The 57,671-nt window shown below is 73.1% G+C and carries 39 protein-coding genes and 3 pseudogenes (1 of these 42 running past the window's edge); 25 read left to right on the plus strand and 17 right to left on the minus strand.

Features of this window, described 5'->3' with window-relative positions; genetic code table 11:
- Nucleotides 1-255 precede the first annotated feature (255 nt).
- From AB0D49_RS39195 to AB0D49_RS39215, 5 genes are all read left to right on the plus strand, one after another.
- Nucleotides 256-528 carry a hypothetical protein gene (locus tag AB0D49_RS39195; protein ID WP_362768140.1) on the plus strand — a complete coding sequence of 91 codons (273 nt, stop codon included), beginning with the start codon at nt 256-258 and terminating at the stop codon, nt 526-528.
- Nucleotides 525-1,670: a zinc-binding dehydrogenase gene (locus tag AB0D49_RS39200; RefSeq protein WP_362768143.1), complete on the plus strand. Its 1,146-nt coding sequence runs from the start codon at nt 525-527 to the stop codon at nt 1,668-1,670. Before AB0D49_RS39195 ends, AB0D49_RS39200 begins: the two co-directional genes overlap by 4 nt.
- A 645-nt stretch (nt 1,671-2,315) precedes the next feature.
- On the plus strand, nt 2,316-3,983 hold the full coding sequence (locus AB0D49_RS39205) for a ricin-type beta-trefoil lectin domain protein (RefSeq protein ID WP_362768146.1): 1,668 nt from the start codon (nt 2,316-2,318) through the stop codon (nt 3,981-3,983).
- 114 nt (nt 3,984-4,097) lie between these two features.
- A complete protein-coding gene (locus tag AB0D49_RS39210) occupies nt 4,098-5,291 on the plus strand; it encodes a hypothetical protein (RefSeq protein WP_362768149.1) in 1,194 nt (397 codons plus the stop codon).
- A 248-nt stretch (nt 5,292-5,539) separates the two neighbouring features.
- Nucleotides 5,540-7,069 (plus strand): alpha/beta hydrolase, encoded by a 1,530-nt coding sequence (locus tag AB0D49_RS39215; protein WP_362768151.1) that lies wholly within the window; start codon nt 5,540-5,542, stop codon nt 7,067-7,069.
- Nucleotides 7,070-7,193: 124 nt separating this feature from the next.
- Here AB0D49_RS39215 and AB0D49_RS39220 read toward each other — a convergent pair whose 3' ends face one another.
- Nucleotides 7,194-9,092 (minus strand): glycosyltransferase family 2 protein, encoded by a 1,899-nt coding sequence (locus AB0D49_RS39220; protein WP_362768153.1) that lies wholly within the window; start codon nt 9,090-9,092, stop codon nt 7,194-7,196.
- A gap of 207 nt (nt 9,093-9,299) precedes the next feature.
- On the minus strand, nt 9,300-10,484 hold the full coding sequence (locus AB0D49_RS39225; protein ID WP_362768156.1) for a S1 family peptidase: 1,185 nt from the start codon (nt 10,482-10,484) through the stop codon (nt 9,300-9,302).
- A 475-nt stretch (nt 10,485-10,959) separates the two neighbouring features.
- Here AB0D49_RS39225 and AB0D49_RS39230 point away from each other — a divergent pair, with 475 nt between their 5' ends.
- The gene (locus AB0D49_RS39230) at nt 10,960-11,763 is read left to right on the plus strand and encodes an AraC family transcriptional regulator (protein WP_362768159.1); all 804 of its coding nucleotides are present in this window, start codon (nt 10,960-10,962) and stop codon (nt 11,761-11,763) included.
- Between the two features lie 8 nt (nt 11,764-11,771).
- Here AB0D49_RS39230 and AB0D49_RS39235 read toward each other — a convergent pair whose 3' ends face one another.
- The gene (locus tag AB0D49_RS39235) at nt 11,772-12,695 is read right to left on the minus strand and encodes a LysR family transcriptional regulator (protein ID WP_362768162.1); all 924 of its coding nucleotides are present in this window, start codon (nt 12,693-12,695) and stop codon (nt 11,772-11,774) included.
- A 420-nt stretch (nt 12,696-13,115) separates the two neighbouring features.
- On the opposite strand from AB0D49_RS39235, the gene AB0D49_RS39240 reads away from it, so the two are divergent.
- The 4 genes from AB0D49_RS39240 to AB0D49_RS39255 all read left to right on the plus strand — a co-directional run bounded on the left by AB0D49_RS39240 (nt 13,116) and on the right by AB0D49_RS39255 (nt 18,187).
- Entirely contained in the window at nt 13,116-14,528 is a 1,413-nt protein-coding gene (locus AB0D49_RS39240; protein ID WP_362768165.1) for an alkaline phosphatase family protein, read from the plus strand.
- A 519-nt stretch (nt 14,529-15,047) separates the two neighbouring features.
- Complete coding sequence (locus AB0D49_RS39245; protein ID WP_362768168.1) at nt 15,048-16,382, plus strand: MFS transporter; 1,335 nt, start codon at nt 15,048-15,050, stop codon at nt 16,380-16,382.
- 11 nt (nt 16,383-16,393) lie between these two features.
- Nucleotides 16,394-16,672, plus strand: a complete 279-nt coding sequence (locus AB0D49_RS39250; RefSeq protein WP_362768171.1) for a hypothetical protein — start codon at nt 16,394-16,396, stop codon at nt 16,670-16,672.
- Between the two features lie 66 nt (nt 16,673-16,738).
- Nucleotides 16,739-18,187 (plus strand): aldehyde dehydrogenase family protein, encoded by a 1,449-nt coding sequence (locus tag AB0D49_RS39255; protein WP_362768174.1) that lies wholly within the window; start codon nt 16,739-16,741, stop codon nt 18,185-18,187.
- Nucleotides 18,188-18,257: 70 nt separating this feature from the next.
- On the opposite strand, the gene phnE is transcribed toward AB0D49_RS39255, so the two are convergent.
- From phnE to AB0D49_RS39275, 4 genes are all read right to left on the minus strand, one after another.
- Complete coding sequence (gene phnE, locus AB0D49_RS39260) at nt 18,258-19,079, minus strand: phosphonate ABC transporter, permease protein PhnE (RefSeq protein ID WP_362768177.1); 822 nt, start codon at nt 19,077-19,079, stop codon at nt 18,258-18,260.
- Entirely contained in the window at nt 19,076-19,789 is a 714-nt protein-coding gene (locus AB0D49_RS39265; protein WP_362768180.1) for an ATP-binding cassette domain-containing protein, read from the minus strand. The genes phnE and AB0D49_RS39265 overlap by 4 nt, the downstream gene beginning before the upstream one ends.
- Entirely contained in the window at nt 19,789-20,691 is a 903-nt protein-coding gene (locus AB0D49_RS39270) for a phosphate/phosphite/phosphonate ABC transporter substrate-binding protein (RefSeq protein WP_362768183.1), read from the minus strand. Before AB0D49_RS39270 ends, AB0D49_RS39265 begins: the two co-directional genes overlap by 1 nt.
- A 385-nt stretch (nt 20,692-21,076) precedes the next feature.
- On the minus strand, nt 21,077-22,453 hold the full coding sequence (locus tag AB0D49_RS39275) for an alkaline phosphatase D family protein (RefSeq protein WP_362768185.1): 1,377 nt from the start codon (nt 22,451-22,453) through the stop codon (nt 21,077-21,079).
- Between the two features lie 183 nt (nt 22,454-22,636).
- On the opposite strand from AB0D49_RS39275, the gene AB0D49_RS39280 reads away from it, so the two are divergent.
- Nucleotides 22,637-23,365, plus strand: coding sequence for a GntR family transcriptional regulator (locus tag AB0D49_RS39280; protein ID WP_362768189.1), 729 nt, complete (start codon nt 22,637-22,639; stop codon nt 23,363-23,365).
- Nucleotides 23,366-23,519: 154 nt separating this feature from the next.
- On the opposite strand, the gene AB0D49_RS39285 is transcribed toward AB0D49_RS39280, so the two are convergent.
- Nucleotides 23,520-24,596: a zinc-binding dehydrogenase gene (locus tag AB0D49_RS39285; RefSeq protein ID WP_362768192.1), complete on the minus strand. Its 1,077-nt coding sequence runs from the start codon at nt 24,594-24,596 to the stop codon at nt 23,520-23,522.
- A gap of 316 nt (nt 24,597-24,912) precedes the next feature.
- Here AB0D49_RS39285 and AB0D49_RS39290 point away from each other — a divergent pair.
- Nucleotides 24,913-25,437: pseudogene (locus AB0D49_RS39290) on the plus strand (S1 family peptidase); the annotation flags it as partial.
- Between the two features lie 574 nt (nt 25,438-26,011).
- Nucleotides 26,012-26,458 carry a cyanase gene (cynS, locus tag AB0D49_RS39295; RefSeq protein ID WP_362768195.1) on the plus strand — a complete coding sequence of 149 codons (447 nt, stop codon included), beginning with the start codon at nt 26,012-26,014 and terminating at the stop codon, nt 26,456-26,458.
- On the opposite strand, the gene AB0D49_RS39300 is transcribed toward cynS, so the two are convergent.
- Nucleotides 26,418-27,476 (minus strand): LacI family DNA-binding transcriptional regulator, encoded by a 1,059-nt coding sequence (locus tag AB0D49_RS39300; RefSeq protein WP_362768198.1) that lies wholly within the window; start codon nt 27,474-27,476, stop codon nt 26,418-26,420. The two genes, cynS and AB0D49_RS39300, sit on opposite strands and share 41 nt — an antisense overlap.
- Before the next feature lie 328 nt (nt 27,477-27,804).
- Between AB0D49_RS39300 and AB0D49_RS39305 the strand changes: the two genes are divergently transcribed.
- On the plus strand, nt 27,805-29,715 hold the full coding sequence (locus AB0D49_RS39305) for an amidohydrolase (protein ID WP_362768201.1): 1,911 nt from the start codon (nt 27,805-27,807) through the stop codon (nt 29,713-29,715).
- A gap of 97 nt (nt 29,716-29,812) precedes the next feature.
- Here the strand turns inward: AB0D49_RS39305 and AB0D49_RS39310 are convergent, their stop codons facing one another.
- Complete coding sequence (locus tag AB0D49_RS39310) at nt 29,813-30,322, minus strand: DinB family protein (protein WP_362768204.1); 510 nt, start codon at nt 30,320-30,322, stop codon at nt 29,813-29,815.
- A gap of 132 nt (nt 30,323-30,454) precedes the next feature.
- Between AB0D49_RS39310 and AB0D49_RS39315 the strand changes: the two are divergent.
- Nucleotides 30,455-30,937: pseudogene (locus AB0D49_RS39315) on the plus strand (potassium channel family protein).
- 35 nt (nt 30,938-30,972) lie between these two features.
- On the opposite strand, the pseudogene AB0D49_RS39320 reads toward AB0D49_RS39315, so the two are convergent.
- A pseudogene (locus AB0D49_RS39320) lies at nt 30,973-31,269 on the minus strand (ABC transporter ATP-binding protein); the annotation flags it as partial.
- On the opposite strand from AB0D49_RS39320, the gene AB0D49_RS39325 reads away from it, so the two are divergent.
- Nucleotides 31,220-31,708: an FCD domain-containing protein gene (locus AB0D49_RS39325; RefSeq protein WP_362768207.1), complete on the plus strand. Its 489-nt coding sequence runs from the start codon at nt 31,220-31,222 to the stop codon at nt 31,706-31,708. The pseudogene AB0D49_RS39320 and the gene AB0D49_RS39325 sit on opposite strands and share 50 nt — an antisense overlap.
- A 330-nt stretch (nt 31,709-32,038) precedes the next feature.
- On the opposite strand, the gene AB0D49_RS39330 is transcribed toward AB0D49_RS39325, so the two are convergent.
- Nucleotides 32,039-32,680, minus strand: coding sequence for a hypothetical protein (locus tag AB0D49_RS39330; protein WP_362768210.1), 642 nt, complete (start codon nt 32,678-32,680; stop codon nt 32,039-32,041).
- Between the two features lie 562 nt (nt 32,681-33,242).
- Here AB0D49_RS39330 and AB0D49_RS39335 point away from each other — a divergent pair.
- From AB0D49_RS39335 to AB0D49_RS39365, 7 genes are all read left to right on the plus strand, one after another.
- On the plus strand, nt 33,243-33,809 hold the full coding sequence (locus tag AB0D49_RS39335; protein ID WP_362768213.1) for a sigma-70 family RNA polymerase sigma factor: 567 nt from the start codon (nt 33,243-33,245) through the stop codon (nt 33,807-33,809).
- Nucleotides 33,810-34,459: 650 nt separating this feature from the next.
- Nucleotides 34,460-34,954 (plus strand): hypothetical protein, encoded by a 495-nt coding sequence (locus AB0D49_RS39340; RefSeq protein WP_362768216.1) that lies wholly within the window; start codon nt 34,460-34,462, stop codon nt 34,952-34,954.
- A 156-nt stretch (nt 34,955-35,110) separates the two neighbouring features.
- Complete coding sequence (locus AB0D49_RS39345) at nt 35,111-35,275, plus strand: hypothetical protein (protein ID WP_362768219.1); 165 nt, start codon at nt 35,111-35,113, stop codon at nt 35,273-35,275.
- 45 nt (nt 35,276-35,320) lie between these two features.
- Nucleotides 35,321-35,512, plus strand: coding sequence for a hypothetical protein (locus AB0D49_RS39350; protein ID WP_362768222.1), 192 nt, complete (start codon nt 35,321-35,323; stop codon nt 35,510-35,512).
- 265 nt (nt 35,513-35,777) lie between these two features.
- Entirely contained in the window at nt 35,778-36,644 is an 867-nt protein-coding gene (locus AB0D49_RS39355) for an HlyD family efflux transporter periplasmic adaptor subunit (RefSeq protein WP_362768225.1), read from the plus strand.
- A gap of 5 nt (nt 36,645-36,649) precedes the next feature.
- Nucleotides 36,650-38,860, plus strand: a complete 2,211-nt coding sequence (locus AB0D49_RS39360) for an NHLP family bacteriocin export ABC transporter peptidase/permease/ATPase subunit (protein ID WP_362768228.1) — start codon at nt 36,650-36,652, stop codon at nt 38,858-38,860.
- A complete protein-coding gene (locus AB0D49_RS39365) occupies nt 38,857-41,883 on the plus strand; it encodes an NHLP bacteriocin export ABC transporter permease/ATPase subunit (protein WP_362768231.1) in 3,027 nt (1,008 codons plus the stop codon). Before AB0D49_RS39360 ends, AB0D49_RS39365 begins: the two co-directional genes overlap by 4 nt.
- 123 nt (nt 41,884-42,006) lie before the next feature.
- Here AB0D49_RS39365 and AB0D49_RS39370 read toward each other — a convergent pair whose 3' ends face one another.
- The 5 genes from AB0D49_RS39370 to eccCa form a co-directional block, all read right to left on the minus strand.
- Complete coding sequence (locus AB0D49_RS39370) at nt 42,007-44,880, minus strand: AfsR/SARP family transcriptional regulator (RefSeq protein ID WP_362768234.1); 2,874 nt, start codon at nt 44,878-44,880, stop codon at nt 42,007-42,009.
- A gap of 144 nt (nt 44,881-45,024) precedes the next feature.
- A complete protein-coding gene (locus tag AB0D49_RS39375; protein ID WP_362768237.1) occupies nt 45,025-46,221 on the minus strand; it encodes a hypothetical protein in 1,197 nt (398 codons plus the stop codon).
- Between the two features lie 244 nt (nt 46,222-46,465).
- Nucleotides 46,466-47,758 carry a hypothetical protein gene (locus tag AB0D49_RS39380; RefSeq protein WP_362768240.1) on the minus strand — a complete coding sequence of 431 codons (1,293 nt, stop codon included), beginning with the start codon at nt 47,756-47,758 and terminating at the stop codon, nt 46,466-46,468.
- A 317-nt stretch (nt 47,759-48,075) separates the two neighbouring features.
- Nucleotides 48,076-51,183 (minus strand): hypothetical protein, encoded by a 3,108-nt coding sequence (locus AB0D49_RS39385; RefSeq protein WP_362768243.1) that lies wholly within the window; start codon nt 51,181-51,183, stop codon nt 48,076-48,078.
- On the minus strand, nt 51,180-55,256 hold the full coding sequence (gene eccCa / locus AB0D49_RS39390) for a type VII secretion protein EccCa (protein ID WP_362768269.1): 4,077 nt from the start codon (nt 55,254-55,256) through the stop codon (nt 51,180-51,182). Before eccCa ends, AB0D49_RS39385 begins: the two co-directional genes overlap by 4 nt.
- 323 nt (nt 55,257-55,579) lie before the next feature.
- Between eccCa and eccD the strand changes: the two genes are divergently transcribed.
- Both eccD and eccB read left to right on the plus strand, forming a co-directional pair.
- Complete coding sequence (gene eccD, locus AB0D49_RS39395) at nt 55,580-56,962, plus strand: type VII secretion integral membrane protein EccD (RefSeq protein ID WP_362768246.1); 1,383 nt, start codon at nt 55,580-55,582, stop codon at nt 56,960-56,962.
- A 16-nt stretch (nt 56,963-56,978) separates the two neighbouring features.
- Nucleotides 56,979-57,671 carry the start of a type VII secretion protein EccB gene (eccB, locus tag AB0D49_RS39400; RefSeq protein WP_362768248.1) on the plus strand. The gene runs 762 nt beyond the window's last position, so the window shows 693 of its 1,455 coding nt (coding positions 1-693); the start codon lies at nt 56,979-56,981; the stop codon falls past the right edge of the window.

The following is a 57,671-nucleotide window of genomic DNA, read 5'->3' on the forward strand; positions in this document are numbered from 1 at the left end:
GGTAGCTCCGCTACGAGGGCTTCCGCCCGGCACACCGAGAGCACGCACCGAACGCCGCTCCTTCTCCCACGGAGATCCATCAGACACCCCCTAGCCGAGACCAGGCGCATGATCGCCCGCCCCGCCCGACCTGGCCCGTGGTCGCCGTAAACACCGTTGCGGTAGTAGCTCCTATAGCCAAATCGGGGGTTCCCTTTGCCGAATCCATACCGCAGTCTCCTTGCCCAGGCACCGGAACCGCAGCGAGGAGCACGTGTGACCACCGTGACGTACCTCGTCGCCCTCGTGGCCCGTACCGCTCTTTGTCCGGCCCGCCACGGGGCCGTCGCCGGTCTCCCCGACCAGGACGCCCCGGCGGCGGTCAGCCCCCTCATCTCCGCACGCAAGATCGGTGGGAACGTCATGCCCCAACCCTCGCAGCCGGAAGAGACCTGGACGGAGACCGGCAGGCGCGGGCCCAGGCCGCCAGGGGTCCGTGCCGGGGCCCGTCACCTCGCCGTCCGCGCGGTCGGCGGGGCGACGACATGACCGACTCCGACAGGGAGACCCCCCTCGCCGCCGTCTGGTTCGGCCCCGGCAGCGGGTTCGACCTCAGTCCCCAGCACCGTCCGGAACTCGGGCCCGGCGAAGTGCTGGTCCGGGTCGAACTCGCCACCCTCTGCGGCAGGGACCTGCACATCATCGCGGGCCACCGCCGCATCCCGCTGCCCGCGGTGCTCGGCCACGAAGCGGTGGGCGTGGTCGAGGAGACCGGCGGGACAGTACGCCTGGTGGACGGGCGGCCGGTCACCCCGGGGACCCGGGTGAGCTGGACCGTGGGCACCTCCTGCGGCACCTGCCGGGGCTGCGTGCGCGGGGTGCCGCAGCAGTGTGAGAGCGTCCTGACGTACGGACACGAGTCCATCACCGGCCGCTGGCGGCTCAACGGCACGCTCGCCACGCACTGCCATCTGCTGCCCGGGACCGGGCTGGTCGCCGTCCCCGACTCACTGCCCGCCGAGGTGGTCTCGCCCGCCAACTGCGCCACCGCGACCGTGGTGTGCGCCGTGCGCAGGACCGCGGTCGGGCCAGGCGACCGGGTGGTCGTGATCGGCTGCGGGATGCTCGGTCTCACCGCCGTCGCCTACGCCCGGGAACGCGGCGCGGAACACGTCGTCGCCTGTGACAAGGATGAGAAGCGGCGTCGGCTCGCCCTCGCCTTCGGCGCGAGCGCCGTGTGCCCGCCGTCCGAGCTGTCCCGGTTCACCACCCGGCACGGGGCCGACGTGGTGCTGGAACTCTCCGGTGACAGCCGGGCCGTGCAGTCGGCCCTGGACGTCGTGGGTCCGGCCGGGCGGGTCGCGCTCGTCGGTTCGATGTCGTTCGGCCGCCGGGTCAGCTTCCGGCCCGACACCTTCGTACGGAATCTCTCCCAGGTCGTCGGCTGCCACAGTTACACCGCGACCGATCTGGCCGAGGCGATCGGGTTCCTGGCGCGCACTCCGGCCCGGGACCTGTTCGCCGCGCTGGTGTCGCAGCCGCTGCCGCTGACCGCCCTCGACGTGGCCGTGGCCGCCGTGCGCCGGGGCCTCGCACCCCGGACCGCGGTCCATATGCGGCGGCTCGGGGAGCGGGTGGGCGCGGCGCGCGGCCCGGCGGCGTCGGCCGGTTCGTCCGGTCCGCCGGTCTGAACGGGGCCGGCCGGTACGGACCCGGACCCGTCCCGCCGTCGTGGTGGGTCCCGGCCGTCGCCGCCAGGTGGATGTCGGGCTGGTCGGCGGCGTCCAGGATTCCGCCGCGCCACGCGACTCCCGCCACGTGGGGGAGCGCGGCCCCGGGGCGACTCCGTGCCCCGGCGGCCCCTTCGGCGATCTCGGAGAGCGTCCCGGCCGCAGGGCGCACCGCGATGACCGTGAGATCACATCGGTTTCCCGGTCCATGGCGCGGAAGAGCACGGTCGGGCCCATGCGATAGGCCAGATCGGGCCCGCGCGATAGGTCAGGTCGGGCCCGCGCCATAGGCCAGGAGTAAACCGTAGCGGGGGATCGGAAGACCGGAAAGGGCGAGCGAAGTCGCAATACCGGGCAGCAGGGCTATCGCGAAGGTGCGGCAGCGTATCGGGAGCCGCCCGAAGAGCGAAGACGGCGCAGTCCGGGGGCGGAGAATGAGAAAGGTCTCACGGATGGCAGCCCACGGCATTCGCCGCCCGCCGGGAATCGGATTGCGAAATGGGTGTGAGGCGCGAAACACCTGTTACCAACGGGTACATCTTTTCTGGCCGTGAAGATCCCTTCATACTATCCGCACCAACTCCCCCACATCAGGACGGCCTTGCCATGTCGACTGACCCCTATTCGCCCCGCCGCGATTTCACCGACCAACAGCTCTACGAGTCATTGCACGACACCGACCCGCACGCATTCTCGGCCTGGACCGAGTTGAATCATCTGCACTGGGCCCGCACATTCACCTACGCCCGCATTGTGCTGGGCCGCGCGGGAGACGACGCGGAAGGCGTCACCGACACGGCCTTCACCCGGCTCGCCGACGACGCCGGCTGGGGACGGCCGCTGTCGCGCCCGCTGCGCCTGTACCTGCTGACCCTCGTCGAAGCGGCGGCGAGGGAGCGGGCACCGGAGCCCAAGGGTCCGGACGCGGTCCATGACATCGCCGGGTGCGCCGAGACCGCCGCCCCCGGGGACTCGCTGGTGCGCGGCTTCGTCGCCCGGGGCTTCGCGGCGCTGTCGCCCCGGCGGCAGGCCCTGCTCTGGTACTCCCTGGTCGAACAGGAAGGTGACGCCAGGGTCGCGCAGCTGTCCGGTGTCCGGCGGGAGGCGGTCCGGCCTCTTGTCGCCAAGTCCCTCCTCGCCTGCTCCGAGGCCGCCCTCCACCTGCACTACAACCGGCGCCCCACGCCGGGCTGCTCGTCCTTCGCCCGGCTGCTGACCGCCGCCACCAGATACGGCGACAGCCGGACCGACGCCGGTCTCGCCCGCCATCTCGACGCCTGTCCCTGGTGCCGCGCGGCGATGGACGGCCTCGTCGGACTCCGCCAGGACCCCCGGCTGCTGCTCGCCCGCTCGCTCCTCGGACACCTCGGCCACGCCTATCTCGCCTCCCTTCCGACCCCGGCCCGGTCCACCGAGGACACCGTCCTCATCCGGCCGCGGCACACCCGCCCCAGGGCCTGGAGAAGGGTCGCGCCCGCCGTCGGCCGCGGGCTGGAACCCCTGCTGAAACGGCGGGGACTGCTGGTCGGCCTCGCCACCGTCGTCGTGCTGACCGCCGGCACGGTTCATCTGGTCTCGGAGCGAACCGCCGCCCCCGCCAGGGAGATCCAGGCCATGCCGGAGGCCCCGCCCACCGTCCGGAAGCCCGCCCCGGTCCCGGACCGGCCGTCGCGGTCGCCGTACCCGCACGAGCCCACCGAAGGCCCCGCGACGGTGACGGCGTCCCCGCCGACGCCTCCGTCCGTCCCCGCGTCCGAGCCGCCCCGGAGAAATCCGCCGCCCTCCGCGAATGCGTCCGAGGACGCGCCACGGCACGAATCCGCTGTCACGCGGCCCTTTCAGGGACAGGAGTTCGTGGCCGCTGTCCACGCCGATACGCATCTCTGCCTCGATGTCCGGGACGGGGTGTTCGCGAATGGAACGGATGTCGTCGTAGAACGCTGTATGAAATCGGCCGACAGCCAGTTATGGCGAGTGGAGCGATCCGGTCTGGTGCGCAACGGCGAGCAGCCCGCCTACTGTCTCGACGCGCGTGGACCGGACCAATCCGGAGTGGGTATCTGGAGCTGCGAGGCACTGGAGCACAACGAACAAGGGCTCCGGAATCTATCATTCTCCGTTGATTCCACGGGTCGTATACAAGCCCTGAGGGCCCCGGATCTCGCTCTCGCACCGGATAGGGATCGGCCCGGCACACCGGTCGTCCTGAGCGCCTTGGATTCCGCGCCCCACCACAACTGGATCGAGTCGGTCAACACAGCGGACGGCGGCTGAGGAAGGAAAAGCCCGTTCTCGTTCGTTCTCCCACGGCCGCGGTCAGCGGAAACATCCCGACGCGGCCCCCACCGAGCTGACCCACCCGATCCACCCGAGGCAGGTTCCCGCGCCATGAGCGCACAGGAAAAAGCAGGCCCCGTCACCCGCATGCCGGCCGACATCTCCGACTCTCCCGTCGTCTCCGACACCCGGGGCGTCCCCGACGCCCCTGAGGTCACCGAGGTCACCGAGGTCACCGAGGTCTCCGGTGTCGCCGACGACGCCGATGACGCCGATGACGCCTTCGAGATGATCCCGGCGCCGCGCTCCGTCGAAGCCCTCGGCGACCTCAGCCGCGACGAGATCCACAACCTGAAGGTCTGTGAGGACGCCGTCGAGTACCTGGGCACCGCCACCTGGCTCGCGGGCAAGGCGCTCCACGCCATCCAGAGCCGCAGGCTGTACCGCGACTCGCACTCCCGCTTCGACGACTACGTCAAGGAACGCTGGGAGATCAGTCCCCGCAGCGCCTATCAGATGATCGAGGAGTGGCCCCTCGCCGCCCGGATCAACGGACAGTTGGGCAGACCGGCGATCGGCTCCCACATCCGCGCCCTGATCCCGGTGAGCCGCCGCTACGGGGACGCCGCCGCGGCCGACCTGTACCAGCAGCTCTACGCCAGCGCCGCCCAGGAGGAGGTCCGGCTCACCGCGGTCGTCATCGCCGAGGTGGTCAGGGCCGTTCTGGACACGGAGGGCGGCCGGCTGGAGCGGGCCCACTTCGAGGCGACGGCCCGTCAGATCATCGCGGCGGAAGGCCCGCAGTCGGTGAAACCGGCCCTGCCCGCCGCGGGGGCGGTCGGGGGCGGTGCCGGGTCGGTCGTATCGACGCCACCGCAACCCGGTGTGCAAAATTTTGCGGACTTGGCGGACTTTGAGGATCGGGCCGAGGATCAGGAGGCGCGAGTGAATCCCTGTCCGCGGCGTACGGCGCCGGAGGAGAGGGAGACCCGGCCCCCGAGCCCCGCCCCGTCCGGCGCTCCCAGGCCCACGCCCTCCCGCCCCACCGCCCGCCCCACCGCCCGCCCCGCTCCCGGCCCCGGCAGAAACGACACCTCCGACGACCCGTACCCCTCCGCCCCCGACTCCACCGCCGTGTTCCTCCAGAGCATCCTCGTCCGGGTCATCGGCGTGGAACGGGACCTCGCCCAGAACATCCCCCCGGGCGCCCGCACCGAGCGTCACGACCGGCTCCGCCGCGAACTGGCCGTACGCCTGCACCGCGCCGCACAGCATCTGATGTCGTGGTCCGAACGCGACACGTGAAACAACCCCGGCACCGCCGCACCCGTCTCCTCTGACACCAGGGCCTGACACGGCCGTGCCGGGGCCCGCGCCGACGGGCCCCGCCGAATGCCGACGCAGCGTGTTCACGGGACGCCTCGACCGCCCCGCGAACACATCTCGTCATGCCCCCTTCCTCCCCTTCCGGCGCACGGCTGCCGCTCTCGGTGCCACAACCGGCGCGTGCCCGCAGGGGCTTGTATCCAGGTACGAGAAAGGCTCCCCCACACATGCGGACACGACGACACCTGCGCTTCTTGGCCACCACGATCGCCCTCGCCGGGCTCACCCTCGCCGGCTGCCAGGCGGACGATCCGAAAGACGCGGCGACCGGCACGAACGCCGGAGCCGATGCCGTACCCGTCGAACTGAAGGCGTTCCACGGGCAGAAGCTCAGATGGCGGGCCTGCGAGAACATCGTCTTCGAGTGCGCCACGCTGCAAGCCCCGCTGGACTACGCCGAACCGAACGGCCCCCGCATCGACCTCGCCGTGTCCCGGATGAAGGCCAGCACCTCGGGCCGCAGCCTCGGCTCGCTGCTGCTCAACCCCGGCGGCCCCGGCGCTTCGGCGGTCGACTATCTGCACGCCGTCGGCCTGGAGTACCCGGCACGGATCATCGCCCGTTACGACCTCGCCGCGATCGACCCCCGAGGCGTCGGCGGCAGCCGGCCCGTCGCCTGCGCGAAGGACGTGCAGGACATGGGCGAGTTCGACGAGACCCCCGACGACACGGGCGAGCAGACCGCGTACGCCGAGGCCCTCAAGCGCGCCGTGCGGGGCTGCGACCGGTCGACCGATCCGGTCCTGGCCCATATGTCGACGGCGGACAGCGCCCGGGACATGGACCTCTTCCGCTCCGCGCTGGGCGACCGCACACTGTCCTTCATCGGCACGTCGTACGGCACCTTCCTCGGCGCGACGTACGCGGAGCTGTTCCCGCGGCGCACCGGCCGCCTCGTGCTCGACGCGGCGATGGACCCGTCCCGCTCGCCCCGCGAACTCCTCGACGACCAGGCCGAGGCGTACGAGACCGCCTTCCGGTCCTTCGCGCGGGACTGCGTCCGGCTGCCGGACTGCCCGCTCGGGACAGCTTCGGCGGACGCCGCAGCGCAGCGCATGAAGGGACTCTTCGACGCGTTCGACGAACAGCCCGTCCCGGCCGGCGGCGGCGAGGTGCTGAGCGAGGCGTCCGCACGCACCGGTGTACGCGCCGCCCTCTACAGCAAGGCCGCCTGGCCCACCCTGCGCACGGCCCTCACCGGCGCCCTCGCCGGGGACGGCGCCGCACTCCTCGCCATGGCCCGCCAGTACGTCGACATGGACGGCGACGGCTCGAACTCCGAGGAGCTGAGCGCCCACTTCGGGGTGCGGTGCCTCGACGGTCCGCCCGCGTTCCGCAGCCCCGAGGAGGTGGCCGAGGCGCTTCCCGCCCTCGAAGCGACTCATCCGCTGTTCGGCGCGGATGTCGCCTGGAGCGGACTGGTCTGCGCGTACTGGCCCGTCGAGGCGACCGGCGCCGCGCACCGCATCGAGGCGAAGGGCGCGGCGCCGATCCTCGTCCTCGGTACGACCCGCGACCCGGCCACCCCCTACAGGTGGGCCCAGTCCCTCGCCGGGCAGCTCTCCACCGGCAGGCTCCTCACCCGCGACGGCGACGGCCACGGCGCCTACGACGACGGCAGTGACTGCGTCGACACCGCCGTGGACGCCTTCCTGCTGCGGGGCACCCTCCCTGAGAACGGGAGGCGGTGCGCCTGACCGGGCAGGGCCGCGCGGGAGAGGGGCGGGACGGACGCCGCCGTACCGGACATCGCGCCGGGTACGGCGGCAGTGACCCGTACGACCGGACGGGCCCGGTGGCTCCTCGCGGGCTGGTCGGCAATCACCCCAGACGCCCCCGCACCGCGTCCCACGCCCGGCGTCCCGCCCCCGCCCGGTACGCCGGGCCCTCCAGGCGCACGACCTCGCTGTCGCGTACGACGGCGTACGCGTGCGGGGTCCCGGCCTTGGGGAGAGTGACCGGATGGCGGCCGGACGGGAGAGCGAGGCGGCTGGGGAGGCGCAGGCTCACGGTGCCTGAGTCATGGGTCAGTTCGGCGGTCACGGGCAGCGCTGCGACGGTCAGTTCCAGGCGGGCGATGCCGGGCGTGGTGCCGGTCGCGGTGATGAAGGGCAGCGGGAGGGCGCGGTCCGCGCGGGCGGTGCTAGTGACGGCGGCCTGTGCCGTGTCGGGGCCCAGGCGGCGCTGGCGCTGGTCGATGTCGAGGGCGAGCTGACCGCTGCCCGTCCAGTAGGGCAGGGCGAGGCGGCCACCGGTGAGGGCCGGGGGAGCGGCGGGCGTCCCTGGGGCGCGGTCGCCGGTGACGCGGACCATGCGGTCGATGCCGAGCAACTGGACGTAGGCCCAGACGTCATGCACGCCGCGGGCCAAGGGTCCGCCGCCCGCCAGCCGCTCCGGATCGAGGCGGAGCCGACCGGTCGCGATGAGCCGGGAGCGGCCCTCACCGAGCGGGTCAAGACGTATCTCCAGGTCGCCCTCCGGGTACCACCAGTCGCCGCGGTCCCGGTCCTTGACGACCAGTTCGGCGTAGGCGTGCCGGAACGGGTCGGGGACCACCCAGCCGCCTTCCGTGCCGGGTACGCCGGTGAGGAGGTCGGGGTCGAGGTGGTGGGTGCCGTCCCGTTCCACCAGGGTGAGGGGCTCGCCGTCGCCGCGCAGCAGGCTGAGGGTGACCTCCGCGATCAGGTGGCCGTCCGCCCAGCGCGGGGTGCCGACCCGGCTGTGTGCCCTGACCTCGCGGACCCGCTCGGCGAGGGCGACCGCGCCGTCGAAGTCGTCCTGTTCGAGCAGTGCGGCGCGGAGCCGGGAGACGGCGGGCAGCCCGTCCCGTACGGCGGGCGGGAACTCCGTTGTGGCCAGGGCGCGGGCCGCCTCGAAGCGGGGGCGCTGTTCGGCCGGGTCCTCACGGAGGATCTCGGGCTCGCGGGTACGGGAGAGGATCTCGACGTGGTAAAGGCGGTGCAGCAGCCGGTTCTGGAGGCCGTCGATGTCGTCCGACGGGGGAGTGCCGTCCTTGATCTGCTGGACGACGGTGCGCAGATGGGGCCAGAAGCCGTGCCGGGGGTTGAAGCGGTGCCGGGTGTTGTTGCCACCGTCGTCGCGCTTCATCCAGTAGTAACAGGGATAGTCGGCGAGTACCGCGATCCGCTCGGCCTTGAGATAGGCGGCGCTGACGAAGAGAAGGTCCTCCAGTATCCAGGGGCCTTCGGGGAAACGCAGCCCGTGCCGCTCCACGAAGGCGCGCCGGAACATCTTGTGCGGGGACAGGCTCTGCATCAGCTCGTCGTTGTCGATCGTGCAGGCGTCGACCGTGTGCCGGAAGAGCCGCCGGGGACGGGCCATCGTGGTGCTCATCTTGCCCAGCACCACATCGGCGTCGGTGCGCTTGGCGTGCGCGTACAGCCGCTCCAGAGCCTCCGGACCCAGCAGGTCGTCATGGTCCACGAACTGGAGGTACTCGCCCCGGGCATACCGCATCCCGAGATTGCGCGGGGCGCCGGGCCACCCGGAGTTGGCCTGGGTGTGGACCCGTACGTTCGGCCGGTCGGCGGCGAGCTTCTCCAGTCGGCTCAGTGTGTCGTCCGTCGAACCGTCATCGACGTAGATCACCTCGTACTCGTCCGCGGACAGGCTCTGCCCGAGCAGTGACGGGGCGCATTCGTCGATGTACTTCCCGGTGTTGTAGACGGGAACGATCACGCTGACCTTGACGTTCGGCATTCACGGGACTCTACCCGCGAGCCCGGCGAGGCCCCTGGCCCGTACCGCATTCCGCTCGCCTCGGCCGGGAGGAAGATCCCGAAGAACGCGCACACGGCTCCCCGCCAGCGGTTCAGCCGGGCGCCGAAGGGGTCACCTTCGGCGCCCGGCCGCCCGCGTGGGTGACTGTGCCCGGCAGGCGCTGCCTACCTGTCGGCGTGTGTCACCTCACGCGGTCTTGAGGGTGAGCCTGTAGTGCCGCAGGGCGTCGTCCAGCGGCTGGAAGTACGAGACGCCGTGGGTGTCGACCTGCCCCGCGCAGTCATTGGTCCATGCGCCTCCGGAGGTCAGGCCCTGGGCCTGGTTGCCGGAGATGTAGGCGCCGCCGCTGTCACCGCGCTCCGAGCAGACGGTGGAGCTGGCGAGGCCGGTGACCGTGGTGACGACCGTGGAGTTCGGCTCGCGGTACCGGACGGTCGCGTTGTAGGAGCCGACCTGCCCGCACGTCCACTGGGTGGTGCGGCCGGACTTGCACAGGCTCGCACCGGACGGGGCGCGGGTGCTGCCCTGGACGGCGATCGTGCCGGCCCGGCCGTGGGTGGTCACGGAGGTGCCGATGGTGTCGTCGGCGTCCACCGCCGCGATCCCCATGTCGACACTGTTCCGGCCGGTCGCGAAGCGGGTGTTGGTGCTGGTGGCGAAGCGTGAGCCGTTGTGGCTGAGCACCGGCAGGCCCTCGATGCAGTGCCCGGCGGTGACCAGGAACTCGCGGCCCGACGGGTCGACGGCTCCGTAGCCCACGGAGCAGACGAAGCCGCCCATGGCCATCTGGGTGCCGGGGGTCACCACGGCCTGGGTGACCGGGGCGCCGGTGGTGTCCCGCTCCACCCGGACCGCGTCGCCGTGGGCGCGTGCGGCCCGCAGGAACGCGCGGGCCGACGGGGTGTCGGGGTCGGAGACCTTGACGGTGACGGTGTCACGGGCGAGGTCGACCTCCCACGAGGTGACCCCCTGCGGAGCCCGGCGCGCGGCGAGCGCGTCGAGCCTCGTCATCACGGCGTCGAGTCCCGCCTGACCGTGCTCGGCGGTACGTGAGGTGAGTCCCGCGGCCTTCAGGCTCCGTCCGGCCGCGGCGTCACCCGCGTTGACTATGAGCCGGCCGGACGCGTCGAAGAACGCGCCGTCGGTGTCGACCCCGGCGCGGCGGAGCCGGTCGTAGGCGCGCTGTGCGTCCGCCTCCCGGTCGAGACGGGCGACGGCCTGCGCCCGGGGGACGTCGAGGGTGTCGGCCAGGGCGTCGACCATGGCCGTGTCGTAGCGCTGTTCGGGGGCGGCGTGGGTGGTGCCGACGGTGCCGAGAGTGAGGACCGTTCCGATGGCGGCTGCGATGGCAGCACTGCGTGAAAAGCGCACGGAATTCCTTCCGGTACACAGACGTCGGCCGCGGATGGGTGGGGGTGGGAAATACCGACCCGCGCAATGGGCGGACTTCCCTCGATGGCCGGACGCCTGACGGGCCGTCGAATGCGGTCCGCGCCTCGGATCGTGGGCGAGAAATGGCGGAACAGACAAGCCCCTTTTGCGTCGGCGACCATCAGGCATAAAGGGTGATAAAGCAGGTGATGGCTGATTGATTTGTGTCTTATGTCTGCCTGCTTAACGCGATATTTACAGAAAGAATCGCTCGAAAATGCGGATCGATTTCTGTTATCTGCGGAGGCCGGCCCGGCGAAGTCCATATCTGGTGGACTTTTCTCGGTGCCTTATTCGAGTTGTCCGCGGAGAACTCTTGATCCCTGGTCGCAGGCCGGTACATGCTCGCCCGTATCCGCGATCGGTGGCTGAATCGGACGCGGGATGCAGAGGCACGGGAGGTTCTTTGTCGTCGGTGTATCCGCCTTCGGAATCAGCGGTGGCCCGCTATGTCACCCCGCCGGCCGCGCTGCGCGGGCTCGGACTGCACTGCCTTGGCGCGGGCGCCCAGAACCGCCGCTTTCCGCTCTGCGCGGACCGGGCGTTCGGCTGCCACGCCCTGGTCCTGGTGACCACGGGCGCGGGCCTGCTCAGCGCCGCCCGGGAACACGCCGTACAGGGCCCGGCGGTCTTTCTGCTGCGGAAAGGGGAATGGCATTCGTACGGTCCCGACCGGCTCGGGTGGAGTGAGCGGTGGGTGCTGTTCGACGGGGCCGACGCCGATGTCCTGGCCGGTTGCACCCTGCTGCCGCGGGGGCCGGTGCGGCTCAGCGATCCACTGCCGATCACCCGGCTGTTCGACGAGGCCGTGGCCCAGTGCCGGGAGGGCCACACGGTCGCCTCGCTGCGGGCCGGGCTGACCATGCATCACATCCTGGTCGCCCTGGCCGACATGAACGAACTCGACCCGGTGCTCGCCGGGCTCGCCCGGTCCGCGTTCGAGAACCTGCCGCTGCCCGAGGTGGCCCGTCGGCTCGGACTGACCCCCGACACCCTGCGCAGCCGGGTCCGGTTCGCGGCGGGGGTGACCCCGGCGGAGTATGTGATCCGGCTGCGGCTCACCCGCGCCCGGCGGCTGCTCGCCGACACCAGCATGCCGGTCCGGCAGGTGGCCCATGCCGTCGGCTACGCCGACGCCGCGTACTTCAGTAGACTGTTCGCCCGCCGCACCGGGATGCCCCCGAGCGCGTTCCGGGCCGGTGTGCGCGGGACCCGATGACGACCCTCTCAGGCACTCTCGGCGGGGCCCGGCAGCTCGGGCCACTCGGGCTGTTCGCGCACCAGGTCCATGAAGGCGTTCTCCGCCGGGGACAGGATGCGGTCGTGGCGCCGGACCAGCGACACGACCCGCGCCTCCGTCGGCTGCCGCGTCGGCAGCACCACCAGGGTGCCCGCGCGCAGCTCGTCCACCACCGCGTGCTCGGAGATCAACGCGATGCCGAGCCGGGCCCGCACCGACCGCTTGAGCACCTCGGGACCCCACACCTCGGTGTGCGCGGGCGCCACCACACCCCACTGCGTGAGCGTCCGATCCTGCACCTCACGGGTCTGGGAGCCGCGCTCGCGCAGCACGAACCGCTCACCCGCCAGCAGTTCCCCGTCGACCGGCCCCGTCCCGTCCAGCCGGTGACCGGGCGGCGCGATCAGCACCATGCGTTCCTGGAGCACCGGCTCACTCACGAGCCGGGGTTCGTCCGGCACCCCTGCCACCACCGCCACCCCCACCTCGCCGCTCAGCAGCTGCTGGGTCACGGTCGCGTTGTTGCCGACGACCACATGGCTCTCGATCCCCGGATGCCGGGTGCGGTACTCGGCCAGCAGGTCCGGCAGCAGATAGGTACCGACGGTCGTCGAGCCGCCCACCACCAGCCGGCCGGTCTGGAGACCGCTGAGTTGCTGCACGGCGGCGACCGCCTCGTCCGCCAGCAGGAAGACCCGCTCCGCGTACTCGGCCAGCAGTTCCCCCTCCGCCGTCGGCCGGACACGGGCGCTGGACCGGTCGACGAGGGTGACCCGCAGCGACTCCTCCAGCTTGCGCACCTGGTTCGAGACGGAGGGCTGACTCATGTAGAGCTTCTGGGCAGCCGCGGAGAAGCCCTGTTGCTCGATGACATGAAGGAAGATCCACAGACGGTGAAGATCGAGCGTCACAGGCCGCGTTCCAGACGTGCGAGGGGGGTGATCAGTCGATTCTTAGCCGATCCGCACGGCTTTGCACCAGTCCCCGCGACCGGCTTCCTCCCTGCGGTCCGCGATCGGTGGGGGCTGCACGGATCTGTCGGGGCTGTCGACGCCGGCATGGTTGCCGGGGTTCCCTTGTGCGAAGGTCTGTCGGCAGGGGGGAACGGCTTCCCGCGCGGGGACGGGACGGGCCCCTCCGGTGGTCCCCAGGTACGCTCCCGTCGGTCCGCCGGATGGCCCCGACACCGTGCAGGTCTCATGAAGACGCAGGTGAACGTCTATGCTCCCGCTGACCGAATAGTCCCCATAGCCCAATCAGGGGTTCCGGTCCCCCTTCCCCGTACCGCAGTCTCCTCGGCAGGAAACGACACCCCGCACCGAGGAGCAGGCGTGACCGCAGTGACGTTCGCAGTGAACGGGAGGACCTATACCGCCCCCGGCGTCCCGGTGGTGGTGATCTGCATCGACGGCAGTGAGCCCGACTACCACCTGGCGGCGCTGGCGGCCGGGCGGATGCCCTGGCTGAGCAAGGTGCTGGACAGCGGTGAGGGCTCCAGCTGGCCCGCCCACTGCGCCATGCCCGCCCTGACCAACCCCAACAATGTGTCGATCGCGACCGGACGGCCGCCCGCCGCGCACGGCATCAGCGGCAACTACCTCTTCGACACCGAGACCGGCGAGGAGGTACTCATGAACGACAAGCGGTTCCTGCGGGTGCCGACCGTCTTCGCCGCCGCGGGCGCCGCCGGACTCGACGTGGTCGTGGTGACCGCCAAGGACAAGCTGCGGCGGCTGCTCGGCGCCGGACTGGTCGAGGAGGGGCCCGCCCTCGACGGCTCCGGCAGGTTCGAGGCACCGCCGCGCCGGGGGATCTGCTTCTCCGCCGAGAAGGCCGACGAGGCCACCGTCGAGGCCAATGGCATCACCGATGTGCTCGACCTGGTCGGCAGGCCGCTGCCGAGCGTGTACTCGGCCGATCTCAGCGTGTTCGCCCTCGCGGCCGGTCTGAAGATCATGGAGACCCGCGGCGCCGATCTCATGTACCTGTCCCTCACCGACTACATCCAGCACAAGAACGCCCCCGGCACCGAGGCCGCCAACGCGCTCTACGAACAGATCGACCACTACGCCGGGAAGCTCGCCGACCTCGGCGCGATCGTGGTCCTCACCGCCGACCACGGCATGAGCCCCAAGACCGACGCCGCCGGTGAGCCGCGGGTCGTGTATGTCGAGGAGGAGGTGCGCCGCATCCTCGGTCTCCCTGCCGACGCTGATGCCGGTGCCGACGCCGGTGCTGGTGCCGACGCCGGTGCGGGTGCCGAGGCGGATGCCCGTGGCCTGCGGGTGATCCTGCCCATCACCGACCCCTACACCGTCCACCATGGCGCTCTCGGCTCGTTCGCCAGCGTCCATCTGCCCCCGGACACCGACCGGGCCGAGGTCGTCGCGGCCCTGCGGCGGCTGCCGGGCATCGAGGAGGTGCACGGCCGGGAGGAGGCCGCCGAGCGCTTCGCGCTGCCCGCCGACCGCATCGGAGACATCGTCGTCCTCGCCGAGGCCGGAACCGCGCTCGGCCGCTTCGCCGCCTGGCACGACCTCAGCGGCCTGGACGCCCCCCTGCGCTCCCACGGCGCCCTCGGTGAACTGGAGATCCCCTTCCTGATCAACCGCCGTCTCCCCGAGCCCGACCCCCTCGACAGCCCCTTCGGGAGCCTCGCCCGCATCCGCAACTACGACGCCTTCTGGGTGGCCACGACCCTGGCCGCCCGCGAGCAGTCGACCACCGCTGCCGGCGGGAGGTGACCGACCTGCCCCTCCCGTGCCAGCCTCCCGCCGCTCCCGGCGGAGGGTGACTCGCCCTCCGTGCCAGCGTCCTGCCACTCCTGGGGAAGGTGACCTGCCCTCCGCGCCAGACCCCCGCCACTCCTGGGGGAGGGTGACCGGCCCTCCGCGCCAGATCCGCGCCACTCCCGGGGGAAGGTGACTTGCCCCGGGCCTGCCTCCTGCCGCCGCCGCCCGGCGGAAGGTGACTCGCCTCCCCCCGACTGCCCCCCGGCGGGAGGTGACTCGCCCTCCGGCGGGAGGTGACCCGCCCCCCGGCGGAAGGTGACTGCCCCCGTCGCTCCCAACGGAAGGTGACCCGCCCCCCCGCCAGACCCCGCCCCCCGACACCCCTCCCGCTCCACCCACTGACATCCTGTGCCGCCCCGCTCCCGGGGACCGCTCCCGAGGGCGGCGCGGGATACCCGCCCGGCCCCCGGCCGTGCTCCCCTCCACCACCCCGGTGGACCGAGTCACTCCCCGCAGATCGGTGGGAACGCCATGTCCAGCAACGCCCAGCACAGCCCGGAAGGAACACTCCCAGGGACGGGAAGACCCGGGGCCGCCACGGACGACCGCACCTACACCCGGCTCAAGTGGCGCATGTTGCTCGCGGCCATGTTCTGCTACTTCTTCTTCTACACCGGCCGTCAGACCTTCGGCTTCGCCATCCCCGGTATCGAGGCGGACCTCGGCCTCAGCAAGGCCGGCCTCGGCGCGATCAGCGGCATCCTGCTCTGGTCCTACGCCGCCGGACAGATGATCAACGGCAATCTCGCCGACAAGTGGGGCGGCCGGCGCATGATGACCGCCGGAGCAGTCCTCTCCACGCTGCTCAACTGGTGTACCAGCTTCTCCACCGGCGCCCGCTCCCTCGCCTTCTTCTGGGGCGCCAACGGGTTCGCCCAGTCCCTGGGCTGGCCCTCCGGAGGCCGGGTCATCTCCACCTGGTGGGCCCCGCACGAGCGCGGACGCAGCTTCGGCTTCTACACCTTCGCCGCCGGTATGGCCTCCGTCCTCGCCTTCGTTACCTCGACCGTCGTCGTCGACACCCTCGACCTCGACTGGCGGTGGATCTTCCGCGCGCCCGTGCTGCTGATGCTGGTCGGCGGCCTCGTCTTCTACCTCGTCGCCCGCGACAGCCCCGCCCAGGCCGGAGTCACCCAGCCGGCCGCCTACACGTCCTCCGCCGCCGAGCAGGCCGCCGACGCCGAGGCCGCCGCCCGTGGCGAGAGCAGCGCCCGGCGCTACCGGACCGTGCTGAGCAACCCGAGGATCTGGTCCACCGGCATCGCCATCGGCTTCCAGAACGCCGCCCGCTACGGACTGCTGATCTGGGTCCCCGTCCACTTCCTCGGCGAGGACTGGAAGGACAGCGGCGGCGGCAGCGGCATCAGCCCGCTGTGGATCTCCGTCGCCCTGCCCGTCGGCATGGCAGCCGGTGCCCTGGTCAACGGACAGATCTCCGACCGCCTCTTCGGCTCCCGCCGCGACCGGCCCATCATCCTGTTCACGCTGGTCGGCGCGATCGCCGCGCTGACCATGTACGCCGCCCCGCTCGGCACCACCGCCGGCATCGTCGTCCTGTTCCTGACCGGCTTCTTCGTCTACGGCCCCCATTCCTCCTTCTGGGCCCTGTGCCCGGACCTCGTGGGCAAGCGCCTCGCCGGGACCGCCACCGGCACCGTCAACTGCTTCTCGTACCTCTTCGCGGGCGCCGCCGAACCACTGATCGGCGGGGTCATGGACCGTACCGGTGACACCGGTCTGATCTTCCCGATCGTCGCGGGAGCCTGCGTGTGCAGCGCCCTGGCCGCCCTCACCATCCGACGCTAGACGGGCCCTACATGACACTCACACCCACCGCCACACCTCCCGACACCCGTGGGCTGCCCCTGGCCGCCGTCTGGCGCGGTCCTGGCGACGGTCTCGTCCTCAGCCCCCAGCCCCGCCCCGGACTCGTCCCCGGCGACGTCCTCGCCCGGACCTCGCCGCAACGCCTGCTCGCCGCGCTGCCGCTCACCGACATCGACTCCGCCGTCGCCGCCGCCCGTGGCGGGGCAGCACCGCGTGTCGCCGTGCGCATGGACCGCGGCCCCGCGCCGCACCTCGCACCGCGCCGCTGACCAGGCCGTCCGTCCGCCCCCGGCCCGCGCCGCCGCGTCGGCCGCACACCTCGCAGGAGCCGCCCCATGGCACAGCCGCGTGCCGAGCACCTCCACAATCACCTCGACGGCGCCTGGGTGCCGTCCTCGACCGGGACGGTCCGGGCCGACCTCAACCCGGCCGACACCCACGACGTCATCGGAGCTTTCGCCGAGTCCGGAGCCAAGGACGCCGTCTGCGCCGTCGACGCGGCGGCGGACGCGCTGGACCCCTGGGACGTGCTCGGCCCGATCGAGCGGGCCCGGTTCGTCACCGCCGCCGCCCGGCTGATCGAGGACCGCGCCGACGAGTTCACCGAAGCCATCACCCGTGAGCAGGGCAAACACCTCATCGAGAGCCGCGGTGAGGTGATCCGCGCGGTCACCATCATGGACTTCACCGCCGGGGAGGCCCGCCGCCTCAACGGGGTCACCACCCCGGCGGAGGAGCCGCGGACGCTCGCCATGACCTTCCGGCGGCCCCTGGGCGTCGTAGGACTGATCACCCCGTGGAACTTCCCCCTCGCGATCCCGGTGTGGAAGGTCGCCCCGGCGCTGGTCGCCGGGTGCACGGCGGTGCTCAAGCCGTCGCCGCTGACCCCCTGGACGTCGGCTCTGCTGGTGCAGGCGTTCGTGGACGCCGGGCTGCCGCCGGGTGTGCTCAACCTGGTCCAGGGCGACCGGGAGCCGGGCGAAGCGCTGGTCGCCGACCCCCGGGTGGCCGGGGTGTCCTTCACCGGGTCACTGCCGGTCGGCCAGGCCATCAACCGGGCCGGGGCCACCCGGCTGCTGCGCACCCAGCTCGAACTGGGCGGCAAGAACGCCCTCATCGTCCTCGCCGACGCCGACCTCGGCGCGGCCGTGGACGCCATCGTGCACGGCGCGTTCGGGCAGAGCGGCCAGCGGTGCAGCGCCACCAGCCGGGTGATCGTGGACCGCGCGGTGCGCGAGGCGCTGCTGGAGCGGCTGCTGCCCCGGGTGACCGCCCTGCGCACCGGGCGGGGCGACGATCCGTCCGCCGACATCGGACCCGTCGTCAACGCCGAACGGATGCGGGCCTGTCTTGACGCGGTCCAGAAAGCGGTCGCCGCCGGAGCCACCCTCGTCTGCGGCGGCCTGGCCGCGCCCGGCCCCGGATTCTTCGTGGAACCCACGGTCCTCACCGATGTGGGCTGGGACACCGAGATCGCCCAGGAGGAGATCTTCGGCCCGGTCCTGTCCGTCATCGACTGCGACGGCTACGACGACGCCATGCGCATCGCCAACTCGGTGAAGTACGGCATGTCCGGGACCATCTTCACCCGGGACCCCGCGCTGATGTTCCAGTCCCTGCACGACTTCCAGGCCGGGATGCTGCACGTCAACCGCCCCGGCGTCGGCGCCTACGCCCACCTCCCGCACATGGGGGCCAAGGCGTCCCAGCTCGGCGCCCCCGAGTGCTCACCGGACGTCTGGGACTTCTACACAGATCTGCGTTCGGCCTGTATCCGCTACTGAGCGCCGCGGCCTCACCGGGACCGGTCCCTCCGCCGGTCCCGGCGAGGCCGCCCCGTCGGACGCCCGGCGCTCAGGACAACCGGCGCCGGACCAGCGCCGACAGCCGGTCGACCGCCATGATGAGGACCAGGACGACCAGGATGTGGGTGAGCATCTCGTCGAACTGGAACAGCTTGATCGACTGGTTGATGAGGAAGCCGATCCCGCCCGCGCCGACCAGCCCGAGCACCAGCGACGAGCGGACATTGACATCGAGCCGGTACAGCAGCAGCCCGGTGAGCTGCGGGGTCACCGTCGGCAGCAGGGCGTGCGCGGCGATCTGCACCCGGCTGGCGCCCGCCGACCTGAGCGCCTGGGACGGGCCCGGGTCGGCGTCCTCCAGAGCCTCGGCCCACAGCTTGCCCATCACCCCGACGTTGTGGCACACCAGCGCCAGCACCCCGGGGAACGGGCCGAGACCGACGGCCGTGACGAAGATCAGCGCGAAGACGACGTCCGGGACGGCCCGCAGGAACGACAGCAGGGAACGAGCCGCCTGGTAGACGGCCGCCGAAGGGGCCGTGCCCCGCGCCGCGAGCAGCGCCAGGCCCAGCGAGGCGGGAATGGACAAGGTGGTGCCGAGCAGACCGATCCACAGGGTGACCAGTGCCCCGGACAGGCTCGGCCCGAGGACGTCCCAGCCCAGCGCGGGCGGGAACGCCTCACCGAGGAAGTCGGTCATGCCCCGCCAGCCCTCGATCAGGGCGGCGAACGACATGTCCGTGGCGTCCCAGGCGATCACATGGACGCCCGCCACCACGGCCGCGAGGGCCCAGCCCACGAACAGGGCCTTGGGCCGCGGCGGCTTCGGCGGCACGGGGAGCCGCCGGACGTCGTCGGTCAGGAGCGTCATGGGGCGGCCTTCGCTACACGGGGTTCGTACAGGGCGTCGGTGTTCAGCCGGGCCGGGCCGTCCAGGACCACCCGGCCCTCGCGCAGCCCCACGATCCGGTCGGCGTGGCGGGCGGCGAGGGACGGCTGGTGCAGAACGGCGAGCACGGCCAGCCGCTCGTCATGGGCGAGTTCGGCGAGCAGCGCCAGGACCTGCTCGGAGGCGGCCGGGTCGAGGGCGGACACCGGCTCGTCGGCGAGCACCACCGGCGCCCGCTGGCACAGCGCGCGGGCCACCGCGACCCGCTGCTGCTGGCCCCCGGACAGGCTCCCGGCCCGGTCGTGCGCCCGGTCGGCCAGACCCACCCGGTCCAGACAGGCCATGGCCTCCTCCCGCACCTCGCGGGGGAAGAGCGCGGGCGTCAGCGACCGGCGCAGCGGCAGCCGGCCCAGCGCCCCGGCGCACACGTTGTCCAGCACACTGCGCCGCCTGACCAGATGGATCTGCTGGAAGACCAGCGCGATGTCGAGCGGGCCGGGCTGCCGTCCGGCGAGGGTGACACCGCCCGCGGTCATCGGCTGGAGTCCGGCCGCGGCCCGCAGCAGCGTCGACTTGCCGCATCCGTTGGCCCCCAGCACGGCGAGCAGCTCTCCCGGGGCGACGGTGATGTCCACCCCGTGCAGCACCTCCCGCTCGCCGTAGCGGACGGTGACCCCGGTCAGTGCCAGCATCAGACGTCCTGCTCGGTCAGGCCGAGGGTCTTCGCCAGGTCGAACAGCGGCTGATAGGTGCCCTTGTCGACGGTGATGAGGGGGGCCGGCGGGTCCACGTCGAGGAGGGCGCCCAGCTCGCCCACCTTGTCCGCGGGCAGCTTCAGCAGGGCGTCCTTGACGGCCTTCTTGAACGCGGGGTCCATGTCGCCGCGCACGGTGATCGGGTCGTTGGGGATCGGGTCCGAGGTCCACACCTTGCGGAACTCGCTCGCGTCGAAGGTGCCGGACGCGGTGGCGCTGGCGAGCTGCTGGGAGTTGATCTCGGCGGCGTCGACCGTGCCCTTGGCGAGTGCGAGCAGGGCCTCCGGGTGACCGCCCGCGTAGTTGACCTTCACATCGTCCTCGCTGAGCCCGGCGTCCAGGATCGCCTTGCGGGGCAGGGCGTCACCGGAGGTCGAGCCGATGGAGGACAGGGCGAGGGAGCGGCCCTCGAGGTCCTTCACGCCCTGGATCTCGGAGTCCTTGGGCACCCAGATCCCGGCGGTGTAGCTGGAGACGGCGCCGCTGCCGTCGCCGAAGGAAGCGAGGGGTTCGGCCTGGGCGCGCTCGCTGGCGAAGACATAGCCGAGCGGGCCGAAGATCGCGATGTCCAGCTTGCCGTTCTCCATGGCGAGGACCTCGGCGGCGTAGTCCTCGGTGACGGCCATCTCGACCTCGCAGTCGAGGCTCTCGCCGAGGGCGTCGGCGAGCACCTTCGCGGCGGGGGTCAGCTTGGCCGGGTCCTCGAAGGGCTCGACACCGAAGCGGATCTTGCCACCGGGGCAGGTGGCGGAGTCGGCCCGACCGGACCCGCCCGAGCAGGCGGTGAGGGACAGGGCGGCGATCAGAGTGCCGGCGAGGGCGAGACGGCGGACGGACACGATGGGCTCCGGGGGGATGGAAACGAGCAGGGCGGGAGCGGGGGGAGGACTACTGCGAGGAAGGGCGCCGCGAAGGGAAGGCACCGTGCGGCAGAGGCACTGCGGGGGAGGGGCGCGGCGTGGGGCCCGCTGACGGCCTCTCCGGGCTGGCAGGGTGAACGGTGTCAGCCCTGCCAACCCGGGTCAATGCTTGTATTGATAGGTCACCTGGTGTTCACCTGGATGTGGCCGAAGGCGCACCAGCAGCCTGGACGAGGCGGGCCCCTGACCCGGGCGACCCGGGCGACCCGGGCGACCCGGGCGACCCGGGCGACCCGGGCGGGGCGAGCGGGGTGAGCGGGGCGCGCCCCCCCCGGCCCGGCCGCGCGGGAGAGGGTGTCACGGCCTAGCGATGGCCCATGCCCGACGCCGTGCGGGCGACCTCGAAGATCCGCCGCCCGTCACGGTTGATCCAGGTCGCGGTCAGGGTCGGGTCGGACACGGTCGTGTCGGCGACCAGCTTCAGGAACACATGCGGCTCGACCGCGCTGTGCACCAGATGCGGGTTCGGCACGTTCAGACTCGGGATGGTCCGCTCGTGCAGCGGGCTCACGATGTACTGCCACAGGTCGTAGCCGACCCGCGGCCCGTAGTTCAGGGCACGCGAGACATGGATGTCCCCGCCGACCAGGAAGACGCCCGGGATGCGTTCGCCGGCGACGAAGTCCAGGATGGCGTCCTTCTCGTACGCGAAGGTGCCCCAGTCGTCGGACTCCGTGTTCTGCTTGTCGTCCCAGATCATGCCCGTGGCCAGGGCCTTGAACGGGGCGGTACTGGCCTTCAGCCCGTCGCGCAGCCAGTCCCACTGCACCCGGCCCAGGCAGGTCTGCCGCGCCGGGTCCGCCCAGCTCGCCCCGGTCCGGCTGAACCAGCGGGGATCGAGCAGGAACACCTCGATCGGACCGCGCCGGAAAGACGTATAGACACCTTCCCCGGTGCCCCGTCCAGTCAGCCGCTTCCCGTTCCGGTCGTGGCCGAAGGAGGCGTTGGCGCGGTAGTCCACGAACGCGGTCCTGTTGCCGGCCTTGCCCGGGTGGTCGCCCAGGCTGTTGTTCACCCCGAAGTCGTGGTCGTCCCAGGTGCCCCACACCGGCATCGACCGGATCAGCCGTGCCAGCTCCGGCTGCGCCAGGAACTCCCGGTGCTTGCGCCGCGCCACCGTGAGATCCGACGAGTCGATGTACGGGGTGTCCCCGAGCATCACGAAGCTGTCGCAGCCCTCGTCCACGATCCTCGTCCAGACCCGGTCGGGCAGCGAGGGCGCGCACGACCCGAGGCCCAGGGTCACCCTCGTCGCCGCGCCCGGCGCCGGAGCGCTGGTGAAACCCCCGGTCAGCGGGGTGAATCCGGCCGCCGTCACGGTCGGCGCGAGGGTGAAGTCGTACGCGGTGCCGGGGCGCAGGCCCGGCAGATCCAGCAGCAGGGTGCGGTCGTTCGCGGTGGACAGCCGTCCGGTCGTCCGGAGCGGGCCGCCCACGCCGTCGCGCCTGCGGTAGACGCACACCCAGTCCGGGTGCAGCGACGGCTCCAGACCCGGTCGGGCCCACACCCGGGCCGCGCTGTGGTCGACATGGCCGACCAGCGGACCCACCGGCGGCTCCACCGCGGCGGCTGCCTCCGCCGCACCGGTCGCCGCCAGGGCGTCCGGTGCGCCCGTCACGGTCAGCGCGGCGGCGACCCCGCCGGCCAGGAACACCCGTCTCTCGACGCCTTCTTGAGTCATCTCTCGTCCTCCTCGGGGAGTAGGCGTGAGGGAAAGGTGTCACTGGCCCGGACCGGTCGCAAGAACCTAGGTATATAAGTACCCCCTATGTTCACATCGAGTTTGAGTTCACCTCCGCGTACCGGAGCCGCCGGTAGGGCCGGAGCCGCCGGTGGGGCGGGGGCCGCCGGTAGGGTCGGGGCCATGGCAACTCCTCTGTACCGGTCCATCGCGGCCGAACTGCGTCAGCGCATCCGGAGCGGCGCCCTCCCGGTGGGCGCCTCACTGCCCTCCGAAGCGCATCTGTGCGAGGAGTTCTCGGCGTCCAGAGGGCCGGTCCGGCAGGCCCTCGCCACCCTGCGCGACGAAGGGCTGATCGGGGGCGGGCAGGGCAAGAAGGCGGTGGTCCTCGACGCGGTGCCGTCGCAGCCGTTCGAGTCGTTCCTCTCGTTCACCCGCCGCGCCGAACTCACCGGCCACACGCCGGGACAGCGGCTCCAGGAGATCGCCCTGCGCCGTCCCGAGCCCGAGGTCGCCGCGGCCCTGCACATCGACCCCGACGACCTGGTCGTCCAACTCCTGCGGCTGCGCCTCCTCGACGGCCGCCCCGCCATGCTGGAACGCATGACGTACGTGGAGCCGGTGGGCCGCCCGCTGATCGCCGCCGACCTCGACTCGGGCTCCATCTACGCGATGCTCACCGAGTGGGGCGTCGATCTGCACTCGGCCCGGCACACCTTCGACGCGGTCCCCGCCGACGCCGTCGACGCCCGCCTCCTGAACGTGCCCGAGGGCACCCCGCTGCTACGGGAGCGCCGCCTCACCACGGACTCCCAGGGGGTACCGCTGGAATGGTCGGAGGACCGCTACCGCTCGGACGTGGCCTCGGTGACGGTCACGAACACACGCAGCTCACGGACGGCGATGCTGTGAGGGGCGGGGGGGGGGAGGGGCTTGTGCGGTGACTGTGGGGCGTACCTCCGGTCTCCGCACCCGTGAAGCAGCAGATCATCAACTCTGAGGCGGCAGCTCACCTCCCTGCGAGGCGGCAGGTCACCCCCTGCGAAGCGACCGATCCTGCCCTCCCCTACAGCGAAGGCGACACCGCCTGCCGCGGCTCGGCCGCCGTGAGCGCCGCCGCCACCGCCTCGTCCAGCCGCCCCAACGCGTAGTGCCCGCCGACGAGTTCGGCGAAGGGCGCGTGCTGATGGTGGGCGGCGAGGAAGTCCACCGCGGTCTGGAGGTCGGCGGCGCGGTAGTTGTGCACACCGACCACCCGGCGCAGCCCCCGCACCAGCCACTCCGGGTCGAGCGCCACCGGATCGCCGGGTGAGACCGAACCCGCCAGGACGGCGGTGCCGCCCACCGTCAGCCGGTCCAGACAGGTCTGTACGGCCTCGGGCCGCCCGGACAGCTCCAGCGCGGTGTCCACCTCGGCGAGCGGTTCGCCGATGTCCCGCACACCGTGCGCGCCGAACCGCAGCGCCTGCGCCCGGCGGGCCGGGGCCGGGTCCACCGCGATCACCGTCGCCCCGGCCCGCGCCGCCATCGCCACGGCGGTCACCCCGAGCATCCCCGCCCCGGTCACCAGGACCGTACGTCCCCGCAGATCACCCGCCGCGTCGACGACCGCGGCGACGGTGGCCGTGGCGCACGAGGCCGGACACACCACCGCGTCCGGCAGCCCGTCCGGCACGGCCACGATCGACGTCCCCCGCACCAGGACGCAGTGCGTGGCGAAACCGCCGGTGAGCGGGGCGCCGGTGTCCAGCGGCTCATGACCGTACTTGCGCAGGGCCCGGCACTTCTGCGGCGTACCGCGCAGGCAGCGGTCGCAGTCAGCGCAGGAAGCGGTGACCGACCACACGACCCGCATCCCCGGCACGACCGGCCTCCCGTCCACACAGCCGGGGGACCCGGCGCCCACCGCCACGACGGTGCCCACCTGTTCATGGCCCAGCACGGTCGGGGTGGGCGAGGAGCGATGGCCATGCACGGTGTGCAGATCGCTGCCGCACACGGTCGCCAGGTCGATCCGCACCAGCACCTCACCCGGGCCGGGAGTGCGGGGCGTGGTGTCGGACACCAGCGTGAAGGGCATACCGACGCCGTCCCAGCGGGCGTAGCGGACGGCGACGGTGTCGGAGGTTGGCGCAGAGGTCATGGGCCAAACATGTCATGCTCTTGGCCCATTGGCAATAACCTGTATACCTAAGTTGGCTCAGTGGGCCAAGTGCGAGGTCCGGCCCGACCGGCTGAGGCCATCCCGAATGGATGTCAGCAGTCGCAGGGATGCGCAAATCTGTGCAGAGGCAAGGCGGTCAGTAGGCCCGCTTGATTTCGAGCATGTGGTATTGCCGAGATCCGGTCCACGCTCCCGCCATCGCGCGGGGAGCCTCGGCGAGACCTTCGCCGGTTCCTACCACGACACCGACAAACGGCAACTCGTCGTGAATGTCACCGGCGACGACTCCCGACTCGTCACCGCGGGCGACGGCACGCCCGCCTTCCTCACCGCCGGTCACTGCGGGCCCGAGGGCACCCAGTGATCGCAGGGAACGGGCGGAACGCCCATCGGCACCACCGTCCGGTCCATCGACTCCGGACTCGGTGACTACGCCCTGGTGAAGTACACCACCCCGGGCACCCTGGCGCCGAGCGAGGTCGACATGGGACCCGATGGCAGGCTCCCCATCGGGAGGGCCGCCCAGGCTCTCGTGGGTGAATCCGTGGCGCGCATGGGCGCTACGAGCGGGTTCGCCTCCGGCCGGGTCACCGGCCTCGATGCCACCGTCAACTTCGTGGATGCCGGCACGGTCACCGGTCTCATCCAGACCAGCGTCCGCGTCGAGGACGGTGACAGCGGCGGCCCTCTGTTCACCCGTGACGGCCTCGCTCTCGGGCTCACCACCGGAGGCAACGGCGACTGCGTGACCGGCGGCGAGTCCTTCTACCAGCCGGTGACCACCGCGCTGGCGGACCTCGGAGCGCAGTTGGGCGCGGGTCTCGGCGGACAGATCGGAGCCAGCCCCGGCCTCACGCCCCGGGGATGACCCCTGGGCATGACCTCCGGGGCGGGTCGCACCGGCATCGGACCACCGCCCTGATTCCGATCCGCTGACCATTCCCCCCACTGGTCGGCGGGCGTGGTCCGGCTCTTCCAGAGGAGAGCCGGACCACGTGCCGTTCCCGGCCCGGCCGAGAGCGACGCACCGGAAGGGACGTCGAGGAAGCTCGGAAAGTGAGCGGGCGACAGCCTCCCGAATTCCTGGCCGAGGAGCACGAAGCATCTCCCTCCGGAGTTCCTGTGATCGCTAGTCGTTCCCCCGGCCGGTTCCGAAGACTTCACCGAATTCGGCTCGCGATTCGGTACGCGCCAGTCATCGAATTCACCGACCACCTCCAGACCGGGTGCGCGGCACTGACAAGATCGGCCGCCCGGCCTGTACTCCGCTCTCTTCCCCGGCCCCGCGCGGTGGATCGATCCACGACGATGCCGGACCCATGGACCGGCGGTCTCCTACTCTGGGGGACGGACGTGTCGTGCCACCGGTACACCCTTCGTCGAGGGAGACGGACATGCTCAGCAAGCGGGAAGCCGCCGAAGCCGTACGTGAGGCCAAGGTCAGGACCGGAGTCACCTGGGCCCAACTCGCCGAGGCCACCGGCAGACCGCTCGCCTGGACCACCGCGGCCCTGCTGGGCCAGCACCCCATGAGCGAGGACGAGGCGACCACCGCGGCGGCCCTCCTCGAACTCGGCGAGGACGCCGCCCTCGCCTTCCAGCTCCAGCCGACCCGCGGCGCCCTGGACACCGCCGTCCCGGTCGACCCCACCGTCTACCGGCTCTACGAGATCGTCCAGGTGTACGGGCCGACGATCAAGGAGCTGATCCATGAGCAGTGCGGCGACGGCATCATGAGCGCGATCAACTTCCGGCTGGACGTACGGCGGGTGCCGGACCCCGCCGGGGACCGGGTGGTGATCACGCTGGACGGGAAGTACCTGCCGTATCAGTGGGAGTGAGCGGCGGGTACGGCGAGGCCGCCGCCGTACGGGTCGAGGTGGCCCGGATGTGCAGGCGGGCCGGGACGGTCACCGGTCGCTGCCGGTGGCCGGGGCGTTCGATCAGGTCGACCAGGGCGGCGACGGCGGCCTCCGCCGTACGGCTCGGATCGAGGCTCACCGTGGACACGGCCGGGTCCGCCCTGGCGTAGGCCGGGTCCTCGCTGGCGCAGACGACGAGCAGATCACCGGGGACGGACAGCGAGCAGCGCGCGGCCGACGCCAGGATGCGCCGGCCGCACGGGTCGTAGATCCCGTACACCGCGTCCGGCCGGTCGGGGCCGGACAGGACGGCGTCGTAGGTGCGGCCGTGGTCCTCGACCAGGGGCGGCGGCATCGGCAGCGGGCGGGGGCGGACGCCGTGCTCGGCGCACCAGTCGAGGTAGGCGGCGCGGCAGGTGCGGGTGTAGTGATCGGCTCCGTCGCCGTCCATCAGGGCGATGGCGGTGGCGCCCTGTCCGGCGAGGTGGCCGAGGACCTGACGGGTCATCGCCCGGTGGTCGTTGTCGACACACGCCTCCCCGGGGCGCAGTACGGCGGGGCGGCCGTCGAAGGCCAGCGGCAGGCCCCGCGCGCGCAGGATCCGGGCGACGGGGTCGTCGGCCGGGCTGTCCATGAGGAGGACACCGGCCACCGGGAGGGTCGCCCACAGGTTCTCGGCGGGCGCGGACGGCAGGACCGTCAGGGCGTAGCCGCGGTGGTGGGCGGCGGCCGTGGCGGCGGCGATGGCCTGGGCGAAGAAGGGGACGTCGGCGAAGTGCCAGGGGTCCGGACCGAAGGTCGTGACCGCGAGGGCGAGGGTGCGGGAGACGACGGGCGGCGGCCCGTCACGGTCGCCGTAACCGAGCGCCGACGCGACGGAGCGCACCCGCACCCGGGTGGCCGGAGCGATACGGCCCGTGCCGTTGAGGGCGTGGGAGACGGTCGCGGTGGACACCTCCGCCGCGCGGGCGACATCGGCGATGGTCGTGTGGCGCACCGGGCTCAGAGTACGGAATCCGTGGCGGGAAGGGGAGAGTGCTGCGGATATCGATGGTGGGGGGCGCTGGTGGTTATGGGCTTAACCACGAAGGATGCTGGGCAGCGCGGGGCCCGTGCCCGGGGGAGGAGCGGGCCGGGTCCCGGACAGCAGAGCCGCACCGAACCGCCCCGTCCGCCCGTCGGCAGGGGGCATCGGCGGCTCCGGACGGCCGCCGGAGGTCCCGGTGCCCGTCCGCCTCGCCGGGCACCGCCCAGCACCGCCGAGCACCGCCGATGCCGGGCACCGCCCAGCACCGCCGAGCACCGCCGATCGTAGGGACCCATCCATGACCCCTGAGCTTTCCCGTCGTCATCTCATGGCCGCCGCGGGCCTGGGCGCGGCAGCGGCCCTCGTCCCGGGCGCCCCGGCCGCCGCCGCCCCGGCGGGGACGAAGACCCGCCGGTCCGCCGCCCTGATCATCCATGACGCGCGCGTCCTGACCGGCGGCCGGTCCTCCGGGCGGCCCGCCGAGGCGCTCGCCGTCGGCAGGGACGGCCGTATCCTCGCGACCGGCAGCTCCCACGCCGTACGCCGCTTCGCCGGACGCGACACCGAGTACCTCGACGCCCGTGGCGCCACCGTGATGAGCGGCATCATCGACGGCCACGCCCACCCCCTGGGCGCCGCCGAGCGCACCCTCAACCCCTCGCTCCAGCATGAGTCCTACACCGTGCCCCGGCTCCAGGAGACGCTGCGGGGGTTCCTCGCCGACAGCGCCGCCGACGAACCCGACGGCTGGCTCGTCGCCGAGGACTGGAACCCGATCGGTCTGCTCCCCACCGGAACCGTCTCCCACCACACTCTCCTCGACGCCCTCCCCACCCGCCGCCCCGTCGCCCTCGTCGGCAACGACGGCCACAACATGTGGGTCAACCGGCGCGCCCTGGACATCGCGGGCATCACCGCCGCCACGCCCGACCCGCCCGGCGGTGAGATCGTCCGCGCCGCCGACGGCTCCCCGACGGGCGTCCTCAAGGACGACGCCCAGGACCTGATACGCCGCCACATCCCCGGCCCCGACGAGGCCCGCCTTCTCGACGCCTGCGCCCGGACCCTGCGCCAGGCCGCCGCCCAGGGCATCACCGCCTTCATGGACGCCCTGGTCACCCCGTCCGGCCTCGACACCTACGCCGCCCTCTCCCGTTCCGGCCGGCTCCTCCAGCGCATCGCCCCCGCCGTGCGCCTGGAGACCGAACAGGTCAAGAACCCGTCGGAGGCCCTGGCCTACGTACGCGACCTGCGCCGCCGCCATGGCGGGGTGGCCGGGCTGCACTTCGGTGTGGCGAAGGTCTTCCTGGACGGTGTCATCGAGTACCCGGCGCAGACGGCGGCGCTGCTCCGCCCCTACCTCGACGAACAGGGCAGACCCACCGACAACAGGGGTGACCTGTACGCCAGTTCCGCCGAGTTCGGCCGTCTGGCCACGGTGTTCGACCGCGCGGGCTGGCAGCTGCACGCCCACGCCATCGGCGACCGCGCCGTACGCACCGCGCTGGACGGCTACGAGACCGCCCTGCGCGCCAACGGCCGCCGCGGCAACCGGCACACCATCGCCCACCTTCAGCTCGTTCACCCCGACGACTTCGCCCGCTTCCGGCGCCTGGGTGTCGTCGCCTGTATGCAGCTCCAGTGGGCGACCCGCAACACCTGGACCATGGAGGCCCTGGCCCCCTACCTCGGCCCCGACCGCCACCGCCTCCTCTACCCCGCCCGCAGCCTCGAACGCCACGGCGCGGCCCTCTCCGGCGGCTCCGACTGGCCGGTGGACCCGCTGCACACCTGGAACCAGATCCGCACCGCCGTGGACCGCGAGGGAGCGGACTCCGAGCAGGGCGCCCTCTACCCCGAACGCGAGGCCCTCTCCCGCGCCTCGGCCCTGCGCCTGCACACCGCGGGCTCCGCCCACCAACTCCGCCTCGACCACCTCACCGGCCACCTCACCCCCGGCCGCGCGGCCGACCTGGTGGTCCTCGACCGGGACGTGACCAGGGTCCCGGTGCGCGAGATCAGCGACACCCAGGTACGCCTGACCCTGATCGACGGCAAGCCCGCCTACGAAGCGGACTCGGCATCGGGTACGGCCCTGCGTTCGGCCGCCCCCTCGCCCGAAAACCGCCCCGCCGCCCTCCGCGCGATCCACACCAACCGCCACGCGCACTGCGGCTGCGCGCACCCTCCGGGGCGCGGCGACGGCTGACGACGCAGGTGCGGGCTGACCGGGCGCCCGGAGGGCTCGGGCGGAGATCCTGACTCCGGGGCCGGACACGGACGTCGGACGGGCGGACCGTCCGGGGTCAGGCTCCCACGGTGCCGTCGATGCCCTCGCGCAGCAGATCCGCGTGGCCGTTGTGGCGGCCGTACTCCAGGAGGACATGGACCATCACCATCCGCAGTGACACATCCTCACCCCACCTCGGCTGATGCCCGGCCAGGTCCAGGGACGGGGCCGCGCGCTCGATCCGGCGCGAGTTCGCCACCTCCGCCTCCCACGCGGCGAATGCCTCCGCCCGGCTCGAACCACTCGCGTCGTAGGCCGCCTGGAAGTCGACGCGGTCCGACCAGACCATCGGCGCGTCCTGGTCCTCGAAGACCCGGCGGAACCAGGCGCGCTCCACCTCGGCCAGATGGCGCACCAGACCGAGCAGGGTGAGGGTGGACGGGGGCATCGACCGCAGCCGCAGTTCGTCGTCGGTCAGGCCCGCGCACTTCAGGGCGAGGGTGTCGCGGTGGTAGTCGAGGAAGGCACGGAGGGTGTCCCGCTCGGTTCCCCGGTGCGGCGGTCCGGTGCGGTGGTCGGTGCTCACGGGCTGGTCTCCTCGTCCATGGGTGCGTTCGGGGAGCGTAGCGGGCGGGCGGGTGCCGCTGTTCGGGTCCGGTCCGCCCCGCTGTGGCGGTTCGGACCCGCGGGACGGGGGAGGGCGGCGCACGATACCCGGATGATGCCCGGATTCCTGGCGCGGGCGGTCCAGGTGCTGCTGGGCCGCCACGGGCGCTCCCTGCACCTGAGGGCGACCGGGGTCGCCACCCTGGTCCTCCTCGTCGTCGCCCTGGCCGGCTCGTACGGGGTCGTGGCCGCCGAGCGGGGCGCGCCGGGCGCCCAACTGACGAGCTATCCCCGGGCCCTGTGGTGGGCGGCGGAGACCGCGACGACGGTGGGGTACGGCGACTTCTACCCGGTGACCCTGTGAGGCCGCCTGGTCGCGGTGGCCGTGATACTCGTCGGGATCACCGCGTACGGCGTGGTCACCGCCGCCCTGGCGACCTGGTTCGTCGGACGGGACCAGGAGCGCCGCCGCCGGGCGCTGCGGCGGGCCGAGGCCGCGGCGGAACGCGACTACCTGGCGGCGACCCGCGCCCTGCACGAACGCTTCGACCGGCTTGAGGAGATGCTGAGCGGCGGGGGTCGCGGCGGGCGCTGAGACGGGGGCGTCCGGCGCCGGACCTTGCTGCGCGTTCAGTGCCCGGCGCGGCCGGACCGTACGCTCCAGCGGCCGTCCGAGCGGATCAGCCGGACGGGATGGTCGAGGCACTTGCTGATCTGATCGCTCGTCAGGACCTCGTCGGCGGGGCCGGAGGCCAGACGGCGACCGTCGCGCAGGAGCAGCGCGTGGGTGGTGCCCGGCGGCAGTTCCTCCAGGTGGTGGGTGACCAGGACGGACGCCAGCTCGGGGTAGGTGCGCTGGAGGGTGTCAAGACGCTCGATGAGCTGCTCACGGCCCGCGACATCGAGCCCCGTGGAGGACTGGTCCACCCGCCTGCGCCGGGCGGCCATCACCGACGTCTACGAGCTCCGCGTGTGCGTCGAGGTCGGCGCCGCCGAACTCGCCGCCCGCCGCCGCACCCCCGAGGACATCGACGCCCTGCACACCGCCCTCGCGGGCCGTCGCGCCGCCGTGCGCGTGGGGGACGCGGAGTTCGTCGCCGCCGACATAGCGCTGCACGAGGCGGTGGTCGCCGCCGCCCACAACCCCGTCCTCACCGGGCTGTTCACCGAGTTCCTGCCGGTGCTGCGCACCCGGCTGCTCGACCTGGTCGCCCTGCTCGGCCTGCGCACCGCCGACGGCCCCGACGACGGCGACGCCGGACACGCGGACCTGGTGGACGCGGTGGTGCGCGGCGACAGCGCGGCGGCGGGCCGGGCCGCCCGCGACGAACTGGACCGCACGCTCGCCCTGCTCGACAGACTCTGACCCGCGCCGTGGCCGCTCCGGGCGCGTGGGGGTGCGGGTCGGGTCGTTTGCCGGGCGGGACGGCCGTGGCCTGGCGCTGACGGGAGGGGCGTGTGGGGCGGGGGTTGCTGCGGTCGGATCGTCTGGCGGGTTGGGCGGGGGTCGGTGCGGTCGGATCGTCTGCCGCGCGGGACGGCCGTAGCACGCGTTTGGCGCTGATCGGCGGCGATGGTCGCCCGCGCGGCTCAGCGCGCGTGCGTGGCGGGCCCCGCAGCGGTCGGGCCGCTTCCCGCGCGGGCAGCCGTACTCTGCGGCCGGCGTCGACCGGCGGCTACGGCCGCCCCACGCGGCTCAGCTGGCCTGCGTGCCCGTCGCGCTCGGGCCGTTCGCCGCGCGGAACAGCCGCAGTCGGCGATTGACGCCGATCGGCAGCCAGTGCCGTTCCGCCCGGTCGTACGGGTCCTCCGTGGCCATCGGCGCGTGGGCCGCCGCGTGCCGTAGCCGCTCCTCGATGTCCGCCAGGTCGTCAGGCCCGGTCTCCGTCAGCAGCAGGGTGCGGCCGGAGCCGTCCGCCCACAGATCCGCCGCCAGTACGACGAAGTGGGAACCGGCGGGGAACAGCACCTCGTGCGCCGCGCCCGGCGTGCCGAGCAGCGCGGTGCGGCGGCCGGACACGGACCAGATCGCACAGAGCGCGTTCCCCTCGCGCGGTGCGCCGTCGTGCCGCGCGGCCACGAAACCCGGCTCGAACAGGGTCGTGCCCGGCTGGTACAGGTCGAGCGCGCCGAGCGGCACGTCCGCCATACGGAAGACCGGGCCGGTGTGCACGGGCAGCAGCCGCAGCGCGTGCAGCGCCGCGCCCGCGACGGGGCGGACGTCCGCCCGGCCGGACCGCAGTGCCGAGTCGAGGTCGGGGTGGGCGCCGCAGAGATAGGCGGCGAGGCTGTCCAGCGGGGCGGGCGGCGAGGTTCTGTCGGACTCCGGGTTGGTCATGGTGACGGCCTTCGTGTGGGGCTCGGGACGCGCGTTGGCCCGAGCGGGGTGCGGGGGACGATCCACGCCCGCACCCCGCTCGCCGGAAGCCGGCGGCGCCGACGCCACCGTTTCCGGAGTTCCAGGGGGCGTGCCGGTGGTGCGGGGGGCCACGGGGCGCGCGGGGTTCCGCCGGGTCCGGTCCGCCCCGCCCGTCCGTACCGAGGCCACGGGCGCCCGGGAAGAACCGGAAAGCGACGACCCCGGCAGCGGCATCGGTGACAACGACGTCATGACCGCTCGGTCTCCTCTCCGTCCGCCCCGCCCGGCCGTTCCGGTACGGCTCGGCGAGGTCCGTCCGGGCCCCGCCTTCCCCAACGAACCAACGGCCCGTCCCGTACGGAAGGTTCACGGCTGAGCGCGCGCTCAGCTCGGCCACGTCTGTGACCTGCGCTGATTACCGCGTCATGGGGTTCTTTGGACTCCGTTGGTGCCGTATTGGAGACGCGTTGGGGCACCTCGGCACTCTCGAACCATCAAGCCGCGCACGCCACGCCGACGGGAACACCGGGAGATGATGGAGATGTCCGGAAGCACCACTGAACGGATCACGCCCGATCGGGCGGCCACGCTCGACGAGGAGACCCTGGCCGAGCTGATCCGGCTGCACGGCGGGTACCTCCGGCGGGCGCTCAGCAAGTACACCAATGGTGACCTCCAGCGCGCCGAGGACCTCCTCCAGGAGACCATGCTGCGCGCCTGGCAGAACCCGGAGGCCCTCTCGCGTGGCCCCGAGGAGGCGCGGCCGTGGCTGTTCACGGTCGCCCGGCGGATCGCCATCGACCACTTCCGGATGCGGGCCGCCCGCCCCCAGGAGTCCACCGACGAGATGCCCGAGCGGCAGCGCAACGCCCACGACCCCTTCGAAGAGGTGCTGCTCGCCCGGGACATGCGGGTCGCGCTCGCCGAACTGGCCCCGCTCCACCGTGAGGTGCTGGTCGAGCTGCACATGAAGGGCCGCTCCCTGGCCCAGGTCGCCGAGCGGCTGAAGGTGCCGGTCGGCACGGTCAAGTCCCGGCACTTCTACGCGATCCGGGCCTGCCGGGAGATCTTCCAGAAGCACGGGCTGGGGCCGATCCCGGTCGGCTGAGCAAGCGGCGACTGCGCGGCGACAGTGTGCCCCAGGGGAACAACTCCCCTGGGGCACACTGCTGTTGGAGCCCCTCTTGCTGTCCGCCGGTGGTCCCGTGCGACCGTTCGGCGTGAACCGGAACCGACCGTTCAACCGTTCACCGCATCACACCGACCGTTCACCGACCGAGTCCGTACGGGCATACCCTCGGGCCCTCGCCGCTTCTACTGTGCTCGGCACAGAGCCGAACGCCGCACCCGGCGCGGACCCGGAACGGGATCTTCGACACGACGGTCACGAGGTCACGATGGTCGCGAAGGCCGCGACGGCGACGGCAGCGGAACACAAGGGGAGTCCCATGAACCGTTTCTGGATCGATGCGCACGGACGTGGACGGACCACAGGACGTGCCTGGTGGGCACTCCTTTCGCAGATCTTCTCGCGCGGCGCTCTGCCCGCCTGGGCCTGATCCGCCCCACCCGGCCCCCATTTTCCGGGCCGGTCTTGTCACTCACGGCCGGGTTCTCCGAGCGGAGAACCGGCTAGGCTGCCTCCCGCAGTCCTCATGAACCCTTTCCGCCCGGCAGTGCGTTTCCGTCAGGGGGCGCGCCGAACCCGGTGGCTGCCCTTGGCAAGTCGCCTGAGTTCAACCGGTACCGGAGGTGTCCATGCAGCTGGGGGAGGTGACCTTGCGTTCCGAGCGCGAAGGCGAGAGCGCGGTACGGAGTCGTATCCGGCTGTGGCTGGACGCCGACAGTGCCGCTCGGACCGTGAACGCACCCGTCGACCCGCCCGCCGACCCGTCCCCAGGACTGGGCACCGGGCTGCCGGTGCCCCACGCCAGAGCCGCCACCGTCATGGAGGCGGCCCGCGCCCTGGTCACCGGCAGCCGGGCCGACCGGCGCAGGGTCCGGGTCCTGCTCGCCTGTGTGGTGGCGGCCGAACGCCCCGCCTGGTTCGCCGAGCTGTGTCTGCTCGCCGACGCGCTCGTCGTCGGTGAACATCCCTCCGCCGACCGCTGGTCCCCCGAGGAACGCCGTCTCGTCGTGGGCTGGGTCGCCGTCCTGCTGGAACTGTCCGGCGAGGCAGGCGTCGAGCGGTTGGTCGACGCCCTCGTCCGACGGGGATCCGATGCCGGGAACGATCGTCGCAACCCGGGTTGACCTGCGCTGACGCCTGCCAACGGGGGCTATTGGCAGGGCATTGGAGCCGCGTTGGCGGTCTCGGCCACAGTGGATGACGTAAGCGAAACCCCACCGAAACGGGGACGCCTCCCGGCATGAGGGGCGTTCCCGGACTGCGGAAAGGACATCCACACCATGAACCACGGCACGATCGAGATCCAGGACGCCGACCTCGACACCATCTCCGGCGGCGAGGGCGAGTCCGAGTATCCGCAGGAGGAGCTCCAGGGCGAGTTGCTCGCCATGGAGTGCGCCCGCGAGTACACGACCGCTGTCGCCCCGGTCGAGAGCTACGAGTAGCAGCGGCCGGCGCGGCCGACCCGTCCCGGAAAGAGACGACCAACCATGCCCGACGAACTGCGCGCACAGAGCGAGTACGACCCGCGTGAACTCAGCGAGACCGAACTCGACGACGTCACCGCAGGCGACGGCGGGGGTCTGGGGTACGACCTTCAGGACCCCGCGGTACGGGATCAGCAGAAGGGACCCGGGGACGGACCTCCCGGGCAGACCCCCACGTACTACATAGCCTTCTGACGTCGGCGTACGTGTGCCCGTCACCGCACACGTCCGTTCCACATCGTGGTGGTACGTCGTCCGGCCGGGGCCCCTTCGGGGGTCCCGGCCTTTCGTGTGCCGTGCCGCCCGCGGGCCACTGAACCCCGCTGGCAGGCCGCCCCGTTCCCCAAGACGCCCCACCTCGCCACCGACGGCCTGCACCGGCCGGCGGCGACCGATGACGACCGATCAAGACCGAACAACACCGACGACTACCGATGACGACGACCATGGACGGGCGGACGTGGACTACCGACACAGTGCGCTGAACAGGCTTGAGCAGGCCGAGGACCTCGATGAACCCGTGCGTTTCGCGAGATCGTGGGGGTGGGCGGCGCTGGCCGCGCTGGCCATGGCGATGGGCGTGATGGTGCTGTGGGCGTTCCTGGGCACGATCCCGCACACCACCACCGTGCCGGGCATCCTGATCCATCCCGACGGCGGCTTTCCCGTGCAGTCCACCGTCGCGGGGCAGCTCGTGCGGCTCTCGGACGGGCTGAAGGAGGGGGCCGAGGTACGGGCCGGGCAACTGGTCGCCGAGGTCACCACGCCCGACCGGCAGGTCATCCGGGTCGACGCGCCCGCCGACGGCACCGTCACCGAGGTCCTCGCGCACGCCGGGCAGGTGGTCACGGCGGGTTCGACGATCGTGATCGCGGACGCCGCCGAGGGCAAGGCCCTGTCGGCGGTGCTGTACGCGGCGCCCCAGGACGCGTCCGCCATCACGGTCGGCCAGAGCGTCGACCTGGCCGTGGCGAGCGCCCCGCAGCCGGAGTTCGGGCTGCTGCGCGGCACGGTCACCGACATCTCCCCGGTCCCGCAGGGCCAGGCCCAGATCGCCGCGCTGCTGGGCGACGACGACCTGGCGGCCCGCTTCACCCCGGGCGGGCGCCAGGCGGTGAAGGTCACCGTGCGGCTCACCCTGGCCGGGGACGAGGAGAAGGGGAGCGGGCGCGGCAAGGACGCCCAGACGTCCGGGTCCTCCTCCCTCCCGCCCCACTTCGTCTGGTCCAACGGCGCCGCACCCCCGTTCCCGGTCGCCTCCCGCACCCTGGTGACCGGCTCGGTGCACCTGCCCGACTCCCGCCCCGTCGACTGGCTGGGGGCCTGACCACCATGGCCGACCGGCCCCGGCGCGCCCTGCGCGCCCTGCTGTCCTCGCTCCGCCTCCGGCGCCGCCCCCGCCGCCCCCGTACCACCCCGATCCTCCAGATGGAGGCCGTGGAGTGCGGTGCGGCGGCACTGGGCATCGTCCTCGCGCACCACCGCCGTCATGTGTCGCTGGAGGCGCTGCGCATGGAGTGCGGGGTCTCCCGCGACGGCTCCAAGGCGTCCCACATCGCCCAGGCCGCCCGCCGCTACGGCCTCAACGCCAAGGGACTGCGCGTGGAGCCCGAGGCGCTCCCGGGCCTGCCCGCCCCGGCCATCCTGTACTGGGAGTTCCGGCACTTCGTCGTCTACGAGGGCACCGGCCGCAAGCTGGGCCGCCCCGTCGTCTTCCTCAACGACCCCGCCACCGGGCGGCGCACCGTGACCCCCGCCGAGTTCGACAGCGCGTTCACCGGGGTCGTCCTCACCTTCGAACCGGGCCCCGACTTCCGGCCGGGTGGCCGCAAGCCCCGTCCGCTGTCCGGGCTCGGACTGCGGCTGCGCGGCACCTCCGGCCCGCTGCTGCTGGCGGTCGCCTCCAGCCTGCTGCTGCTCGTCGCGGGCATCGCCATGCCCGCCTTCACCCGGACGTACGTCGACTCGGTGCTGCTGGGCGGCCAGGTCGAGCTGCTGCCCGCGCTGCTCGGCAGCATGGCCCTGGTGACCTGTGTGGTGGCCGGTCTCACCGCGCTCCAGCAGACCAGCCTCACCTGGGTGCAACTGGTCACCTCCACCCTCACCCAGGCCCGCTTCCTGCGCCATCTGCTGCGGCTGCCCGTCGGGTTCTTCTCCCAGCGCAGCCCCGCCGAACTCACCCGGCGGCTGTCCTCGAACCACACCATCGCGCAGATCCTCGCCCGGGACGTCGTCACCACCGCCGTCAACGCCGAGGTCGTCCTCGTGTACGCGGCACTGATGTGGATGTACGACCCGACGCTGACCCTCGTCGGGGTCGGCATGGCGCTGCTGAACATCGCGGCGCTGCATGTCGCCACCCGGGTACGCGAGTCGGGCGTCGTCAAGCTGCGGGCCGACCGGGCGAAGCTGTACGCGGCCTCCTTCGACGGGCTCCAGCAGATCGAGACACTGAAGTCGACCGGCGGCGAGAGCGCCCACTTCGCCCGCTGGGCCGGACGGCACGCCGCGCTGCTCGGCACCCAGCAGAGCGTGGGCGTCCCGACCGCGCTGCTCGCCGTCGTGCCCGGTCTGCTCGCGGCGGTCAACAGCGCCCTGATCCTGCTGGTGGGCGGTATCCGCTCGGTCGACGGCCATATCTCGGTCGGGCTGCTCGTGGCGTTCCAGGCGCTGGTCGCCGGGTTCTCCCGGCCGGTCGCCGAGCTGAGCGGGGTCGCCGGGCGGGTCCAGGACTTCGCCGCCGACATGACCCGGCTGCGCGATGTGGAGGACTTCCGGCAGGACCCGGTGTTCGACCGCCCCGAACCCGACACCGTGCAGCCGCTCGTGGGCCGCCTGGAGCTGAACGCCGTCACCTTCGGCTACAGCCCGCTCGCCGCGCCGCTGCTGCACGAACTGACCCTCACCGTCCGGCCGGGCCGCCAGGTCGCCCTGGTCGGCGGCTCGGGCAGCGGCAAGTCCACCGTCGCCAAGCTGATCTCCGGGCTCTACGAACCTTGGTCGGGGGAGATCCGGATCGACGGCCAGCCGCGCGGCGACCTGCCCCGCACCACCCTGGCCACCTCGGTGGCCTTCGTGGACCAGGACATCTTCCTGTTCGAGGGGACCGTGCGCGACAACGTCACCATGTGGGACCCGTCCATCTCCGACGAGGCCGTCGTGGACGCCCTGCGCGACGCCGCCCTGCTGGACGTGGTGGCGGCGCGCGGCGGCGGCATCCTCGCCCGGGTCGAGGAACGGGGCCGCAACTTCTCCGGCGGGCAGCGCCAGCGCCTGGAGATCGCCCGCGCCCTGGTCCGCAACCCCGGCATCCTCGTCCTCGACGAGGCCACCAGCGCCCTGGACGTGGAGACCGAACGGGAGATCGCCGAGAACGTGCTGCGACGGGGCTGCGCCAGCCTGATCATCGCCCACCGGCTCAGCACGGTCCGGGACAGCGCCGAGATCATCGTCCTGGACCGCGGCCGGGCCGTCGAACGGGGCACCCACGACGAACTGACCGCCGCCGGAGGCACCTACGCGGATCTGGTGAGGACCCGATGAGCGACGTGACGGACACCCACCCGAAGCGGCAGACGGACGGGAGCCCCCCGGTACCCGCCCCCGAGACCGCGGGCACCCCCACCGGCCCCGCCGACGCCGCCCTCCTCGCCCCCTACGCCGCCGCCCGCGTGGACGGCGACTTCGTGCCGCTCACCGGCCCCGGCCCGCTCTGGCTGGTCACCGGCGGCACGGTCGACGTGTTCGGGGTCGCCGGACGCGGCCGGGGCCGCTGGCGGTACCTGTGCAGCCTCGGCGACGGCGCCGTCCTGCCCAGCGAGACCCCCGGCCCCGATCACGTCCTCGTCGGCCGCCCCCGCCCCGGCGCCGCCCTGCACCGGCTGGAGTCCGCGCCGCTGTGGGTGCCCGCACCCGGCGCCATGGATCTGACACCGCCTCAGCTCGCCCTCGCGCGCGGCGTGGACGCCGCCCTGCAAGGACTGATCGGCGGGCTCATCGGCCGCGCCCACCCCGAGCCCCCGTCCCCGGCGCCCGAGCCCGTGCTGATCCCGGGCCCCGCCCAGGCGCTGGCCGAGGGCGAGCGGACCTCCGTCGCCGGACTGCTGTGGGCCACCGTCGCGGGCGGCCCGGTGGTCTGCGCGCTGGGCGAGTTCGGCGACGGCGAGGTGATCCCGCTCGCCGCGGGCGACCAGCCCCGGGCCACCGGCGCGACCGCGCTGACCGCCCGCCCCACCGCCGACCTCCTCGCCGACGGCACCCTGTGGGAGGTCCTGCCCATCGGGGAACAGCTCGTACGGATGCGCCTGGACGACCAGGCGGCCCGCAAGGGACGCCACGACCAGGAGCGGCTGCGGGCCCGGCGCGCCGCCAGCGACGCCGCCTTCAACGAGGCCGTCCGCGCCCTGCGCGACCAGCTCGGCTCACGCCAGGCCCGCCCCCAGGACCAGGAGGACCCGGACGACACCGGCCGGTCCGCCGAGCCCGGCGCCGAACCCAAGGCCACCGGAGTCGAGGACCTCCCGGTCTGGGACGCGGCCCGGCTGGTCGCCGACGTCCTCGGCATCACCCTCACCCGGCCCCAGCCGGGCGCCGATCCGCGCCTGGACCCGCTGGAGCGCATCGCGCTGGCCTCCCGGCTGCGCACCCGCCGGGTCTCCCTCAAGGGCCTGTGGTGGCTCCAGGAGAGCGGCCCCCTCGTCGGCACCATCGACGGCTGCCCGGTGGCGCTGCTGTGGCAGCACGGCGGCTACCGGGTCGTCGACCCGGTCACCGGCGCCCGGGTCCGGGTCACCGACGCCCACGCCCGGGAGATCGAGTCCACCGCGGTCATGCTGTACCGGCCGCTCACCGAGGACCACCAGAGCCTGCGCGACCTGCTGCGCTTCGGCATCCACGGCGGCGCGCCGGACTTCTGGCGGATGGGCGTCGCGGGCGCCGCCGCCGTACTGCTCGGCCTGACCGTGCCCCTGGTGTCGGGCCGGGTGCTGGGCGAGTTCGTGCCCGCCGGGGCGCGCGGCGCGATCGTGCAGGCGTGTATGGCGGTGCTGCTCGCCGCGTTCGTCGCCACCGTCCTCGGTGTCGTGCAGAACCTGTCCGTGCTGCGCGCCGAGGGCCGCTTCGACGCCTCGCTCCAGCCCGCCGTCTGGGACCGGCTGCTGCGTGCCCCCACCGCCTTCTTCAGCCGCTGGTCCACCGGCGAACTCGCCAACATCGCACTCGGCGTAGGCGGCATCCGCACCCTGGTCTCCGGCGTCGGACTGACCATCCTCCAGGCCGGACTGCTCACCGTCTCCAACGTGGTCCTGCAACTGTTCCTCAGCCCCGTGCTGACCGTGTTCTCGATCGGACTGCTGATCGTCAGCGCCACCGTCCTCGGCTGGTTCGGCAGCCGCCAGATCAAGGTGCAGCGGCGCCTGGTCGACCTGGACGGCCGGCTCACCGACACCGCCTTCCAGACCCTCCTCGGCCTGCCCAAGCTGCGGGTCGCCGCCGCCGAGAACTTCGCCTACGAACGCTGGGCCCACACCTTCGCCCGCCGCCAGGAACTCATGCGGCGCGCCCAGCGCCTCCAGAACTCCGTCACCGTCTTCTCCGGCCTGTACGTCCCGCTCAGCACCCTGCTGCTGTACGCGCTGATCGCGGGTCCGGGGCGGGGCGACCTGTCGGTGGCCGACGTCCTCACCTTCACCGTCGCGTTCGGCGTCCAGTCGACGTCGACGGCCCAGCTCGTCGGCGCCCTCGCCTCGATCGGCATGGCCGTCCCGCTCTTCGAACGCCTGAAGCCGATCCTGGACGAGCCCGCCGAGACCGGCGCCGACTCCAGACCGCCCGGCACCCTCACCGGCGACATCGAACTGCGTGCCGTGTCCTTCCGCTACCCCGCCGAGAGCACCCCCGTCCTCCAGGACGTGTCCCTGCGCATCCGGGCCGGGGAGTTCGTGGCGGTCGTCGGCGCGAGCGGCAGCGGCAAGACCACCCTGATGCGGCTGCTGATCGGCTTCGAGCAGCCCACCCACGGCTCGGTCCGCTACGACTGCCAGGACCTCGCCGACCTGGACGTCACCGCCGTACGGCGGCAGATCGGGGTGGTCATGCAGCACGCCCGGCCCCTGCGCGGCTCCATCCTGGAGAACATCCGCGGCGCCGGGCACCACACGCTGAGCGAGGTGGTCGCCGCGGCCCGGATGGCCGGGCTCGCCGAGGATCTCGCCCGGATGCCGATGGGCCTGCACACCGTCCTGTCCGACGGCGGCAGCTCCCTGTCCGGCGGTCAGCGCCAGCGCGTGATGATCGCCCAGGCGCTGGTGGGCCGCCCCCGGGTGCTGTTCTTCGACGAGGCCACCAGCGCCCTCGACAACGAGACGCAGCGAGTGGTCTGCGAGAGCACCCAGACCCTGGAGGCGACCCGGGTGGTCATCGCCCACCGGCTGTCCACGATCGTGCACGCGGACCGGGTCGTCGTCCTGGACCGGGGCCGGATCGTGGAGAGCGGCCCCCCCGCCGAACTCCTCGCCGACGAGTCGGGCTTCCTGCACGCGCTCGCCCGGGGGCAGTTCGAGGAGTAGCGGGGGTGGGGGCGGCGCGCCCCCCCCGGCCGCTCGTGAAACGGGCGACGCTCCCAGCCCCGCCCGTGAGGCGGTCGACCATCCCCGCGTGAGGCGGGGCGCGCCCCCGTCCCGCTCGCCTCCTCACGCGCAGCCGGAGCGTGTGCCGCCCTTGTGTCCCGCGCCCGGTCCCGCCGTGCGTTCCGTCTCCGGCCCGGTCGCTTCCGCCAGGTCCCGTTCCGTCTGCGCCAGTCGCTTGGTGAGCTGGTCCACCACATGGACCTCGCCGCGCTGGGTGGACAGCTCGATCGCGGACCGCAGATGCGGCAGGGCGTCCACCGGACGGCCCCGCTCCAGCAGGAAGTCGGCCAGTTGACGGGCGGTCAGCGCGTGCAGATGCAGACTGCCCGCCGTCCGGCAGCGCTCCAGGGCGTGTTCCCAGGCCGCCTCCGCCTCCGCCCACCGGCCCAGCGCCTGGAGCGCGTGCGCCTTGTTGACCAGCGCCGACAGATGGTACGTGGCGTGCGGATGGGCCGCGAGAATACGCAGCGCCTCGTCCACATGGGCCAGCGCGCCATGCGGATCACCGGCCATGCCCTTGATCGCGGCGGCGTTGCTGTACGCCTGCGCCGCCCAGGTCCGCAGCCCGGTCTCCTCGATGATCTCCAGGGCCTGTGCGCTGTCCCCGGCCGCGCCCGCGGGGTCCCCGCTCGCCGCGCGGACCAGCGCCCGCGTCGCCAGTGCTCTTATCCGCGCCTCGCCACGCTCGCCCCGGGTCCGCCCGCACGCCACGTCGGCCAGCGCCAGCGCCTCCTCGGGCCGGCGGTTCTCCATCAGCGCGGCGGCCGTCGAGCACTCCAGGGCGGTGACCGCCGCCGGGTCGTTGCTCGCCTCCGCGGCCCGCAGCCCCGAGCGCAGCGTCCGCAGCCGGTCGGTGACCCGCCCGGCGCCGTAGTACAGGACGTTGCAGAACTCGGCGAGCCGCCAGGCCCGCTCGTACTCCCCGTGCTTCGCCGCCGCCACGACCAGCCCGCGCATCGCCGCCTCGTCCTTGCGGAACCAGCGCAGCGCGGCCGGCACATCCGCCAGCGGTACCGCGACCGCCTCCGGCTCCGGCGCCACCGGCCCGTCCAGCCGCGGGTGCAGCAGATCCGCCGCGTGGGCCGCCACCGCCAGATAGTGGTCCAGCAGCCGTACGGTCGCCCGCAGCCGTACCTCCGGCCCCTGCTCGTCCAGGAGCTGCGCCCCGTACAGACGGATCAGGTCGTGGCGGCTGTAGCGGCCCGGCGCGGTCTGGGTGAGCAGATGGTAGGCGGCCAGGATGCCCAGCGTCGGCCGGGCCGCGCCCAGCGGCGAACCGAGCAGCGCGGCGGCGGCCACCGCGTCGATCTCCGGACCGGGGTGCACGGCCAGCAGCGCCAGCAGCCGGTCGGCCTCCGGGGCCAGCGCCCGCCGGGTCAGCGCCAGCGCCGCCTCCACACTGGTGGCGCCGCCGGTGCCGAACGCCTGGAGCCGGGTGCGTTCGTCGGACAGCTCCGTCACCAGATCGGCGATCCGCCACAGCGGACGCGCCGACAGCCGCGCCGCCGCGATCCGCAGCGCCAGCGGCAGCCGGTCGCAGAGCGCCACCAGCCGCTCGGCCGCGTCCGGCTCGTCCGCCACCCGCTGCTCGCCGAGCTGACGCCGCAGCAGGGCCCGCGCGTCGTCCGACGGCAGCGCGTCCAGCCGCAGCAGCGCCGCGCCCTCGGCGACCACCAGGTCCTCCAGCGTGTTGCGGCTGGTGATCACCGTGGCGCAGTGCGGGCCCGCGGGCAGCAGCGGCCGTACGGCCTGGGGGGTCGGCGCGTTGTCGAGGACGACCAGCATGGCCCGGTCCCGGGTCCGCTCCCGGTACAGGCCCACCCGGGCCTCAAGTCCCTCCGGGATCGCCGCCTCCGGCATACCGAGGGCGTGCAGGAACGTACCGAGCACCTCCTCGGTCTCCGCCGGGCCCGCAGGGTCGAAGCCGCGCAGATCCGCGTACAGCTGTCCGTCCGGGCAGTCGTCGGCGATCGTGTGCGCCCAGCGGATCACCGTGGCGGACTTGCCCGCCCCGGCCGGACCGACCACGATCCCTATGCCGCTGCCGCGGTGTCCCGCCCCGCATGTCTCGTCCAGCCAGCCGAGTTCCCTGGCGCGGCCCACGAACCCGGCCGCGCGGCGCGGCAGCAGCCGTACCGGTGGGCGCTCCGGGGTCCGTTCCGGGGCCCGTTCGGCGGCCGGAGGGGTGCGGGGGGCGGCGACCACCGGGCCGCGCCGTACCTCCTGGACCGCCTCCCGCAGCCGGGGTCCCGGCTCCATGCCGAGCGCCTCGTCCAGCGCCGCGCGGGCCTCCTCGAAGACCTCCAGCGCCTCCGAGCGGCGCCCCGCCTGGCCCAGACAGCGCACCAGCAGGGCGACGGCGGGTTCGCGCAGCGGGTCGGCCCGTACCGCCTGCTCCAGCGCCGGGACCGCGTCCGCCCCGCTGCCCAGCCGCAGTTCGCGCCCGGCCCACGCCTCCAGGCACCGGCCGCGGCTGTCGCCCAGCCGTACCGCCCAGCGCTTGCGGGCCGGGGTCTCCGGCAGCCCGGTCAGCGCCTCGGCGCCCTTCCAGTGCCCGAGCGCCTCCTTGAGCAGGTCGGCCGCCCGCCGGTCGTCGGTGAGGGACTCGGCCCGCTCGGTGAGCGCGGCGAACCGCAGCGCGTCCACCGCGTCCCGGTCGCCCGACATCTGATAGCCGGGCGCCTTGCGCACCAGCGTGAACGTGTCGTCCTCGGCGAGCGCCTTGCGCAGCGCCGCGATATGCCCCTGGAGCGCGGCCCGCGCCTGTACGGGGGGCTCCTCGCCCCACAGGAACTCGAAGAACCGCTCCACCGGCACCATCCGGTCGAACTCCAGCGCGAGCAGAGCCAGTACCGCGAGCCGCTTGCCCCCGGACACCTGGGCTCCGGGATCTCCTGCGCCGGTCAGTTGGACGGGGCCGAGCAAGCGAACCTGCACTCGGTGCCTCACTCTCCGCAGTCGCCGTAGAGGAGGTCAGGGTAATGGAATCGGATGATCACGACCATCCGTCCGGCCACTCCGGTGACAAGTCAATTCGCGTACCCGGCACGGCTCTTGGCCCTACTGGGCAGTACGTTCGGCTCAGCTCACGACCAGCCTGGTGCGCAGATACTCCGAGTACGCCTCCAGCTTCTCCGCGACGAAGGCGCCCGTGGCCAGGGCCGGAGTGGGGGTCACCTCCAGTAGCGACCACTCCCCGGTCGTCCGGTCCTGGACCAGGTTGATCCCGGCGATGTCGTACCCCAGCGCCTTGGTGGCGCGGACCGCCGTCTCCAGGGCCACCCGGTCGAACGTGGCCAGATCGAAGAGGGTGGCGTGGGCACCGCGGGCCGTGTTGGTCAGATGGCTGCCGTCGGTGGCGCACCGGTGGATCGCGAGCCGCACCTCGTTCCCGAACACCAGTAGCCGGAACGTACCGTTGTGCGGGACGTAGCGCTGGGCCAGGAACAACTCGTTGGCGTGCGCCGGGTCCTCGACCCGCTGGCGCAGCTCCTCCTCGTCGTGGATCAGGAAGTTCAGCCGCCCGCCCGTCGCCTTGAGCGCCTTGAGGACGAACGGGGCGCCCAGCACGGACGACAGCTCGTCATAGGAGTCCCGGAGCTGCTCACGGGGCAGCGCGTAGGTGATCGGCACCGGCAGATCGGCGTGCGCCAGCCGCACCAGCTGGTACAGCTTGGACGGCGCGGCCACCGCGCTGGTGCTCGTCGTGGGACGGCCCGCGGCCCGCAGATGCGCGCTGATCGCGCTCAGCACGGTCGCCGTCGGCCGGGGGAAGGTCGCCACCTGGACCAGCCCGAAGTCCGCCAGGTCCCGGCCGCTGACCGTCTCGTACACCCGGGTCCAGCCCGGGGCGACGGCGAACGCGATCTCCTCGATGCCCCGGAACACCGGGTCGACGCCCAGCGGCATCAGGTCCGGCAGCGCGTCCAGCGCCCAGGTCATGGCCTCTCCGTTGAGGACCAGGACGGACGAGTTGGGAGTGGCGCGGCGACGGCGGGGCAGGGCAGGCTGCCCAGAGAGGTCGGCGGGATCGGCGGGATCGGCGAGGTCGGCGAGGTCGGCGAAGGCCGGTGCGGTCTCCGGGTGGGGCCTGGCGCGCTCCCTGTCGACGGGGGCGACAGGGGCGACAGGGGCGACGGGGGCGGCGGGATCGGCGAGGTCGGCGAGGTCTTGGGCCCGGAACGCGGTGCCGGGCTCGGGCGCGGCCCTGCGGATGGTGCAGACCGCGGTGAGCAGGATGAGCAGCGTGGCCTGGAGGAACTCGACGGCCCCGTTCATGACCGGCACCTCGCCGGACGACCGGCGGTCCGGCCGGGCGACTGCCGCCGCACAGCGGATGGGACATGGAGAGCCATGGTGGGTTCTCTGCCTTCCTGGTCCGTGGTCCCGGAAGGTCGTTCCGGGACGGGTGTGTGGGTGCGGGGGGCGGGTCTTGCACGTGCGGCGGGCACGCTCCCTGTCCAGGTCAACGGATGCGGACACGGGTTGGGTTCGACGCCGCCCACAGCGCCCACCAGCCGCTTCAGCGGCCGTCGCCGGTCACCCGCTCGGGACGCACCACCGACCACTGCACGAGACTGGCGTCCCCGTCCTCGCGCGCCTCGGTGAGGGAGGCACCGGTCGCCACGGTGAGCGGGCAGCCGTGTACGTCCGCCAGGTACTGGAGGGGACCGGCCGGGCCGTCGGCGTGCGCCATGACGAGCCGCAGCCGGGCCCGTAACTCGGGCGGACTCGCCGCCAGCAGGCCCCGCAGCGGCTCGTGATCGCGGAGGTCGTCCGCGTCGCCGTCCACCAGCACGGTGAGCCGGTCCTGGTGCGGCGGCAGCCGCTCGGCCAGCCAGCCCAGCGACGGCTCCGCGGTGCCCCGCAGATGCAGCCCGGCCGGGCAGAGCCCCACCGAGGTACCCGCGGTGAGACCGTCGAGGAGCCCGGCCGCCCCGGCGGACCAGGCCGGGGCCGGAACCACCGCGCCGAGCGTCCACCGCCGCCCGTCCGGGCCGCACACCTGCCAGCGGCCCAGCCGCCCGTCCGGGTGCGCCACATGGACGTCATGGGTGGTGAGGGCGTCAGGGTCGGTGGCGGCGGGGGAGTGCGGGACGGGGAGGGTGAGTGTCGTGTGGTCCACACCCGACTCCGCGCCGCTCACCGTCAGACCCGCCATGGGCGCGGTGATCTCACAGCCCAGCGTCCGGGCCAGCCGGGACAGCGCGGGCGCGCCCGCCGCGTCACCCGCGTACGGCCACACCAGCTGCACCCGCCGCACCGCCGCCTCGGGCAGCGTGGCGAGCAGCTCGCCGACGGCCGCCAGGAGCCTGGCGTTCGGGCAGCGGCCCCGCACGATCAACCGCAGCGCCGAGTCCAGCGGGCGCAGCCGCGCCGCGTCCTGGGCGAACGCCGGGTCGCGCACGCCCTGCGGCTGGATCGCGAACCCCGACATCACCCGCAGGACCGAGGCCCCGGCCGGCTGCGGCACGGCCGGCTCCCTGTTCAGGGCGCGCTCCCAGCCCGGTTGCGGGTGCAGGGCGCCGTGCAGACCGACCGGGACACCGGCCCGGTAGCGCTGCCAGTGCCCGAACACCTCCGGATGGCCCGGCTCGCTCCAGGCGGTGGTGACGAAGCCCTGAGTGAACGTCAGCGGGCCCACGGAGGCGATCAGGTCGAGGTCGTGCAGCCGGGCCGCCCGCAGTCCCGTGTGCGCTTCGAGGCCCGGCATGAGCAGCCGCACCGGACGGGGGCCCTCCGGGGGCAGCGCGCTCAGCGCGCCCGCCAGGGCCGCCAGGAGCGCGTCCTCGTGCTCGCTGCCGTCGGCGTCCACCACCACGACCGTGCGGCCCGGTTCCGGACGGACCCGGGCGACGACCGCCGCGCGTGCGGCGTCCGGGGAGCCCCGGTACAGCCAGATGCCCGCCGGGACGCGCCGGGCCCGCCACGGGGCCGTGGGCGCGTGCGTGGGGGCTGGTGGAGCGGGTGCCGCGGGTACGGGCGGGGCGGGTGCCGCGGGTGCGGGCGGAACGGGTGCCGCGGGCGGAGCGGGTGTCACGAGTGCGGGCGGAACGGGTGTCGCGGGCGGAGCTGGTAAGGCGCGTGGGGTGTCCATGGCGGGAGCCTCCTGGGGCGGCGGGTCGAGCGGTTTCATTCGGCGGGGTGCTGCCGGGGGCCCTGCGGCGCGTCCACACCCGGTGTCAGCTGGAAGCGGGCGGGACGGGCCGCGGGGCGCCGCTCGGCGGACTCGATCGCGTCCCGGCGCTCCAGCCAGGCCGTGAGCCGGGTGTGGGTCGCCTCGTCGCGGTCCGGGCCCCCGGGGGCGGCGGGGTTCACCTCCCGCAGCAGGACCCGGGCCGGGATCGCCGCGTCCGGCGCGGGGACCGTGCCCAGCACCCGGAACGCCGAGCGGGGCGCGAACACCACCTCCGGGTCGGTGTCCCCCTCGGCGAACACCGTCGTACGGCGGCCCGTCGTCGACCACACCGCGAACTCCACCGGCGCCCCGAACATCACCTCGGGCGCGTTCACCGTGAGCAGCGGCGCCGGTTCCACGAGCAGTTCGCCCGGCGTGTAAAGGCGCAGGGCGTCCTCCGGTACGGCCGCGCCCAGCACGGTCCCGCCGTGGTGCACCGGCAGCCGCCGCAGCCCCGACGCCAGACAGCGCAGCCACGGCACCGCCGGTCCGGTCCCGCCCGCGCGGGCCAGCGCGGTCAGCTCCGCCAGCGGGAACGGCTCACCGCTGTCCGCGGCCAGCAGCAGCACCGCGACCAGATCCGGCTTGAAGTCGTCCTGGTGCGAGGAGCGCAGCGCGGGCAGCCGGGTCGCCGCCAGGTCGGCACGGGCGGCGAGATGCAGATAGCGCGGCCCGAGCAGCGCCCGCAGCGCGTCCCGCTCCTCGGCGGTGCTGGAGCCGGGCGGCTGGGGGAAGCGGGCCGGGTCGAGGAGTCGGGCGGGCGGGGGAGGTTGCCGGGGGGTCTGGGGCGGGGCGGCGGCGGGTGGTTCGGGGGTCTCCGGCGGGGCGGGGGTGTCCTCGACCGGGGCCGGGGCCGGGGCCGGGGCCGGGGGCGCGGTGGCGGTCGGGGCCGGTGGCGGCGGTGGCGGCTCGTGCTCCAGATAGCCCAGCCACCGCATACCGTTGCGCGCGGCGAGGAAACTGCCCAGCTCGGTGCTGGCGGCGGTACGGGTGCCCGCCACCGCCAGCCCGTAAGGGAAGGCCGGATCGACCGGTGTGCGGCGCAGCAGCGCGGCGATCTCCTCCCACTCCCGCGGACCGACCGGCGTGTCCGGCGCCCCGATCACCACGAGCGGGGTCGCCGGGTCCGCGGCCCGCGTCCTCGGCCCGGTGCCGCTCGGCACACCTCGGGGCCGCAGCCAGACCCCGCAGACCACCGACTCCGCGCACCAGCCCTCGAACGCCGAGGACAGCGCGGGCCTGGCCTGTTCCGTGCCGGGGACGAGGGCGCTCCACAGGGTGGGCAGGATGCGCCCCTGCTCGCCGTCCGTGCACAGCTCCGCCAGATGGGGCTGCCAGGTGGGCGCGCCCGTGGCGTCCAGCATCCGGTGACCGCCCGCGTCATGCGGGACGCCGACGGTGAAGCGGACGTCCCGGCCCAGCACGTCCAGGGCGGTCACGGCGTACCGGGTCAGCTCGGCGGCCCCGGCCCAGGGGGCGCAGAGGATCACCTCGGCGCCGTCCAGGGGGAGTCGGCCCAACTGGTCGCGGACGTCGGCGTCGTCGTGGGGCGGGGCGCCGGGCGCGCCGACGACGAGGGTGACGGTGCCGGGTTCGGCGGGCAGGTCGGTGAGGGCGGGGGGCGGGGGAGGGGTGGCGGAGGTGCCGTGCAGCCAGTAGCCGGCGGGGAGTCGGAGGACGGAGGGCGGGAGGTCGGGTGCGTCGGCTTCGGGGCCGGGCGGGGCGGGGTCGGTGGCTAGGGCGGCGAAGGCGGTGTCGGCGTCGTCGTCGTCGGAGGGGGGCGCCTCGGCGGACGGTGCTTCGCCCTCCGGGGCCTGGGCAGGTGCCGCTTCCTCCGGGGCCTCGGGCGGGAGTTCCCGCTCCGGCCCCTCGGACGGGGGCTCCTCCGCCGGGTCGTCCGCCGGGTCCTCGTCGGGGCCGCCGGCCAGGCGGCTCGGCGGCGGGGCGGGTGGGGGTATGGCGGCGGCGAGGGCCTCGGCTTCGGCCTGGGCCTGGGCCTGGGCTTGGGCTTGGGCCTTGGCCTTGGCTTCGGCTTCGGCCTGGGCCTCGGCCTCGGCCTCGGCGGCTTTGGCTTCGGCCTCGGCTTTGGCCGCCTTGGCCTGGATTTCGGCTTCGGCCTTGGCTCTGGCCTGCGCTTCGGCTTCGGCCTTGGCTTTGGCCTGCGCTTCGGCTTCGGCCTTGGCCTGCGCCTTGGCTTCGGCTTCGGCTTGGGCCTGCGCCTGGGCTTCGGCCTGGGCCTGGGCTTCGGCTTTGGCCTTGGCTTTGGCTTTGGCCTTGGCCTTGGCCTGGGCTTGGGCCTTGGCTTTGGCTTTGGCCTGGGCTTCGGCCTTGGCCTTGGCTTCGGCGGCCTCAGCCTCAGCCTGGGCCTGGGCCAGCGCCTCAGCCTCGGCCTGGATTTCGGCCTCCGCCTCCGCCTCGGCCCCCGCCCAGTCCCCCCCAAGGAACCCCGTCAGCTCGTCGTCCGCCCCGTAGTCCTCCGTCCGCGCCGCGTCCGGCAGGCCCACGTCCTCGATGGACCGCCCCCAGGACTCCCGGGGGAGATCCGCGGGCACGGCGACCGGGGCCGGGGCGGGCTCGGGCTCCAGGTCCAGGAAGGGCCACAGGTCGCCGTACCCGGTCATCTCACCCGATGGCTCGAACCGCCACCATGTACGGCCGCCCGAACCGACCCGCAGCGCGTCCCCGGCGATGTCGACCCGGCCGTCGGGAGCGACCACCGGCAGTCCGAGCAGCGTGGCGATCCGGGCGGCGGGCCGCAGTCCGTCGCCGGTCGGGGTCGCGAGGTTGGGCGTGGCGAGGACCAGCAGCTCCGCCTCCCGCCCGTACGCGAGGTCGGCCAGCGTGGGAAGCAACTGGACCAGTTCGCGCCCGGCTCCCGGGTCGAGGGCGACGACGAGAAGGTCGTCCGGGTCCGCCACGATCCCCAGTACGGCGTGCGCGGTCGTCTCCCGGCCGATCACGACATGCGGCCCGGCCTCCAGGAATCCCGCCTCCTGGACTTCCTCGGCCACCTGGTCGTCGTCGCCGACCTCCATGTCCCGCTCCGTCTCCGTCACGCTCATGACCCCTCCCCCTCGGTGTCGTCCGCCGGGTCGCCCTCGTCCGGCAGCAACCCGGTCTGCACCTGCACCACCGAACGGCGGGTGATGTACTGCCCGCGTCCGGCGGGGTACTGCTTCGGCTTGACACTGCCGAAGATGTACGACTCCTCCTTCGGGCACGACATCAGCAGCGCGGGCGTGTTGACCTCCATCAGCTTGCGCAGCAGGGCGTCGCTCATGCCCCGCGAGGCGCCGTTCGCGCCCCGGGCGACGATGACGTGCAGACCCAGTTCGACGCCCTGGGACAGGTACTGGAGCAGCGGCTCGAAGGGATGCTTGACCGGGTTGAGGCCGCCGAGCATGTCGTAGTCGTCGACGATGACGAACAGCTCCGGGCCGGTCCACCAGTCGCGGCGCTTGAGCTGGGCGGGGCTGGTGTCGGCGGGCGGACGGCGGGTCTGCATCGCGCGGGCCGCTCCCTTGAGGAGTTCGGTCACCGTGTCGATGGACACCGCGTAGCCCAGCTGCTGTTCCTTCGGCACGGCCTCGTACAGTCCCCGGCGCGGGTCGACCAGCAGGATGCGGGCCTCGTCGGGGGTGTAGGCGCGCTGGATGTTCTCGGTGAGGTGGCGCAGCAGATTGGTCTTGCCGCACTCGGTGTCGCCGACGACCAGCAGATGCGCGCTGTCCTCGAAGTCGTGCCACATCGGGCCGATGTGCTGGTCCTCGAGGCCGAGGGCGACCTTGAGGCGCCCGGTCGGGGCGGGCAGGTCGGCCGCGGGCAGCAGCACCGGCAGCATCCGCACCTCCGGGACGCGCGGCCCCGTCCAGTGCTCGGCCACCGCGTCCACCAGGTCGGTCACCCCGTCGCCCAGGTCGGCGGTGGTGCCCAGTCCGTCCATCCGGGGCAGCGCGACCAGATAGTGCAGCCGGTCGGCGGTCAGACCGCGCCCGGGGATCTTCGGCACCGACTCGGCGGCCTTCATATGGATCACCGAGTCCACGGGGTCGCCGAGGCGCAGTTCGAAGCGGGTGCCGAGCTGGTCGCGCAGCGCGCTGCCCATCTCGCTCCAGCGGGTCGCGGCGACGACGAGATGGACGCCGTAGTTGAGTCCGCGCCCGGCGATCAGCACCAGCGTGGCCACCAGGTCCATGTACTCCTGGCGCAGGGTGTTCCAGCCGTCCACGACCAGGAACACATCGCTGGCGTGCGGATCGTCGGCGAACTCCCCGGCCGCCCGCCGCTTGCGGTACGAGGCGATGGAGTCCACGCCCTCCTGGGCGAACCGCACCTCCCGCTCGCTGAGGATGGTCTGCACCTCGGAGATGGTCCGCATCAGCCGCTCGGCGTCGTGCCGTCCCGTCACCCCGCTCAGGTGCGGCAGCCCGCGCAGCGAGGTGAGGGTGCCGCCGCCGAAGTCCAGACAGAGGAACTGCACCTCGCGGGGGGTGTGGGTGAGGGCCAGCGCGGTGATCAGGGTCCGCAGCAGGGTGCTCTTGCCGGACTGCGGGCCGCCCGCGATGGCCACATGCCCGCCGCCCGCCGACACATCCGCGTACAGCACCTCGCGGCGCTGGTGGAAGGGCCGGTCCACATAGCCGACCGGGACCTTCAGCTTCCCGCGCAGTGCGGGGTCGTCGACGGTCATCCCGTACTCCGGGTGCGGGCTCAACGGTGGCAGCAGCTCGTCCAGGGTCGGCGGCACGTCCAGCGGCGGCAGCCACACCCGGTGGGCCGGCGGCCCGGTGTCGGTGAGCCGCTCCGCCGCCACCTCCAGCAGACTCCGGGTGTCCGCCGCGCCCGCCTCGGGCTCGCCCGGCGTCTCCTCCGGCGGCAGCTCGCGCACCGCCACCTCGGCGGTGCCGTACGGCACGACCTGACCGGCGGCGAGCGCGAGCCGCGCCTCACGGTGGCGGTGCCGGTACGTCCCCGACACATAGGCCGCCTTGAACCGGGTCAGCGTCGAGATGTCGCTGCGCAGGAAGCCGTTGCCCGGCTGGGGCGGCAGCTCGTAGGCGTCGGTCACACCGAGCACCGCGCGGGACTCCATCGCGGAGAACGTGCGCAGCGCCATCCGGTACGACAGATGGGACTCCAGGGCGTGGATACGGCCCTCGTCCAGGCGCTGCGAGGCCAGCAGCAGATGCACACCCAGGGACCGGCCGAGCCGCCCGATCATCACGAACAGGTCCATGAAGTCCCGGTGCTGGGCGAGGAGTTCGCTGAACTCGTCGACGATCACGAACAGCGTCGGCAGCGGTGCCAGACCGGCGCCGCCCGCCCGTGCCGTCTCGTACTCCAGCAGCGAGGCGTAGTTGCCCGCCTTGCGCAGCAGTTCCTGGCGGCGGACCAGCTCGCCGTGCAGGGCGTCCCGCATCCGGTCCACCAGCGCGGCCTCGTCCTCCAGGTTGGTGATGACCGCCGAGGTGTGCGGCAGCCGGTCCAGGCCGAGGAAGGTGGCGCCGCCCTTGAAGTCGACCAGGACGAAGTTCAGGGTCTCGGAGGAGTGGGTGAGGGCCAGGCCCAGGACGAGGGTCCGCAGCAGTTCCGACTTGCCCGAGCCGGTCGCGCCGATCAGCATGCCGTGCGGGCCCATGCCGCCCTGCGCCGACTCCTTGATGTCCAGCGCGGTCGGGGTGCCGTCGGCCGCCTTGCCGATCGGCACGCGCAGCCGGTCGGCCGGTGTCCGGGTCTCCCACAGCCGCTTGGGCTCGAACTCGTGCAGATCACGGATGCCGAGCAGCGACGTCAGCTCGATGTCGGTGTCGAGGGGCTCGGTGCTGTCGGTGGAGTCGCCCAGCCGGAACGGCGCGAGCTGCGCGGCCAGGGAGGTGGCGGTGTGCGGGTCGGTCGCGTCGGGCACGCCGAGCGGCTTGGCCGTCAGCTTGCCGTTGCGGTCCGTGCCGATCATCTCCAGCGCCCCGGCGTTGATCCGCAGCCGCAGCACCCGGCGGTCGGGCTTCCAGTCCAGCGCGTCGCCGATGTCCATGATCACCGCGTTGCGGTATCCGGCGATGGCCGGGCGGCTGGCGGGGGCGAAGCCGGGGCCGTCCAGCACCAGCACCGTGAACGGCTCGTCCCGGGTGGGCGGCGCGTCTGGTTCGAACGCGGAGCGCCCGCTGAACTCGTCCCCGAGCAGCTGCTCGGCCTCCGCGACGGTGTGGGCGAGCAGCCGGACCGGGCCCGCGCCGTCGGTCCGGCGCGGATGCAGCGCGTGCGGCAGCCACTTCAGCCACTGCCAGTGCTCCGCGCCGTCCTGGTCGCACACCACGACGATCCGCAGCTCGTCCGGGGCGTGGAACACGGCGAGCTGGAGCAGCATCGAGCGGACCAGGGCGCGGCCCTGCTCCCGGGCCGCCGCCCGCGCCTGCTCCGCCGCCTCCTCCTGGGCCGCGGCCCGGGTCTCCTCCTGGGCGGCCGACGTGCCCTCCGCTCCCTCCGCGGTGTCGTCGTCGGGTGCCGGGTCCTCGTCCTCCGCCACGACCCGGAGCAGGATCTGCGCGTAGCCGCGCAGCGACGCCGCGATCGGCTGGTCCGGCACCGTGCTGTACGCGTGGATGAACCGCCGCAGCGCGTGTGCGCACAGCGGCTCCAGGTCCTCCACGGGCTTCGTCTGGAGCGGCGCCAGCTGCATCGCGAGGCGCTGCGGCCCCGACGCCATCCGGACGTCCGCGAAGTCCGGATGGTTGACCCGGCGCTCCCACAGCCGGGACGTGCGGACGACGTCCCGCAGCGCGTCCGTCTCCGGGTGCCGCCAGGCGAGCGCGTCCTGCTGCGCGCGGATGGTCTTGCGGACACTGCGGCGCATCTGGTTGAGATAGCGGAAGTAGTCCCGCCGTTCGCCCCGCAGGGTCTGCTTGCGCTCGCTGAGGGTGCGGAAGAACTGCGCCACCAGCATGCCGATCGCGCCCAGCGCCATCATGCCCATCGCGATCCAGCTGAGCATGCCGGAGTTCGCGTTCATCGGCAGGAACATCATCATCATGGCCATGGAGCTGAGCGCCATCGGCAGATAGCTGATGACATGTGACATGCCGCTCTGCGTCTCGGGCAGAGTGGGCGGCTCCTGCAACTGGAGTTCACCCGACGGCATCTCCGGTCCCGGCCGCCGCGGCGACCGGTTGATCAGCACGACAGTCACCCGCCGCTCCCTTCGTCTCCCCGCGCAACGCGGGCTGCGGTCCGCCCGCACATCCCGCCGTCTCTTGACGGGCCCATGGGGTGTGCGGTGCACTCCGCTCCACGGGGGCGGACGGGGGCCGGGTTCACCGGCCGGTGCGGGGAGCGCCGGTCACCGGTCCGCGGACCCGGCGGCGACCGGGGACCGTCGTGAACCCGCCAAGGGGTGCGGCCCGTTGCCTCCCTCGGGCTTTCGTTCGAATCGCCCCCTACGGACGTGAGGGGAGCGTGGGCGCGGTGAGCGGGAACACCGTCGCGGGGCTGTGCAGACTGCGGTTCAGGAGCGAGGACACGGCATTCGATCTGGCCGTGCCGGCGGATGTGCCGCTGGCCGATCTGATGCCCAGCGTCATCGCCTACGCGGGCGCGGAACTCGCCGAACAGGGCGTCGAGCACGGCGGCTGGATACTGCAACGGGTGGGCGGCGAACCGCTCCAGGAACAGGCGGGCTGCACGGAACTGGGCCTCGCCGACGGCGACGAGCTGTTCCTCAGGCCGCGCCGGGAGGCGATCCCGCCCGTCCACTTCGACGACATCGTGGACGGCGTCGCCGCGGGCATGAACGACCGCCCCAACTCCTGGGAACCCCGCTCCACCTACCGCTTCGCCGTCGTCATGGCCACGCTGGTGTGCGGGATGGCGCTCACCGTCGTCGCCCTGCCCGGACCCCATCTGATCCGGGCCGTCGCCGCCGCCGTGGTCGGCGTCCTGCTGCTGCTCGGTGCGGCCAGCGCGTCCCGCGCGATGGGCGACGCGGTCGCCGCGACCGCCCTCGCCACCGCCGCCGTCGCCGCGCTGGCGACGGCCGGGGCGCTGCTGCCCTCCGGCGGCGGAGGCGACGACTTCTACGCCCCGAGGATGCTCGCGGGCGGGGCCGGAGCCGCGGGCGGCACCGTGCTCGCCCTCGCCGCGGTCGCCGCGTCGGGGCCGCTGTTCGTGGCGATCGGCCTGGGCACAGCCCTGGTGATGTTCGCCGCCGCCTTCCCCTTCGCCGGATTCCCGCTGAGCCACGGGATCGCCTGGACCGTCATCGTCACGGTCCTGTTCGGGTCGTTCATCCCGGCCATCTCCTTCCGCTTCTCCGGGATGAAGCTGCCCGCGATGCCCCGCGACGCCGAGGAACTCCAGCAGGAGATCGACCCGTTCCCGGCCCGGGACGTGCTGACCCGGACCGTGGTCGCCGACGAGTACCTCACCGCGTTCTACACGGTCGTCGGACTGCTCGCCGCCGCCTTCGGGACCGTCCTCGCCCTCGACGACGCCTGGGCCGCCCAGTGGATGGTGATCGCGCTCGGCGTGCTGCTCCTGCTGCACGGCCGGATGATCGGCTCGACCTGGCAGCGGCTCGTCGTCCAGCTCGCGGGCGTGTGGCTGCTGTTCCTGCTCACCGCCCGCGAGGCCCTCGCCGCCTCACCGGGGGAGCGGCTCCTCATGGTCGCCGGGCTGCTGCTGCTCGCCGCGATCCTCGCGGTGGTCGCCTGGACCATCCCCGGCCGGCGGCTCATCCCGCACTGGGGCCGCGCCGCCGACCTGCTGCACACCTTCTCGGCGATCGCCCTGCTGCCCCTCGTCATGCAATACAGCGGCCTGTACCGGTGGGCCCGCACGGTACTGAGCTGAGCGGGGGAGCGGAACCATGCAGACACGCAAGGACCAGATCCAGGCGCACACCTTCGTGATGCGCAGGCTCGCCTCCGCCATGGTGCGGGCCAACCCCGACACACCCGACACCCCCGTCAGCCGCACCTCCAAGGGCTATCTGTGGGGACTGGTCATCGGGCTCTTCATCGGGCTCGTCGTCTTCGTCATCGGCGTGCTCTTCCCGGCCGCCAAGTCCGACTGGCGCACCCCGGGCACCCTCGTCCTCGTCAAGGGCGGCGGCGGACGCTATCTCTTCCTCGGCGACAGGCTGCACCCGGTCCTCAACGAGACCAGCGCCCGGCTCGTGGCCGGCGACCGGATGAAGGTCGCCGAGGTGAAGGCGAAGAGCCTGGAGTCCACCCCGCGCGGCGCGCCCCTCGGTCTGATCGGCGCCCCCGACGTCCTGCCCCCGGCCGACCGGATGAAGGGCGGGAGCTGGCTCGCCTGCGCCACCCGGACCACCACCGACACCGGCGCCACCGCCCCCGTGCTCACCCTCGCCGTGGGCCTCGGCACCGGCCACCCCGCCCTGGACGACCGGCGGGGCGTCGTCGTGAGCGACCCGCAGGGCGCCCGGCACCTCCTGTGGGACGGCCGGCGACTGCGCCTGGACGACGCGAGCGAGGCCGTACAGGCACTGGGCTACGGCAATGTCCCGCCCATCCCGGTCAGCGACGGGTTCCTCAAC

Origin of the sequence: Streptomyces sp. NPDC048290 (genome assembly GCF_040652095.1) — a bacterium.
GTDB lineage: Bacteria > Actinomycetota > Actinomycetes > Streptomycetales > Streptomycetaceae > Streptomyces.

Bases quoted from the DNA above. Each gene is read 5' to 3' on its own strand.
- AB0D49_RS39280 (WP_362768189.1), top strand. From the start codon at position 22,637: ATGGCAACTCCTCTGTACCGGTCCATCGCGGCCGAACTGCGTCAGCGC.
- AB0D49_RS39285 (WP_362768192.1), bottom strand. From the start codon at position 24,596: ATGACCTCTGCGCCAACCTCCGACACCGTCGCCGTCCGCTACGCCCGC.
- AB0D49_RS39325 (WP_362768207.1), top strand. From the start codon at position 31,220: ATGAGCTGCTCACGGCCCGCGACATCGAGCCCCGTGGAGGACTGGTCC.
- AB0D49_RS39200 (WP_362768143.1), top strand. From the start codon at position 525: ATGACCGACTCCGACAGGGAGACCCCCCTCGCCGCCGTCTGGTTCGGC.
- AB0D49_RS39360 (WP_362768228.1), top strand. From the start codon at position 36,650: ATGGCCGACCGGCCCCGGCGCGCCCTGCGCGCCCTGCTGTCCTCGCTC.
- AB0D49_RS39250 (WP_362768171.1), top strand. From the start codon at position 16,394: ATGACACTCACACCCACCGCCACACCTCCCGACACCCGTGGGCTGCCC.
- AB0D49_RS39255 (WP_362768174.1), top strand. From the start codon at position 16,739: ATGGCACAGCCGCGTGCCGAGCACCTCCACAATCACCTCGACGGCGCC.
- AB0D49_RS39375 (WP_362768237.1), bottom strand. From the start codon at position 46,221: ATGAACGGGGCCGTCGAGTTCCTCCAGGCCACGCTGCTCATCCTGCTC.
- AB0D49_RS39340 (WP_362768216.1), top strand. From the start codon at position 34,460: ATGCAGCTGGGGGAGGTGACCTTGCGTTCCGAGCGCGAAGGCGAGAGC.
- AB0D49_RS39215 (WP_362768151.1), top strand. From the start codon at position 5,540: ATGCGGACACGACGACACCTGCGCTTCTTGGCCACCACGATCGCCCTC.
- AB0D49_RS39245 (WP_362768168.1), top strand. From the start codon at position 15,048: ATGTCCAGCAACGCCCAGCACAGCCCGGAAGGAACACTCCCAGGGACG.
- cynS (WP_362768195.1), top strand. From the start codon at position 26,012: ATGCTCAGCAAGCGGGAAGCCGCCGAAGCCGTACGTGAGGCCAAGGTC.
- AB0D49_RS39205 (WP_362768146.1), top strand. From the start codon at position 2,316: ATGTCGACTGACCCCTATTCGCCCCGCCGCGATTTCACCGACCAACAG.
- AB0D49_RS39265 (WP_362768180.1), bottom strand. From the start codon at position 19,789: ATGCTGGCACTGACCGGGGTCACCGTCCGCTACGGCGAGCGGGAGGTG.
- phnE (WP_362768177.1), bottom strand. From the start codon at position 19,079: ATGACGCTCCTGACCGACGACGTCCGGCGGCTCCCCGTGCCGCCGAAG.
- AB0D49_RS39305 (WP_362768201.1), top strand. From the start codon at position 27,805: ATGACCCCTGAGCTTTCCCGTCGTCATCTCATGGCCGCCGCGGGCCTG.
- AB0D49_RS39385 (WP_362768243.1), bottom strand. From the start codon at position 51,183: ATGAGCGTGACGGAGACGGAGCGGGACATGGAGGTCGGCGACGACGAC.
- eccCa (WP_362768269.1), bottom strand. From the start codon at position 55,256: ATGCCGTCGGGTGAACTCCAGTTGCAGGAGCCGCCCACTCTGCCCGAG.
- AB0D49_RS39350 (WP_362768222.1), top strand. From the start codon at position 35,321: ATGCCCGACGAACTGCGCGCACAGAGCGAGTACGACCCGCGTGAACTC.
- AB0D49_RS39335 (WP_362768213.1), top strand. From the start codon at position 33,243: ATGTCCGGAAGCACCACTGAACGGATCACGCCCGATCGGGCGGCCACG.
- AB0D49_RS39220 (WP_362768153.1), bottom strand. From the start codon at position 9,092: ATGCCGAACGTCAAGGTCAGCGTGATCGTTCCCGTCTACAACACCGGG.
- AB0D49_RS39330 (WP_362768210.1), bottom strand. From the start codon at position 32,680: ATGACCAACCCGGAGTCCGACAGAACCTCGCCGCCCGCCCCGCTGGAC.
- AB0D49_RS39345 (WP_362768219.1), top strand. From the start codon at position 35,111: ATGAACCACGGCACGATCGAGATCCAGGACGCCGACCTCGACACCATC.
- AB0D49_RS39210 (WP_362768149.1), top strand. From the start codon at position 4,098: ATGAGCGCACAGGAAAAAGCAGGCCCCGTCACCCGCATGCCGGCCGAC.
- AB0D49_RS39275 (WP_362768185.1), bottom strand. From the start codon at position 22,453: ATGACTCAAGAAGGCGTCGAGAGACGGGTGTTCCTGGCCGGCGGGGTC.
- AB0D49_RS39365 (WP_362768231.1), top strand. From the start codon at position 38,857: ATGAGCGACGTGACGGACACCCACCCGAAGCGGCAGACGGACGGGAGC.